This is a genomic window from uncultured Bacteroides sp., from assembly GCF_949298305.1.
Taxonomy (GTDB): domain Bacteria; phylum Bacteroidota; class Bacteroidia; order Bacteroidales; family Bacteroidaceae; genus Bacteroides.
Map to the genome: position 1 here is coordinate 1 of NZ_CASFWU010000043.1, position 57671 is coordinate 57671.

General features: G+C 49.8%; 44 protein-coding genes and 1 riboswitch (1 of these 45 running past the window's edge). Of the genes, 28 read left to right on the forward strand and 16 right to left on the reverse strand.

Features of this window, described 5'->3' with window-relative positions:
- The 5 genes from Q1Y74_RS07445 to Q1Y74_RS07465 form a co-directional block, all read left to right on the forward strand.
- A partial coding sequence (locus Q1Y74_RS07445; RefSeq protein WP_300813456.1) for a DUF5915 domain-containing protein occupies positions 1 to 618 on the forward strand: 618 nt, incomplete at its 5' end.
- Positions 619 to 644: 26 nt separating this feature from the next.
- Positions 645 to 1025, forward strand: a complete 381-nt coding sequence (locus Q1Y74_RS07450; protein WP_300813458.1) for a TraR/DksA C4-type zinc finger protein — start codon at positions 645 to 647, stop codon at positions 1023 to 1025.
- A 161-nt stretch (positions 1026 to 1186) separates the two neighbouring features.
- On the forward strand, positions 1187 to 1816 hold the full coding sequence (locus Q1Y74_RS07455) for a lipoprotein signal peptidase (RefSeq protein WP_300813460.1): 630 nt from the start codon (positions 1187 to 1189) through the stop codon (positions 1814 to 1816).
- Entirely contained in the window at positions 1813 to 2829 is a 1017-nt protein-coding gene (locus Q1Y74_RS07460) for a DUF4296 domain-containing protein (RefSeq protein WP_300813462.1), read from the forward strand. The genes Q1Y74_RS07455 and Q1Y74_RS07460 overlap by 4 nt, the downstream gene beginning before the upstream one ends.
- On the forward strand, positions 2826 to 3089 hold the full coding sequence (locus Q1Y74_RS07465) for a hypothetical protein (RefSeq protein ID WP_300813464.1): 264 nt from the start codon (positions 2826 to 2828) through the stop codon (positions 3087 to 3089). The genes Q1Y74_RS07460 and Q1Y74_RS07465 overlap by 4 nt, the downstream gene beginning before the upstream one ends.
- Here the strand turns inward: Q1Y74_RS07465 and Q1Y74_RS07470 are convergent.
- The 3 genes from Q1Y74_RS07470 to Q1Y74_RS07480 all read right to left on the reverse strand — a co-directional run bounded on the left by Q1Y74_RS07470 (position 3040) and on the right by Q1Y74_RS07480 (position 8189).
- Positions 3040 to 3804: an RNA methyltransferase gene (locus Q1Y74_RS07470; RefSeq protein WP_300813467.1), complete on the reverse strand. Its 765-nt coding sequence runs from the start codon at positions 3802 to 3804 to the stop codon at positions 3040 to 3042. The two genes, Q1Y74_RS07465 and Q1Y74_RS07470, sit on opposite strands and share 50 nt — an antisense overlap.
- A 1365-nt stretch (positions 3805 to 5169) precedes the next feature.
- Positions 5170 to 5371: riboswitch (cobalamin riboswitch) on the reverse strand.
- Between the two features lie 351 nt (positions 5372 to 5722).
- Positions 5723 to 7525: an ATP-binding protein gene (locus Q1Y74_RS07475; protein WP_300813469.1), complete on the reverse strand. Its 1803-nt coding sequence runs from the start codon at positions 7523 to 7525 to the stop codon at positions 5723 to 5725.
- Complete coding sequence (locus Q1Y74_RS07480) at positions 7500 to 8189, reverse strand: response regulator transcription factor (RefSeq protein ID WP_300813471.1); 690 nt, start codon at positions 8187 to 8189, stop codon at positions 7500 to 7502. The genes Q1Y74_RS07475 and Q1Y74_RS07480 overlap by 26 nt, the downstream gene beginning before the upstream one ends.
- Before the next feature lie 272 nt (positions 8190 to 8461).
- On the opposite strand from Q1Y74_RS07480, the gene Q1Y74_RS07485 reads away from it, so the two are divergent.
- The 4 genes from Q1Y74_RS07485 (at position 8462) to Q1Y74_RS07500 (ending at position 13468) form a co-directional block, all read left to right on the forward strand.
- The gene (locus Q1Y74_RS07485; RefSeq protein WP_300813530.1) at positions 8462 to 9673 is read left to right on the forward strand and encodes a hypothetical protein; all 1212 of its coding nucleotides are present in this window, start codon (positions 8462 to 8464) and stop codon (positions 9671 to 9673) included.
- A gap of 78 nt (positions 9674 to 9751) precedes the next feature.
- Entirely contained in the window at positions 9752 to 10558 is an 807-nt protein-coding gene (locus tag Q1Y74_RS07490; protein WP_300813473.1) for a DUF3805 domain-containing protein, read from the forward strand.
- A 49-nt stretch (positions 10559 to 10607) separates the two neighbouring features.
- Entirely contained in the window at positions 10608 to 12482 is a 1875-nt protein-coding gene (locus tag Q1Y74_RS07495) for an ABC-F family ATP-binding cassette domain-containing protein (RefSeq protein ID WP_300813476.1), read from the forward strand.
- 104 nt (positions 12483 to 12586) lie between these two features.
- The gene (locus tag Q1Y74_RS07500; protein ID WP_300813532.1) at positions 12587 to 13468 is read left to right on the forward strand and encodes a histidinol-phosphatase; all 882 of its coding nucleotides are present in this window, start codon (positions 12587 to 12589) and stop codon (positions 13466 to 13468) included.
- 13 nt (positions 13469 to 13481) lie between these two features.
- Here Q1Y74_RS07500 and Q1Y74_RS07505 read toward each other — a convergent pair whose 3' ends face one another.
- The 5 genes from Q1Y74_RS07505 to Q1Y74_RS07525 all read right to left on the reverse strand — a co-directional run bounded on the left by Q1Y74_RS07505 (position 13482) and on the right by Q1Y74_RS07525 (position 20055).
- Positions 13482 to 13901, reverse strand: a complete 420-nt coding sequence (locus tag Q1Y74_RS07505) for a thioredoxin domain-containing protein (RefSeq protein ID WP_300813478.1) — start codon at positions 13899 to 13901, stop codon at positions 13482 to 13484.
- Between the two features lie 106 nt (positions 13902 to 14007).
- On the reverse strand, positions 14008 to 14304 hold the full coding sequence (gene trxA / locus Q1Y74_RS07510) for a thioredoxin (protein ID WP_300813480.1): 297 nt from the start codon (positions 14302 to 14304) through the stop codon (positions 14008 to 14010).
- A 74-nt stretch (positions 14305 to 14378) separates the two neighbouring features.
- On the reverse strand, positions 14379 to 16541 hold the full coding sequence (locus Q1Y74_RS07515) for a S46 family peptidase (RefSeq protein ID WP_300813534.1): 2163 nt from the start codon (positions 16539 to 16541) through the stop codon (positions 14379 to 14381).
- 120 nt (positions 16542 to 16661) lie between these two features.
- Positions 16662 to 18764, reverse strand: coding sequence for a S46 family peptidase (locus Q1Y74_RS07520; RefSeq protein ID WP_300813482.1), 2103 nt, complete (start codon positions 18762 to 18764; stop codon positions 16662 to 16664).
- 52 nt (positions 18765 to 18816) lie between these two features.
- Positions 18817 to 20055, reverse strand: a complete 1239-nt coding sequence (locus Q1Y74_RS07525) for an anaerobic sulfatase-maturation protein (RefSeq protein WP_300813484.1) — start codon at positions 20053 to 20055, stop codon at positions 18817 to 18819.
- 129 nt (positions 20056 to 20184) lie between these two features.
- On the opposite strand from Q1Y74_RS07525, the gene Q1Y74_RS07530 reads away from it, so the two are divergent.
- From Q1Y74_RS07530 to nhaA, 16 genes are all read left to right on the forward strand, one after another.
- Positions 20185 to 20937: a DUF4369 domain-containing protein gene (locus tag Q1Y74_RS07530; protein ID WP_300813486.1), complete on the forward strand. Its 753-nt coding sequence runs from the start codon at positions 20185 to 20187 to the stop codon at positions 20935 to 20937.
- A 257-nt stretch (positions 20938 to 21194) separates the two neighbouring features.
- Complete coding sequence (locus Q1Y74_RS07535) at positions 21195 to 21395, forward strand: winged helix-turn-helix domain-containing protein (protein ID WP_300813536.1); 201 nt, start codon at positions 21195 to 21197, stop codon at positions 21393 to 21395.
- A gap of 208 nt (positions 21396 to 21603) precedes the next feature.
- Complete coding sequence (locus tag Q1Y74_RS07540) at positions 21604 to 22935, forward strand: leucine-rich repeat domain-containing protein (RefSeq protein WP_300813488.1); 1332 nt, start codon at positions 21604 to 21606, stop codon at positions 22933 to 22935.
- Between the two features lie 166 nt (positions 22936 to 23101).
- On the forward strand, positions 23102 to 24883 hold the full coding sequence (gene lepA / locus Q1Y74_RS07545; RefSeq protein WP_300813490.1) for a translation elongation factor 4: 1782 nt from the start codon (positions 23102 to 23104) through the stop codon (positions 24881 to 24883).
- A gap of 590 nt (positions 24884 to 25473) precedes the next feature.
- Positions 25474 to 28197 carry a two-component regulator propeller domain-containing protein gene (locus Q1Y74_RS07550; protein ID WP_300813492.1) on the forward strand — a complete coding sequence of 908 codons (2724 nt, stop codon included), beginning with the start codon at positions 25474 to 25476 and terminating at the stop codon, positions 28195 to 28197.
- Positions 28198 to 28677: 480 nt separating this feature from the next.
- Complete coding sequence (locus Q1Y74_RS07555) at positions 28678 to 29193, forward strand: sigma-70 family RNA polymerase sigma factor (RefSeq protein ID WP_300813494.1); 516 nt, start codon at positions 28678 to 28680, stop codon at positions 29191 to 29193.
- A gap of 86 nt (positions 29194 to 29279) precedes the next feature.
- Entirely contained in the window at positions 29280 to 32468 is a 3189-nt protein-coding gene (locus Q1Y74_RS07560) for a TonB-dependent receptor (protein WP_300813496.1), read from the forward strand.
- A gap of 23 nt (positions 32469 to 32491) precedes the next feature.
- Complete coding sequence (locus Q1Y74_RS07565) at positions 32492 to 34444, forward strand: RagB/SusD family nutrient uptake outer membrane protein (protein WP_300813497.1); 1953 nt, start codon at positions 32492 to 32494, stop codon at positions 34442 to 34444.
- A gap of 36 nt (positions 34445 to 34480) precedes the next feature.
- Positions 34481 to 36304 carry an IPT/TIG domain-containing protein gene (locus tag Q1Y74_RS07570; protein ID WP_300813498.1) on the forward strand — a complete coding sequence of 608 codons (1824 nt, stop codon included), beginning with the start codon at positions 34481 to 34483 and terminating at the stop codon, positions 36302 to 36304.
- A gap of 145 nt (positions 36305 to 36449) precedes the next feature.
- Complete coding sequence (locus Q1Y74_RS07575; RefSeq protein ID WP_300813499.1) at positions 36450 to 36911, forward strand: DNA-binding domain-containing protein; 462 nt, start codon at positions 36450 to 36452, stop codon at positions 36909 to 36911.
- Positions 36912 to 36947: 36 nt separating this feature from the next.
- On the forward strand, positions 36948 to 37301 hold the full coding sequence (locus Q1Y74_RS07580; RefSeq protein ID WP_300813538.1) for a DUF4469 domain-containing protein: 354 nt from the start codon (positions 36948 to 36950) through the stop codon (positions 37299 to 37301).
- A 151-nt stretch (positions 37302 to 37452) separates the two neighbouring features.
- Positions 37453 to 40278, forward strand: coding sequence for a hypothetical protein (locus Q1Y74_RS07585; RefSeq protein ID WP_300813500.1), 2826 nt, complete (start codon positions 37453 to 37455; stop codon positions 40276 to 40278).
- Between the two features lie 8 nt (positions 40279 to 40286).
- A complete protein-coding gene (locus Q1Y74_RS07590) occupies positions 40287 to 42614 on the forward strand; it encodes a beta-galactosidase (RefSeq protein ID WP_300813502.1) in 2328 nt (775 codons plus the stop codon).
- A gap of 18 nt (positions 42615 to 42632) precedes the next feature.
- Complete coding sequence (locus tag Q1Y74_RS07595; protein WP_300813504.1) at positions 42633 to 44267, forward strand: glycoside hydrolase; 1635 nt, start codon at positions 42633 to 42635, stop codon at positions 44265 to 44267.
- Between the two features lie 26 nt (positions 44268 to 44293).
- Positions 44294 to 46708 carry a glycoside hydrolase family 95 protein gene (locus Q1Y74_RS07600; RefSeq protein WP_300813540.1) on the forward strand — a complete coding sequence of 805 codons (2415 nt, stop codon included), beginning with the start codon at positions 44294 to 44296 and terminating at the stop codon, positions 46706 to 46708.
- 158 nt (positions 46709 to 46866) lie between these two features.
- Positions 46867 to 48195, forward strand: a complete 1329-nt coding sequence (gene nhaA, locus Q1Y74_RS07605; RefSeq protein ID WP_300813506.1) for a Na+/H+ antiporter NhaA — start codon at positions 46867 to 46869, stop codon at positions 48193 to 48195.
- 29 nt (positions 48196 to 48224) lie between these two features.
- Here nhaA and Q1Y74_RS07610 read toward each other — a convergent pair whose 3' ends face one another.
- The 4 genes from Q1Y74_RS07610 to map form a co-directional block, all read right to left on the reverse strand.
- On the reverse strand, positions 48225 to 48749 hold the full coding sequence (locus Q1Y74_RS07610) for a hypothetical protein (protein WP_300813508.1): 525 nt from the start codon (positions 48747 to 48749) through the stop codon (positions 48225 to 48227).
- A gap of 174 nt (positions 48750 to 48923) precedes the next feature.
- Entirely contained in the window at positions 48924 to 49490 is a 567-nt protein-coding gene (gene xpt / locus Q1Y74_RS07615; protein WP_300813509.1) for a xanthine phosphoribosyltransferase, read from the reverse strand.
- A 10-nt stretch (positions 49491 to 49500) separates the two neighbouring features.
- A complete protein-coding gene (gene rmuC / locus Q1Y74_RS07620; protein WP_300813512.1) occupies positions 49501 to 50895 on the reverse strand; it encodes a DNA recombination protein RmuC in 1395 nt (464 codons plus the stop codon).
- A gap of 13 nt (positions 50896 to 50908) precedes the next feature.
- The gene (gene map / locus Q1Y74_RS07625) at positions 50909 to 51763 is read right to left on the reverse strand and encodes a type I methionyl aminopeptidase (RefSeq protein WP_300813513.1); all 855 of its coding nucleotides are present in this window, start codon (positions 51761 to 51763) and stop codon (positions 50909 to 50911) included.
- 161 nt (positions 51764 to 51924) lie between these two features.
- Here map and Q1Y74_RS07630 point away from each other — a divergent pair, with 161 nt between their 5' ends.
- The 3 genes from Q1Y74_RS07630 (at position 51925) to Q1Y74_RS07640 (ending at position 55325) form a co-directional block, all read left to right on the forward strand.
- On the forward strand, positions 51925 to 52107 hold the full coding sequence (locus Q1Y74_RS07630) for a hypothetical protein (RefSeq protein WP_300813514.1): 183 nt from the start codon (positions 51925 to 51927) through the stop codon (positions 52105 to 52107).
- Between the two features lie 213 nt (positions 52108 to 52320).
- Entirely contained in the window at positions 52321 to 54405 is a 2085-nt protein-coding gene (locus Q1Y74_RS07635; RefSeq protein ID WP_300813515.1) for an RNA degradosome polyphosphate kinase, read from the forward strand.
- An 8-nt stretch (positions 54406 to 54413) separates the two neighbouring features.
- A complete protein-coding gene (locus tag Q1Y74_RS07640) occupies positions 54414 to 55325 on the forward strand; it encodes a Ppx/GppA family phosphatase (protein WP_300813516.1) in 912 nt (303 codons plus the stop codon).
- 66 nt (positions 55326 to 55391) lie between these two features.
- Here the strand turns inward: Q1Y74_RS07640 and Q1Y74_RS07645 are convergent, their stop codons facing one another.
- The 4 genes in view from Q1Y74_RS07645 to Q1Y74_RS07660 are tightly spaced (at most 33 nt apart) and all read right to left on the reverse strand, a layout consistent with a single transcriptional unit that may run on beyond the window.
- The gene (locus Q1Y74_RS07645; RefSeq protein WP_300813518.1) at positions 55392 to 56129 is read right to left on the reverse strand and encodes a class I SAM-dependent methyltransferase; all 738 of its coding nucleotides are present in this window, start codon (positions 56127 to 56129) and stop codon (positions 55392 to 55394) included.
- A gap of 9 nt (positions 56130 to 56138) precedes the next feature.
- Positions 56139 to 56324: a hypothetical protein gene (locus Q1Y74_RS07650; protein ID WP_300813520.1), complete on the reverse strand. Its 186-nt coding sequence runs from the start codon at positions 56322 to 56324 to the stop codon at positions 56139 to 56141.
- Positions 56325 to 56357: 33 nt separating this feature from the next.
- Entirely contained in the window at positions 56358 to 56735 is a 378-nt protein-coding gene (locus Q1Y74_RS07655) for a VOC family protein (protein ID WP_300813522.1), read from the reverse strand.
- A 30-nt stretch (positions 56736 to 56765) separates the two neighbouring features.
- Positions 56766 to 57671, reverse strand: partial view of a DUF4468 domain-containing protein gene (locus Q1Y74_RS07660; RefSeq protein WP_300813524.1) — the 3' portion only. It continues 162 nt past the right edge of the window; 906 of the gene's 1068 nt are visible here — the last part of the coding sequence; its start codon lies beyond the right edge, outside the window; its stop codon occupies positions 56766 to 56768.

Below are 57671 nucleotides of genomic sequence, written 5' to 3' on the forward strand. Positions count from 1 at the left end.
GCTCACATCGAAGCCGTGAAGTCGCTTATCATGAGCGAGGTGAACGTAAAGGAGATTAAGTTTGTGGACGGTGCTGCAGGTGTGCTGGTGAAGAAGGTGAAGTGTGATTTCAAGAAACTCGGTCCCAAGTTCGGCAAGCAGATGAAGGCAGTAGCTGCCTATGTGGCTGCCATGTCGCAGGAGGAAATAGCTGCTCTTGAACAGAACGGTGCCTATACTTTCCGTTTGGATGACGGTTCCGAGGCGGTCATTGAGACTTCCGATGTCGAAATCTTCAGCGAGGATATTCCCGGCTGGTTGGTGGCTAATGAGGGCCGTCTGACTGTTGCCCTGGAGGTAACCGTTACTGAGGAATTGCGTCGCGAGGGTATTGCCCGCGAACTGGTCAACCGTATCCAGAACATCCGCAAGTCCAGTGGGTTTGAGATAACGGATAAAATAAAGATTACATTATCAAAAAATCCGCAAACAGATGATGCGGTAAATGAATATAAAGATTATATTTGCAATCAAGTTTTGGGAGTATCACTGACACTTGCCGACGAGGTAGACAATGGTACAGAACTCAGTTTCGATGAATTCTCCTTGTACGTAAGTGTAGTGAAGGAATCATATTAATACTAACTGATTAAACACGTTAAGTTATGGCAGAAAAGACGAGATATTCGGACGCCGAATTGGAAGAATTCCGTGCAATTATAATGGAGAAGCTGGAGCTTGCCCAGCGGGATTACGATATGCTGAAAGCAAGTCTGACGGGTGCCGATGGTAACAATACGGATGATACGTCTCCTACGTATAAAGTTCTTGAAGAAGGGGCTAATACCTTGTCTAAGGAAGAGACTACCCGTCTGGCACAGCGCCAGTTGAAGTTCATTCAGGGACTGCAGGCTGCGCTGGTGCGTATTGAGAACAAAACCTACGGTATTTGCCGTGAAACGGGCAAACTCATACCCGCCGAACGCCTGCGTGCTGTTCCTCATGCCACTTTGAGCATCGAAGCCAAAAACAGCGGTAAGAAGTAAGCAACCGGCCGGGAGCATGAATATAGCGGTTAGTGGTGAGCGGTGAGTGGTTAGCTTTTGCTGACCGTTGCCTGTTCGCCACTAACCGTTGTTTATGCCTGCCACTGTCCCTCTTACTTATACTGACCGCTAACCACTAATCACTAACCACTATTTATCTGATGAACAAATATCTTACGAAAGGACAGATTGCCTTGTCTGTCATATTCTCTGTACTGGTGATAGACCAGATTATCAAGATTTGGATTAAGACACACATGTACTGGCATGAGAGCATCCGTGTCACAGACTGGTTTTACATCTTCTTCACCGAAAACAACGGAATGGCCTTTGGTATGGAGATTTTCGGAAAGCTGTTTCTTACTCTCTTCCGTCTTGTGGCTGTGTCGGTGATAGGCTGGTTCCTCTACAAGTTTGTGAAGCACGGCATGAAGACGGGGTTCATCGTCTGCGTTTCCCTCATCCTGACGGGTGCCTTGGGCAACATCATCGACAGCGTGTTCTATGGCGTTCTCTTCAGTGAGAGCACTGCCTCCAGTGTGGCTACTTTCCTGCCCGAGGGTGGTGGATATGCTCCTTGGTTCTATGGCAAGGTGGTGGATATGTTCTATTTTCCCATTATCGATACCTATTGGCCTTCGTGGATGCCATTTGTGGGTGGAGAACACTTTATCTTCTTTAGCCCCATCTTTAACTTTGCCGATGCGGCTATCAGTTGTGGCATTATCGCCCTGCTGTTGTTTTATAGCAAGTATCTTAATGACTCTTATCACGCAGTGAGGAAATCATGAAAGGAACGAAGTCTATGCGCCGTTGCTGCGTTCTGTTGTTGATGCTGGTCAGTCTGGTTTCCTGCCAGGTGAAAAGGCCCGACACAGTTCTCTCCGATGCCAAAATGGCCGATGTGCTCTACGATTATCATATAGCCAAAGCGTTGGGTGAGGAGTTGCCCTATAACGAATCTTATAAGAAGGTGCTCTACATTGAGTCCGTCTTTAGGAAACACGGAGTTACTCAGGCTGAGTTTGACTCATCTATGGTTTGGTTTTCGCGCAACCCTGAAGCTCTCACCAAGGTCTATTCATCCGTGAACGAACGTCTCAAATCCAGTCGAGACGGCATTAATCGCCTGGTCGCTTTGCGGGAGAATAAAGTAGAAGTTTCTCAACCTGGCGATAGTGTGGATGTGTGGGCATGGAGGCGTTCTTATAGACTGAGCGGTATGCCTTTGGATAACAAGTTAACCTTCGTCCTATCTACTGACAGCAATTTCCAGAACCGTGATACTCTGTGCTGGAATGTAGATTTTAGTTTCGATGCCACTACAGATACGGCTTGTTTGCCTTTGATGGCTCTGCAGTTGGTGTGCGACAGAGATCGAGTCTCTACCGTCATGCGCCGTGTGCTTGCTTCGGGTACTGAGACCCTGACTTTGGCTGATACAGTGGGGCATCTTCATGAAGTGCGTGGATTTATTTATTTCCCGCAGGAAGAGCCGAATGGCATTTTGCGGCTTGGGCGTATTTCGCTGATGCGTTATCATGCCACCGACAGCATACCTACCGACAGTGTGACTGCATCTGCTGACTCTCTGAAAGAATCTGTCCAGAAATTCGATTCCGTGGCACAGGAGGAAATAGCCGTTCCTTCTTCTTCTTTGGAGGAAAAGCCTGTCCGTTCCGCCCGTCCGCAGCGGCCACGTCCTGTGATGAATAACGCCAAGGAAGTGAAAAAGCCTGTTTCCAGCCCAGAACCGATGAAACGTCGGACTCTTCCATTGCATAGTAAGGAGGAACGTCCATGAAGCATCGTCGATATGCTGCTCATTATCTGCGTTTGCCCGACTCACACTTTCTTCGACAGCATGTCGTGGAAGTGGAGAACGGTTGCGTAGTCCGTATGTTTCCGCTTAATGAGGAGATTGAAGACGTAGAGTGGTTACCCGGTCTGATTGCTTTAGAGACTAGCAATGAGGACGGTGTCCCTATCCCTTACTATTATTATCCCTTTGATTTTACTTTGATGCAGCCTGTCGCCGGAACTCAGCGCAGACAATTGCCGTAGCAACCGCAACGTTGAGCGATTCGGAAGTTGTGCGGCCAGCCGGATAGTTGGGTATCAGCAGGCGACGGTTCACCAGTTGTTCTACTTCGTGACTCACACCGTTTCCTTCGTTACCCATTATAATCAGCCCCCGTTCCGTCTCCAGCTTTTCTGCGTAGAGATTATCGCCGTTTAAGAAGGTGCCGTATACTGGTATTTCTTCGTTCAGTCCGCTTATCAGGGCAGGCAGGGACGTGTAGTGCAAATGAACGCGTGCCAAGGCCCCCATGCTGGCTTGCACAGTCTTGGGGCCGAAGGCATCTGCCGTTCCCGGCGAACAAAAGATATGTTCTATGCCAAACCAGTCTGCCACACGAATGATGGTGCCTAAGTTGCCCGGGTCTTGCACATCATCCAGAGCCAGGCAGAGTGAGTTCCTGATGACGGATGCATCTGTCTGTTCCTGCGGTTGTACAAAGATGCCCAATACCTGCTGTGGTGTCTTCAGCAGGCTGGCACGTGCCAGTTCCTCTTCCGTTACTTCTACTACTTCAGTTGCCTGCACTATAGTCTGCCCCTTCAGCCATTGGTGCGTGGCTGCCAGCAAACGGCACTCCAGGCGACCTAACAGTTCTTCTACCAGTTTGGGGCCTTCGGCCAAAAAAACTCCTTCCGCTTTGCGGTATTTTTTTTGTTCAAGTGAGTGGATGTATTTGATTCGGTTTTTGCTCAGCATGTGGATAGCGGTTAGTGGTTAGCTGGGTTCTCAGTAGTGAATCCGAGCACAAAAATACAAGAATATTTTCAATCGGCGTTGGATATCTCCATTTATGTCTGTCGATGCAGGACTTCAAAGTGAGAGAGAGGTGCTTAGAGAAGGCTGTCTTAAAATAGGCCGGGGGATTCTTCTTGTGGCTACGGGGTAGGTGGTTTATGACTTGAAATCGTTCAACCCGCTTTGATATGTTATAAATAGCTTGTTTTAATAAGCCGGATACTTGGCTTTTTGACAAAATCAATCTATGCTACATGTTTGTCCTTCCCTGTGGTGCCACCTAATGTTGCTTTTGATGTGCAGACGGGCTCTTCACGATACGCGGTTTCAAGTTATGCCGCTATCCATGAGCTAAAAGATGAGGAAACAGTGCGGGACTGCTTACCTTTATCTTTTTCACATGATAGAGGCGCAGCATTTGTTTTCTTTCGGTTCGTCTTTTCCCGTTTGGACACACTTGTCTGTCGTGTAATATTATGTCGCTAAATGCTTGCAAAAAGTCAGCATGTAGCGGATTTTACTTACACTGGATTCTTTTGAACAGAGCGAAATGGAAGATGGAATGCGCCTTGTGGATTGCTCTGAGAGCCTGCATTGCTTGCTTCGTCTGTCCACCATGCTTGCTTTGTCCGTCTACCATGCTTGCTTCGTCCGTCCACAACGCTTGTTTTGTCTGGTCAGATTGCTTGTCGGAAGCGCACAAAATGTGTGTGTGGAGCACCCAAAAGCCTTGTTTGGACCTCCCGAAAGGGAAAGTCGACTTCTCAATTGTGGCTTTTGGCAGTCCGGAAGACGATATTTTCGCGTAAGAAAGCTGCATTTTACTCTCTTTCAAATGTAAGTATTTTGCTATTTCTCATTCATACAGTTGATTACGTGTTTTTGCTTCCGTTTTTTCTTGCAAGCCAGCCTGGAGGGCTAAATAATGGATTCTCGTCCATTAGGAAAGTCAGAATGTCAAAATGTAAAGGTTGGGTGAATGTGTACTGTCGGCACAAAGATGCTTTTTTGATTCAAGCTTCGGTGAGTGTGAATTGTGAATCGGCGAAGTCTGACCTGCATATAATCTGTCTTCGTGTTAATCGGTGTCTGGAAGATAAAAGGATTACTGGACGGACAGATGCTGCCGGGGAACGTTTGGGGAAATGGGACGAACGTGTCGTAAGAAAAGAAAGTCCGGACGAAATCGCTTCGGCCGGACTCGTTTCAATAAACTTGGCAGAGTTTATTGCCTTTTACTTTCTCTGAATCAGACTCGATTGAATGATAAGGACATGGACAGATTGTCCCGATTCTCTTAGACTCAACGCTTTTTCCTCGAAAGCAATGACAAATTATGTGCATGGCAGGTCTTCTGACTTGTTTCCGTTATAGGCGCCTTCCCGGAAGTTTATTCCAGTGGCATGGGGTCAGTTGTCTATAACCTTATGTTGAAACTTACAGCAGCGGGACTGTTCAGGACTCTCACCTGATTCCCTTTTAATTGCTTTCCCGCGGGGGATTGCAAACCAATGCAGAGCAAAGGTAAGAAAAAATTGGAAAACGGCAAGGGGGATGTCTGCCAAATTGGTGTGTGTGGCGAATGATTTTTAAGGACAATACTTGTGCCGTATAAAATGCGGGGGAGGTCTTCAGGTATTGCAAATGGCAATTTGAAAGAAAGGAACGTGAAATCAGAAATGATTGGGGACAAAAGCTCTTTATTTGCCTGTGTCGTCCCGCATGATTTGTGTCTAAAAGAAAAAACGCATTTGATTTATCTCCCCTCATTCCGTATTAACGGGCTGAGGGGAGGGGGACTTGATTGTTTGGATATATGCTGATGAGCTCAAGTATCGGGCGTCAATGCTTTCCGGGTCGTCAATCGAGAGTGGGGCTTTTATTTTTCTTTGGCCAAAGTGAACACGAACTCCAATCCGCCTCCTGCATTGTTTTTGGCAGAAATGGTTCCCCCATGTATCAGAACGGCGTTCTTTACGATGGCTAACCCGAGCCCTGTTCCACCCAGTTTGCGCGATCTTCCTTTATCCACCCTGTAGAAACGCTCGAAGAGTCGGTTCAGATGTTCGGGTGCTACTCCTACGCCCGTATCGGCAAAGCTGAAGTAATAAAAGTTTTCGTCTTCACGGAAGCAATTGATGTGGATGCGTATGTGTGTGCCGGCATAGGCGATGGCATTGTCCATCAGGTTGCGGAAGATGGAGTACAGGAGTGAGTAGTTTCCTCTTAGCTGTATTTTGGGCTGTAATGAATTGACTACGGTTATCTGTTTTTCTTCCAGTTCCAGCGATACCTCGTTCACGATATTGGCTACCAGCAGGCTGATGTCTACTTTCTCCATGTCAATCATGCTGGCGGCTTCATCCATGCGTGTCAGTACCGAAATGTCACGCAGCAGGCGGCTCAGCCGGTTGCTCTGTGCATAACAGCGTTCCAAAAAGACCAGCATCTTTTCTCGCGGTATGTTTTCGTTGTTTACAATTGTTTCCAGATAGCCCTGGATGCTGCTCACGGGTGTCTTTAATTCGTGGGCTATGTTTTGTGTCAGCTGCCTTTTCAGCCGAATTTGTTCCTCTTCCTGCGTAACGTCGTTGATGGAAATTTCGAAACTGAGGTCCTGGAAGATATTGCATTCTACGATGAAGGTTCGTCCGTTTTTGTTGATGTGGATGGAAATCCTTTTTTCTCCTGTCGCATTTCCGGGCTTCTTTTGTGCTTTGTCTACGAAGTCGGTTATCATTTGGAATTCGTTCACTCCGAAAATGTCTTCGGTGGTCTGTAGGTTAGAGTCTGAAATCAGGTTACTGTATTGCGTGAACAGATTGTTGACCAGAATTTCCTTTTTGTCGCGAGTGAAAACTCCCAAGCCTTCGCGCGAGGTCTGCAGGTGTGTTATCAGTTTTTCCCTTTCGATGTAGAGGGCCTCTTTGGTTTCACGCAGACGGCGGTATATCTGGATGATGTGTTGTGAAATTTCGCCCAATTCGTTGTGGGGGAATGCTGCCTGTATGTCCATTTCTATTGGCTCATTCTTGTCGGCACGTTTGGCAAATTCTCGCAAGTGCGTGATGGCGGTACCCAGTTTGGAAGTGAACTTGTAGAAAACAAATATCAGCAGTAGCGTGACAATGATGGTGAACCACAGGTAGTGAGGGTCGGCTGCCAGATTGTTGACCAGATTGACGTCATAGGGCAGAGCCGACCGGATGATATAGTTCTTGTATAGAGTGGCTGAATAGAAATAGGGAAGACCGGTTGTCTCTGATGTGCGACGCAAGTCGAATCCATGCTTTTCCTTTAACGCTTTCTGTATCTCGGGGCGCCCGATGTGATTGCCTGGTTCGTGGCTATTGTTCTTAAAACTGTCGTATATCACTTTACCCTGAAGGTCTATTACCGTGACTCTCAAGTCCTTGTTCACATAGCTGGCAATATAGTTGTCCAATACCTTTGAGTGCAGGCTGTCCGGTATGTTGCGCAGTTCCAATGCCAGCCGTTCGTTATAGTCTTGGAGCTGTAGGTTCAACAGTTCCACTTTGTATTCCTTTTCCCGCTGATATTGGTAAGCCAGGAAGCACATGGCGAACACTAAAAACAATGAAATGACCGAAAGGAACAGCTTCCGGCTGAAAGATAGAAAATGTCTCTTTCCTTTTTTATTCGGCTTCAAAGCAGTATCCATATCCTAATCTGGTTACAATACATTTTCCATAAGGGCCTATCTTCTTGCGCAGGCGGGTGATGTTTACATCAATGGTACGGTCCAGAACATACACCTCGTCACTCCATACGTGCCCCAAGATATCTTCGCGCGAAAACACTCTCCCCGTGTTTTGCAGTAACAATAGCAGTATTTCGAATTCTTTTTTGGTTAAGGATACCTCTTCTCCATCAATGCACACTTTTTTCTTTCCAATGTCCAGAACCAGGCTTTTGTAGGTCAGTTGTTCCGGTTCCTGTTCGGCATCGGGCTGCTGTGTCCGTCTCAGTACGGCCTTCACCCGAGCGGCTACTTCACGTAGTGAGAATGGCTTTGATATATAGTCGTCTGCTCCCAGATTGAAGCCGGTTACCGTATCATTCTCTGTGTCTTTGGCTGTGATAAAGATAATGGGAACCTGTGCTGTCCTTTTGTCTTTCTTCAGCATACTGGCCATCTTGAATCCTGATATTTCACCCATCATTACGTCCAGCAACAACAAGTTATAGCTGCCTATGTCCATTCTCAGCGCTTCTTCTGCCGAGTTGGCTGTATCCACTTCATATCCTTCGTTCTCCAAGTTGAACTTCAAGATTTCGCATAAATCTTCCTCATCGTCTACCACTAAAATCCTGTAACTGTTCATTGCATTCCTATTTTAAGCATGTGATGGGAGGTTTCGGCCCTCTCCGCTCACAAAGTTAGACTTTATTTTTTATCCTTGGCAAAAGTGGGGCTATTTTGTTACGATGGGATGAAACAAGTATTACAATGTGGTTACAATCTGTGATTGCCTGCTTTGAAAGCATTTGATTTTGATGGGTCGTTTTACAACCAATTATCAAATAAAATGTTATTTTTGCTGGGGCTTTGCCCTGTTAAAAGAACATGATATTAATTGATAAAGAACAAACAGAAATGAACGCATTCCCTTTAATAAATATAGAGAAAGAATCGCGCCGTAAATGGAGGATTCCGTTGGTAGTTGTGGTGTTGGCAGTGGTAGTGGCCGGTTCCCTATGGCTGAACAATTCTCCTTTCCGGTCCGGATTTGAGATTACCGATGAATTGGGAGGCAACATTTTTCCTTCCAGTATTCTGTCGGTAGCCACGACCGATGCGCAGGTGATTGTGCCTGCCGACTCCATGTATGTGGGCAATCCGAAATCATGTATCGCTGTCAGAGTACGTTCCGGAAAGGCCTATAGCCGAGTGAGGATTGAAGTGGCCGAGACTCCTTTTTTTGCACGTTCCGTGTCCGAATTCGTACTGGAAAAACCACGGACAGAGTACACTATTTATCCAGACATTATCTGGAATTACGAGGCTCTGAAGAATATCAACCAGGCGGAGCCTGTGAGTGTGGCTGTTACGGTGGAGCTGAACGGGAAGAGTTTGGGGCAGCGGGTACGTACTTTCTCGGTTCGCAGCATCAACGAGTGCCTGCTGGGCTATGTGACCAATGGTACCAAGTTCCACGACACCGGCATTTTCTTTGCGGCTTATGTCAATGAGGAAAATCCCATGATTGACCAATTGTTGCGCGAGGCACTGGACACCCGCATTGTGACCCGTTTTCTGGGCTATCAGGCAGGCGGCCCCGAGGCAGTGGACAAGCAGGTGTATGCCTTGTGGAATGTGTTGCAGAAGCGGAACTTCCGTTACAGTTCGGTGTCCAATACCAGTCTGTCCAGCAATGTGGTCTTTTCCCAGCGGGTCCGTACTTTCGATGACGCCTTGAATTCGTCTCAAATCAATTGCGTGGACGGCAGTGTGCTGTTTGCCTCTCTGCTGCGTGCCATCAATATTGACCCGATACTGGTGCGCACACCGGGGCACATGTTCGTGGGTTATTACACCGGCTCCGACCACAAGGAAATGAACTTCTTGGAGACAACCATGATAGGCGATGTGGATTTGGAAGAGTTTTTCCCTGATGAGAAGCCGGATTCCACCGTGGTTGGAAAGACGCAGAACCAGATGTCCCGCCTTACATTCGACAAGTCAAAGGAGTATGCCAACAAAAAGTACAAGCAGAACGAAGAAGGTATCCACTCCGGCAAGCTGAACTATATGTTTCTGGAAATATCGAAAGACGTAAGACGGAACATACAGCCCATCGGCAAATGAGCCTTGCTTTTTGTGCCGGCCGCTTGCATATCAGCGTCGGGAATGCTACCTTTGCGGAGCTAAGTCAGAATCAACGATATGGAATCATACAAAAAATTCATTTCACCCGGAGCCTGGTTTTCCATGGAGTATCCGGCCGCATGGAGCGAGTCGGAAGACTGTGAGGGCTCGTTTCTTTTTTATAATCCTGATGAATGGACGGGAAACTTCCGCATCTCGGCTTATCGGGGTGAGGCAGATTACGGCCGGAAAAGTGTCCGTCAGGAGTTGCAGGCGAATCCTGCAGCGGTAGCGGTGAAAGTAGGATCACTTTCCTGTGCGTACAGTTATGAACCGTTGGAACAGGAGGGTGAGCATTATACGGCCCATATTTGGATTGTTGCACTGGATGATTTGGCATTCGAGTGCTCGTTTACCGTACATGAGGGCGCACCCATAGCCGATGCGGAAAAAGTGATTGCCTCACTGCAAGCTCGCAAGCCCGGAGTGAAATATCCGGCGGAATTGATTACCGTCCGTTTGTCTGAGATTTACCAGATTAACGAAGCCTATGAATGGATGGAGAAGACGGTGAAGGAACTGCTGAAGAAAGACTTCCAGGGTCAGGAAGAGGATGTGGCTAACATGCAGGAAATCATAGACCGGGGGGTGATAGGTCAGAAAAAGAGAGACCTGTGGCTGGCCGTGGGTATCGTGCTCTGTGTGATTGCCGCCAACGAGATGGACGGATTGGAATGGCATACGCTGATTGACGGCAATCGTGAAGCACCTGTCCTGTTGAATACTGCTACCGGCCGCTGGACCGACCCCATGAAACTGGCGTGGAGTAAGGTAAAGGCAGGCGGAAAGGTGAATCTGGCGGAGGCGTATCAGGAGAATTTCTGATTTCAGAAGTGTTTTTCTCTTAACTTTTAATTCTTCATTTTTCATTGAAATGTCCCCTATACTGCAAGTAGAAAATCTAACGAAGTCCTTTGGCGACTTGGTCTTGTTTGAAGATATATCTTTTGGTTTGGCCGAGGGTCAGCGTGTCGGTCTCATTGCCAAGAACGGTAGTGGTAAATCCACCTTACTCAGTATCCTTTCTGGTAAAGAGGGCTACGATGCTGGCAAAATATCTTTTCGCCGCGACCTCCGGGTGAGTTTCCTGGAGCAGGATCCGCGTTATCCTGAGGAACTGACCGTAATAGAGGCGTGTTTCCATCACGGCAACAGCACGGTGGAACTTATCAAAGAGTACGAGCGCTGTATGGAGACGGAAGGGCATCCCGGGCTGGACGATTTGTTGCTGCGCATGGACCACGAGAAAGCATGGGACTATGAACAGAAGGCCAAGCAAATCCTGTCCCAACTGAAGATACGCGACTTCGACAAGCCGGTGAAACACCTTTCGGGCGGTCAACTGAAACGGGTTGCACTGGCCAATGCGCTCATTACCGAGCCGGAACTTCTCATTTTGGACGAGCCCACCAACCACCTCGACCTCGACATGACCGAGTGGCTGGAGGAATACCTGAGGCGCACGAACCTGACTCTGCTGATGGTGACTCATGACCGTTACTTCCTTGACAGGGTATGTTCCGAAATCATCGAGATAGACAACCGCACGATTTACTCCTATAAAGGAAACTACAGCTACTACCTGGAGAAGCGGCAGGAACGGATTGATGCCAAGACGGTAGAAATAGAACGTGCCAACAACCTGTACCGTACCGAACTGGAGTGGATGCGCCGTATGCCGCAGGCGCGCGGACACAAGGCACGCTATCGCGAAGATGCCTTCTACGAATTGGAGAAGGTTGCGAAGCAGCGTTTCCACGATGCCAATGTGAAACTGGATGTCAAGGCTTCCTACATAGGCAACAAGATATTCGAGGCCGACCACTTGTGCAAAGCTTTTGGTGACCTGAAAATATTGGACGATTTTTCCTATATCTTCGCCCGTTACGAGAAGATGGGCATCGTGGGCAACAACGGTACCGGAAAATCGACTTTTATCAAGATACTGATGGGACTGGTGAAGCCTGACAGTGGTACACTGGACATTGGCGAAACTGTGCGCTTCGGTTACTATTCGCAGGACGGACTTCAGTTTGACGAACAGATGAAGGTAATCGACGTAGTCCGCGACATTGCCGAGGTCATCGAACTGGGCAATGGCAAGCGGCTTACCGCTTCGCAATTCCTGCAGCACTTTCTTTTTACTCCCGAAACCCAGCACAGCTACGTCTACAAGCTAAGTGGAGGAGAACGTCGGCGGCTTTACCTCTGTACGGTGCTGATGCGTAATCCGAACTTCCTGGTGCTCGACGAGCCGACGAACGATCTCGACATCGTTACCCTGCAAGTGCTCGAAGAATATCTGCAAAGCTTCAAGGGGTGCGTTATCGTCGTGAGCCACGACCGTTACTTTATGGATAAGGTGGTAGACCACCTGCTTGTGTTCAACGGTGGGGGCGACATCCGCGACTTCCCCGGTAACTATACCCAGTATAGGGAATGGAAGGAGGCAAAGGCACGTCACGACAAGGAGCAGCAGGCTGCTGCCAAGCCACAACAGACGGATAAACCTCAGCGGATACGGAACAATGAGAAACGCCGGATGAGCTTCAAGGAACGTCGTGAGTTCGAGCAGCTGGAACAAGAGATAGCCACCTTGGAAGCAGAAAAGAAAAGCATAGAAGAGGCGTTGTGCAGCGGAGCGTTGTCGGTGGAAGAGCTGACTGAGAAATCGAAACGCTTGCCGCAGCTGACGGAGTTGATTGACGAGAAGACGATGCGATGGCTGGAGTTGAGTGAGATAGAATAAAAGCCTCACCCCGGCCCCTCTCCCAAGGAGAGGGGAGGGGAAGAGTTACCTTTTCTGAATGAATAATTAAAGATAATCAGATAGATATGCAACCAACAACCGATATTTCATCTCATCTACTTCCCCCTCTCTTTGGGAGAGGGGGGCAGGGGGGTGAGGCTAACTATCACAGCCATTCCCTCTACTGCGACGGCCGTGCCGGCATGGAAGACTTTGTGCGTTTTGCTCTGAGCCGTGGTTTTACTTCTTATGGTTTCTCGTCCCATGCTCCTCTTCCGTTTTCTACTGCCTGGACGATGGAGTGGGATCGCATGGAGGATTATCTGGACGAATTCCAGCGGTTGAAACAGAAGTATGCCGGACAGATTGAACTGTATATCGGGCTTGAGATAGATTATCTGAACGAGGAAAGCAATCCGGCTGCCGAATGTTTCCGGCGTCTGCCGTTGGATTATCGCATCGGGTCGGTTCACCTGTTATACGATGAAACGGGTAAGGTGGTCGATGCCGATCTGCCTGCCGGAAAGTTCCGGCAGATGGTTGACGAGCATTTTCACGGTGATGTGGAGCAGGTGGTGCGTCAGTACTACAAACGCTCGTGGCGGATGGTGGAGCTGGGTGGGTTCGACATTGTAGGTCATGCTGACAAGGTGCATTACAATGCTTCCTGTTGTCGTCCCGGCATTATGGACGAACCTTGGTATGAACGGTTGGTCTGCGACTACTTTGCCGAGATTGCACGTCGGGGGTATCAGATGGAAATCAATACGAAGGCATACAGTGAGCTGGGCGTCTTCTATCCGGATGAGCGTTATTTTCCTTTACTCCGCGAGCTGGGTATCCGCATCCAGGTAAACAGCGATGCCCACTATCCCGAGCGCATCAGCAACGGCATGTCCGAAGCCTATGAGGCTTTACGGAATGCCGGGTTTACGTCTGTGATGCAATTGCGTGCGGGACAGTGGGCAGAGGTGCCGTTGAGATAGCCGGTCTGTCGGCTTATTCCTTTTTCAGCAGAAAGTCATCAATGGCTTTCTTGTAGGTTGCCTTGTCGGCGGCTCCACTGAATAGTTGAGGCTTTTCATTCATAGGAATGAGTACAAAGAGGGGGATGCTGGTGGCATTGAACAAGGCAGCCAGTTCCTTCTCCTTATCTACATTCACTTTATAGATGGTGATCTGGCCTGCATATTCCTTGGCCAGTTCTTTCATGATGGGGGCTACCTTTCGGCAGGGACCACACCAGTCGGCATAAAGGTCGATGATGGCGGGTTTGTCGCCTTTGTATTTCCATTCTTGGGCGTTCTGATAGTCGAATACTTTGTCGATGAACATGGCTTTGTCCATCATAACGACCTCTTGGGCGTAACCCAGAAGTGTGGTGGCTGCGAGAGCCAGGGTGAGGAGGAGTTTCTTCATATCTTTGTTAGTTATGAGCTACGAGCTACAAGCTACGAGTAATGAGCTATAAGTGGTGAATTATACCCTCATAATACACTTGTCACTCGTAGTTCGTAGCTTTCCATTATACATATTGTTCAATCAGGCTGACCAGTTCATTGCTTTGTACCACACCGGACTGCCGCCAGACCTGTTGACCGCCTTTGAAGAGCATCAGGGTGGGCACGGCTTGTATGCGGTATTGCATGGCTAATGCCTGTTGTTCGTCTACATCTATTTTAACGATGCGTGCTTTGTCGCCCACACGGCCTTTAACGTTTTCCAATATGGGGTGCATCATTTTACAGGGGCCGCACCATGTGGCATAGAAGTCCACCAGCACAGGCTTTTCCGATTGTATCAGTTCTTCAAATCTTTCCATAATCATTTTTTGTTATTTGTCAGTTGTTGGTGTTTTGATGAATAACAAACTATCGGCCCGATTTGTTCAATCCTTTAGTCTGCAATGCTCAGTTCGTCGATGAGGTGCTTGGCTCCGGCATATTTCTCAATGATGAAGAGCGTGTAGCGGATATCCACGCAAGCGGCACGCTGCGACGAGGGTCGGAAAGCAATGTCGCCTGTCAGACCTTCGTAGTTGCGGTCGAAGGCGGTACCGATGAGTTCGCCACGGGCGTTGAACACAGGACTGCCCGAGTTTCCGCCGGTGTTGTCCGTATCTACGATGAAGCACACAGGCATCCGTCCGTCCTCCAGGGCATAGCGGCCGAAATCCTTCGCCTGCCAGAGCTGCTTCAGGCGGTCGGGCACTACGAACTCCCAGTTCGTCGGGTCTTCTTTCTGCATCACGCCGTCCAGCGTTGTCTGGTATTCGTACACCGCTCCGTCGGCAGGCTCGTACGAGGCTACTTTGCCATAAGTAAGGCGCAGGGTTGAGTTGGCATCGGGATAGATGGGCTTTCCGTCGGCCTGGCGCATGTCCATCATACCTTTTACCCAAGTCTTGTGAGCGTTGTCGTAGTCGCGGTTGGCATCCATCATGGCAATGGCAGTCTGCAGCAGACCGTCGGTGATGGAGTACTTGAACAATACCATCCAGTCGCCCGTCAGTTTGTATAGTTTGGGTTTGCGGATGAACTTGTCGAAATTTTCTTGGCTGCCGAAAATGGAATACTTGAAGCAGGCGTCGATGAAGGCATCCGTATCGCCCTTGAAGCGGCGGTCGATGACTTGGAAAATGCCGATACGTTGTTCTTCAGGAATGTACTGAGCGTATGTGCGCAGCATCTCCTTGCCTACGAGCTTCTCCACTTCGGGATAGGGAATAGAGGCGAAGTATTTGTCGGCGGCAACTATCAGACTGTCTGTGGCAGCCTGGATGGCGGTCTTGTCTTTGTTTTTCAGGGCGGTGGTGAGGGCTGACGTGTTGGGGATGCGCATGAAGTCGAGTGCCGTGACCAGTGCCTCCTGGATGGCTTGTTGATGATAAAGAGCCGGACGGCGTTGCTTCACGATGGCTTGGATGCGGTTGAAAGCAGCCTGATAGGTTGTGTCGCCTGTCTGACGTCCGTGTGCTAAAAGCGCTTCCTGCTGGGCACGCTTGGTGTCGAGCACGTGGAGGCGTACAAGTCCTTCGTTCATACCGATGGCGTTTTTCCAGTAGTTGGCGCTGGAGGCGTACTTGCTGGCGTAATGGATGCGTACGGCATCATCTTTGAGCATTTGCTCCATGAGGACGCGCTGGCGGGCATCGCGCACGTGGTGGCGCATGAAGTTGGTGGTTTGCATCCGTTCCTCTACCTCGTCGGCTATCATGTAGCGCCAGTTGCGTCCGGGGAATCCCATGACGAAGGCGAAGTCGCCTTCCTTGTAGCCGTCCAGACTGATGCGAAGGTGCTTCTTGACATGCAGAGGCTGGTTGTCGGGACTATAGGCGGCTGGTTGTCCGTCCCGGTCGGCATAAATGCGGAACAGGGAGAAGTCGCCTGTGTGGCGTGGCCACATCCAGTTGTCAGTGTCGGCTCCGAACTTGCCGATGCTCGAAGGCGGCGCACCCACCATGCGGATGTCGCTGTATTCGGTCTTCAGGAAGAGGTAGTGGCGGTTGCCGCCGTAGAAAGCTTTCAGTTCGGCTTTGCCGCCTTTGCCCAGTGTGATGTTCTGGTCTTTCAGAAAGCGTTCGCATACCTTAGCCAGATATTTGGGCGAGAGGTAGTTGGTTCCTTGCGGGTCGGAGTCTTTCTTCAGTTGTTGCTGCACATATTCGCTTACGTCCAGTATGCGGTCGATGAAGGTAATGGTAAGCCCCCGGCAGGGCAGTTCCTCCTGTCGGTTCATGGCCCAGAAGCCGTCCGTCAGGTAGTCGTGCTCCACGCTGCTGTGTTGCTGAATGGCGCCGTAGCCGCAATGGTGGTTGGTCAGCACGAGGCCTTCGGCCGAGATGACTTCGCCCGTGCAGCCTCCGCCGAAGTGAACCACGGCATCCTTCAGGGCGATGCCGTCGGGGTTGTAGATAGAGTCGGCGGGGATGAGCAGACCCAGTTCCTGCATGGCTACTTCGTTCTGCCGTTTCAGGTCGGTCAGCATCCACATGCCCTCGTCGGCCAGGGCGGGGAGGGTCAGGGCAGACAGGGCTGTCGCAAATAGAAGTTTGTTCATCATAATGTAGAATCAGGGGAATATAAGTGGATAAGGTATAAATGAGGCACGGATTTCGCGGAAGGTTCACGGTCTTTTTTTCTCCGTGATAATCCGTGTAATCCGTGCCTGTTTATTTGATTACTCTACGATGGTCATCTCATTGATGAGGTGACCGCAGCCGCCCAGCTTGTCGAGGATGAAGAGCATGTAGCGGATGTCGAGGTTACCGTCGAAGGCGCAGCCGATGAGACGTCCTTCACCGTCGATGACAGGTGAGCCGGAGTTACCGCCGGTGATGTCGTTCGTCGTCAGGAAGCAGACGGGCATGGTGCCGTCGGCCATGGCATAGCGTCCGAAGTCTTTCTTCTGGATGAGTTCCTTCAGTTTGGCCGGAACGACGAACTCGGGGTTCTCGGGGTCTTCTTTCTGGAGGATGCCGTCGGTGGTGGTGAAGTATTTGTAGTGTACGCCGTCCTTCGGGTCGTATGACTTCACGTTGCCGTAGGTCAGACGGATGGTGAAGTTGGCATCAGGGTAGGACGGTACGGGTTGTTTCATTTCACCCAGTCCGCGGATATAGGCTTTATGCAGAAGTTCGATTTCCTGTGCATACTGGCTGTATTCGGCGGCAGCTTCCTTCAGTTTGTCCAGCTTGGCACGGCTGAAGTTGGTGGCCAGGTCGCGGTCGATGGCCTTCACGCTGGGCTTCTTCAGGAATTTGTCCAGGTTGGTGCGACTGCCCATGATGGAAGTGTCGAAGAGGTCGTCCACATAGGCGTCATAGTTGCCCTTGTACTCCTTCTCAATGGTCTGGTAGAAGGCGGGCAGTTCTTCGGGTGTCAGGGCTTTGGCCAGGGCGGGCAGGATGGCTTTGGCTACGGCCCGGTCTACCTGCTGGTCGTAGTCTTTGTTGTAGATGTCGTTGTACACCGTTTCCAGTTGTTTCTTGGTGGCCTGAAGCAGGGAGTCGTTCTTGGTTTCGATGGCTTCTTTCATCTTGTCCATCAGGGCAGGCGGGCAACCGAATTCGATGGCTCCGCTCAGGGCTTCGCTGGTGTATTCCAGACGGCGCAGGGAGGGTGACATCTTCTCTACGAGTGCGTCTATTTTCGCTACCACACCTTCGTATTCGGGTTTGCCCTGAGCAAAAGCGGCAAAGCGTTTCTCCTGCTCGGCTTTGGTGGCAAGTACGTCATTGTCAACGATGGCCTTGTTCATACCGATGGAGTTTTTCCAATAGTTGCTGCTGCCGGCAAACTTGTTGGCATACTGGATGCGGGTTTTGTCGCTCTGGCTCATGTATTTCTTCAGTACGTCGAGATAGACGGTTCGCATGTCTATCATGGCCTGGTTGACAGCGGTCATGCGCTGGCGCACTTCACTCTCGGTGAGGTAGCGTTCGGTGGAACCGGGGAAACCCATGATCATGGCATAGTCGCCTTCGTCCAGTCCCTTCAGTGAGATGGAGAAGTATTTGGGGGTCTTCAGGGGCACGTTGTCGGCGCTGTATTCGGCAGGTTCTCCGTTCTTGTCGGCGTAGATGCGGAACATGGAGAAGTCGCCCGTGTGGCGGGGCCACATCCAGTTGTCCGTCTCACCGCCGAACTTGCCTACGCTCGAAGGGGGGGCAGCTACCATGCGCACGTCGCTATATACCTTATAATAAAAAAGGTAATACTTGTTTCCGGCGTAGAAAGGCAGGGCACGCACTTCAATGCCAGGCTTACCGTTGAGGTCGCTCTTCTCCAACTCCTCCTTGGCCAGCTTGCCGAGGAATTTGTTGGTCATGGCTTCGTATTCGTTCACTTCGCCGGCCTTCACTTTGGCATTCACCAGGTCGGTAATGTCTACGATGCGGTGAACAAAGCGGAACTTCAGTCCCGGAGTGGGCAGCTCCTCGGCACGGCTCTTGGCCCAAAAACCGTCGGTCAGATAGTCATGCTCCACGCTGGAGTGCTGTTGGATGGAGGCGTAGCCGCAGTGGTGGTTGGTCAGGATGAGGCCTTCGGACGAGATAATTTCGCCGGTACATCCTCCGCCGAAGATGCCGACGGCATCCTTCAACGATACACCATTGGGGTTGTAGAGGTCATCGGCTTCCAGCTTCAGGCCCTGTTTCTTCATCATGTCAATTGAGTTCTGCTGCTTCATCAGCTGGAGCAGCCACATGCCTTCGTCGGCTTGTGCCGAGAAGGTGAATGCTGCGGCGAGAGCCGCAACGAGGTACTTTTTGATTTTCATGTATGTCTCTTAATTAATAGATTGTTTTGAATGTTGTTTCTCAGTAAATTCTTTAACGGGGCATGGGTAGTTTTCCTTCGCGTATGGCCTGCATCACGTTGGCGGGCGCGCGCTGAGCCAGATATTCCTTTTTCATAAAGTCCATGTAGGGGGCTACATGGCTGAAGAACTTCCGGTATCCGGCACAGAGGTAGTTGAGGCCGGGCTCACCGTCGGCTGTGCGGGCAAAGCGGTTCTTGGGACAGTCGCCATTGCAGGCAAAGAGCCATTCGCACTCCTTGCATTGGCGGGGCAGGGTGTCCTGTTTGTCCTGTCCGAAGCGTTGCTGTCGTTCGCTGTACATCATCTCTACCAATGTCTGTTGCCAGATGTTACCCAACTTGTATTCGGGGAAGACAAAGTGGTCGCAGGAGTAGACATCGCCGTTGAACTCCATTACCCCGGCATGTCCGCACGTCCGTGCCATGGAGCAGACGCCAGGCTGTTCTCCCACCCAGTTGGCCAGTGTGGAGTCGAACAGTTGGATGTAGTATGTGCCCACATCTTCCTTGACCCACAGGTCGAACAGACGGCAGAGAAAGTTGCCCCATTGTTCGGGGCTGACGGAAAAATCGGCCAACGGTACATTACCGCCATCGGCCAGTGAGGCCAGATGGCGTCCGTCGCCGCGAGGCAAGATGCGCTCCACGATGGGGGCAAACTGGATGTAGTGGCAGTCCAGTTCCTTGAAAAAACGATAGAATTCCTCGGGGTAGTCGGCGTTGTAGTCGTTCACTACCGCCATGCCGTTCCACTCCACACCGTGCTTCTTCAGCAGGCTGATACCTTGCATCACCTTGTGGAACGAGGGACGTCCCTGGCGGTTCTTTCGGTACTCGTCGTGGAATTCCTGAGGTCCATCAATGGAGATACCTACCAGCCAGTTGTTTTCCTTGAAAAACTGGCACCACTCGTCAGTAAGCAGTGTGCCGTTGGTCTGGATGCAGTTGTCGACTGTGCGTCCCCGTGCATATTTCTTCTGTAGCTCCATGGCCTTCTTATAGAACGACAGGGGGCGCATCAGCGTCTCTCCTCCGTGCCAGGTGAAAAGCACCTGCGGCATGGTCTGCGAGTTGATGTATTCTTCGATGAACTTCTCCAGCAGTTCCTCGCTCATCACATGCTTGGGGTTGTCTTGGTATAGTTTCGCCTTCTCCAGATAATAACAGTAGTCGCAGGCCAGATTGCAGACGGCTCCCACAGGCTTCAACATTACGTAGAGGGGCTTGGCGAATGGTGCATAGGTTGACATGTCGGTCCTAGTAGCTTTTAATTAATTTAAGTGCAAAAATACGTAAAGCAAATGAAAATACGTTGCTCGTCTCTTTCTTTATAAGGATTATTAATACCTTTGCGGCGTAATTCATAAATCGTTTTCAGCATGGTTAGAATGAGTATTTGCCGCGTTTTGCCTTTGTTGGTATTTTCACTTCTACTGGTTTCTTGTAGTAAAAAATACAAGATAGAGGGTAATTCTTCGGTGACCAGTTTGGATGGAAAGATGTTGTACCTCAAGTCCTTTCAAGGAGAAGATTGGGTTACGGTAGATTCGGCAGAGGTGGTTCATGGCTTGTTCTCAATGAAGGGGGCTGCAGACACTGTGCGCATGGTGACATTATATATGGATAACGATGGTATCATGCCCTTGGTATTGGAGAACGGTACTGTCAAGATTACTATCTCTAATACCGAACTTCTGGCTGAGGGAACGCCACTAAACGATGCTTTATATGAATTTATTGAGAAACGCAACGCCATGGAACTTCAGCTTGGAGAATTGGAGAGGAAAGAGGCACGTATGGTATTGGACGGCATCAAATTGGAAGATGTACAAGGAGAGTTGGCGCAAGAGAAAGAAAAGCTAATGTCTGAGATGAACGCCTATGTGAAGGACTTTATCATTGCCAATTATGAGAATGTGCTTGGACCGAGTGTTTTCATGATGATGTGTAGTACATTGCCTTATCCTATTATGACTTCCCAAATAGAGGATATCATACGTACGGCTCCTTCCGTATTCAAGGAAGATGCCTTCGTTAAGGATTTTTTATCTAAGGCCAAGGAGAACATGAAACTGATAGAAGAGCAAAAGCGTTTGCAAGAGAATACCCAAATGACTGCACAGCAAAAGTAGAATTTCCTGATTGTTTTGTTTTGCTGAAATCAAGACGGTATTGTAGGATGGGTAGAATGTTGGTATCTTTTCTATGCCGTTGGGCTCTTTTCGTTTATTATTATGGCTTTTTTACCTTTTTTCTTAACAGAATGCAGAAAATAAGAATAATAATGCCTTGTGTAGCATAAAAATAACTATCTTTGCAAGCGAAATAAAATGTGAATCATTTAAATATGGTTCCGTTTTATGCTATGTCTAACTTAAATTTAATGAGAATGTTAAAAGAAAAAGCAGGTGAGATTGCAGGAAAGATTTGGAATGTATTGAATGGAACTGAAGGTTTGACAGTTAAACAGATTAAGAAGGCTACGAAGTTGATTGACAAAGATTTGTTCTTGGGTTTTGGTTGGCTGTTGAGAGAGGACAAGATTTCTGTAGAAGAAGTGGAAGGGGAATTGTTTGTCAAGCTGATTTAAGAAAAATACGGTATAAAAGGAGGTGCGTTGGTGCAGATGACTGCTATCAACGCATTTTTTTTATGCGGTCTGTACATCGGTGACTTCCTTATTCTTCTGGAAGACAAGGCGCTGTATCTGTTTTGTGTACATTGCGATTCTTTGCTTTATTTTCTGATAGCATCTACTTTTGCAGCCAATGTAATTAAAGCGATAAACTAATGACAATATGAAAAATTGGATAAAAGGATTATGTCTGTTGGGAATGATGATAGGAGCGCTGGCTGCTTGTGAAAAGAGAGGCAGTCGTACGATGGAAGCGGATGCAGCAGTGCGTGTATGTGTGAAGAATCAGGCTGGACAGCCGTTGCCGGATGTAGAGGTCCGGATTTATACAGCTGACCAATACGAGGCTTTTCGGACTGATGTGGCAGTTGTACCTTCCCTGACGCTCAGAACGGATGGAAAAGGAGAAGCAGGTCTGAAATTGGACAATCTGTCCTGGTTTGCTGGAGCAACGACGACAGAAGTCTATTTTGTCTTTATACAATACTTTTCTCCTCAGAATTATCGATATTGGAGTGCTGGTGGAACAGTCGGAATCGGAGAAAGCCGGATGTTTTCCATTGTTGCCGGAATATCGGAGACGAATCCGGTAGCATCGGATTTTCAGATAGAGAATGGAATCCTGACCCGATATACGGGAAGTACAGACGGAGTCGTACTGTTGCCGTCTGAAGTGAGAGAGATTGCTGACTATTGTTTTGCCGGTTCCGCTGTCCGTCGGGTCCAATTGAACGAGGGCTTGGAAGGTATAGGTCAGTTTGCTTTCTATAAGAGCGCTCTCGAAGAGATACATTTTCCTTCCACTTTGAAGACGTTAGGCAAACATGCGTTTGAAGACTGCATCCACCTGGTGAAAGCAGATTTGGGCCGTACAACGTTGACTCAAGTGTCTGCTGCAGCCTTTTGGGGAACAGGATTGAAAGAGTTGCTTTTACCCGAAACTCTGAGGCAGATAGATGCTCAGGCTTTTCTGGATACGGAGGCTTTGAGGACGATTGTTTTGCCCGAGGCCACGGTCAGTATCGGTACGGAAGCTTTCAGAAATTCGGGCGTGGAGGATGTACAATTACCTAATGGCTTGCGTCTGTTGGGCGAACGTGCCTTTTATCATTGTACTCGTTTGAAGAGGGTACATTCAGCCGGGCATTTTGAGAACTGTGAGGGGATTGTAGATGTGGGATGTTTTGAAGGCTCTCTTCTGTTGGAGTCGGTGGAATTGCCATTGGGTACAGCAGAGCTGAAGGGGTGGACTTTCATTGGTTGCGATAAGCTGACGGCAGTAACAGTTCCCGAAGGGGTAGTGCGAATCGGTTACGATGGATTGGATGGCGGAAGTATTGGCGTAGTGACCTTTCGGGGGACAGTCCCTCCACAATTGGATTCTGCTTTGCCGGCTTATGAGTACTTGGAAGCGATTTATGTACCTGCGGTTTCTCTCAAACTATATAAAGAAAAATATCCGAACTATGCAGACAAAATTAGGCCGTTGGAATAGAGGATAGGATTGGCCAGATGAGCTGGCAGAAATGGCGGAGGTTTTCAGAAGGGGCAGATGTAGGCGGATTTCTGTTCTTATGGTTGTCAACTCTTGTTTCGACAGATTTAGAGATTCGCTTTTTTTTCTGTATATTTGCGCCACTTTTATTTATTATTACTATCCAATGAAGAATATACGCAACTTTTGTATCATAGCCCACATTGACCACGGGAAATCAACATTGGCCGACCGCCTGCTGGAGTTCACCAATACTATACAAGTGACCGAAGGACAGATGCTGGACGACATGGATCTGGAGAAGGAGAGAGGCATCACCATCAAAAGCCATGCCATCCAGATGGAATATGTGTACAAGGGGGAGAAATACATCCTAAACCTCATAGACACACCGGGACATGTGGATTTCTCATACGAGGTATCCCGTTCCATTGCTGCCTGTGAAGGGGCGTTGCTCATTGTGGATGCGTCACAGGGCGTACAGGCACAGACCATCTCCAACCTTTATATGGCCATCGAGCACGACCTGGAGATTATTCCCGTCATCAACAAGTGTGACATGCCCAGTGCCATGCCCGATGAAGTGGAAGACGAGATTGTGGAACTGCTGGGATGCAAGCGCGAAGAGATTATCCGGGCTTCGGGGAAGACGGGCATGGGCGTGGAGGAAATTCTTGCCGCTGTCATCGAACGCATTCCCCATCCCGAAGGCGACGAAGACGCACCTTTGCAGGCGTTGATTTTTGACTCGGTATTCAACTCTTTCCGTGGTATCATTGCCTACTTCAAGATTGAGAATGGCGTCATCCGCAAGGGCGATAAGGTGAAGTTCTTCAATACGGGCAAGGAATACGATGCCGACGAGGTGGGCGTGCTGAAGATGGACATGGTGCCGCGCGACGAGTTGCGCACGGGCGACGTGGGCTACATCATCTCGGGTATTAAAACCTCGAAGGAAGTGAAGGTGGGCGATACCATTACGCACATTGCCCGCCCGTGCAGCAAGGCCATTGCCGGCTTCGAGGAAGTGAAGCCGATGGTGTTTGCCGGTGTGTATCCTATCGAGGCCGAAGATTTCGAGGATTTGCGTTCGTCGCTGGAGAAACTCCAGCTGAACGATGCCTCGCTGACCTTTCAGCCGGAGTCGTCGCTGGCCTTGGGCTTCGGTTTTCGTTGCGGTTTTCTTGGTCTGCTCCACATGGAGATTGTGCAGGAACGACTGGACCGCGAGTTCGACATGAACGTCATTACTACCGTGCCCAACGTGTCGTATAATGTCTACGACAAACAGGGACATGTCATGGAGGTGCACAATCCAGGCAGCATGCCCGACATCACGATGATAGACCACATCGAAGAACCTTATATCCGTGCTTCGGTCATTACAACCACCGACTACATCGGCCCTATCATGACGCTCTGTCTGGGCAAACGTGGCGAACTGGTGAAACAGGAATACATTTCGGGCAACCGTGTGGAAATCTACTACGACATGCCGCTGGGTGAAATCGTCATCGACTTTTACGACAAGCTGAAGAGCATCTCCAAGGGATATGCTTCATTCGACTACCACCCCAACGGCTTCCGCCCCTCCAAGCTGGTGAAGCTGGACATCCTGCTCAATGGCGAGCCGGTCGACGCTTTGTCCACCTTGACCCACGTTGACAATGCCTACGAACTGGGGCGCCGCATGTGCGAGAAGCTGAAGGAACTCATTCCGCGCCAGCAGTTCGAGATTGCCATCCAGGCTGCTATCGGTGCCAAGATTATTGCCCGTGAAACCATCAAGGCGGTGCGCAAGGACGTGACGGCCAAGTGCTACGGAGGCGACGTCAGCCGTAAGCGCAAGCTGTTGGAGAAACAGAAGCGGGGTAAAAAGCGTATGAAGCAGATTGGCAACGTGGAAGTTCCCCAAAAGGCATTCCTGGCGGTGCTGAAGCTGGATTGATTTCAGCGAAGAATTGTGTTTGCGAGCCACAAAGCGGTGAGTAAGGTTTCCCGATGTGAGAGCCACTCCGCTTTGTGGCTCGTAACAGTTTATGGAAAGGGGCTAAGGGTAGGGCTTTCCTTCGGTTAATTTTGAGATTGTTGTGTCTTTCGATTCCGGCAGGCATGCAATCTCCGATTGCAATCTCTATGCGGGCCGGCCAACCACAATATACGAAACGATTTGATGGATTGTAATATATAATTACTTGTTTTCGGGGGACAGTGCTTATCTGTACGCAGAAGGTAGAAATTCTTTAGTGGAGCATGTTTGAAACATAGAGGGGCTATGTTTCAAACATGACCCCTTTATGTTTTAAACATAGCCTATTTGGGGTTTAAACTGTTATCTCGCTTGGGGAAAGGCATTGTATGGAAATCAAATTTCGTTGTAAGAAAAAATCTTTATGTTCTTTTCTCTGATTCTCTCTGTATGACATTTCCTGACAGATACCTGTAGTTTTGTAGACCTTTTTGGTTTTTAATTTCGTCAATAGGATGTTTCTATCATATTTTGATTACTTTTGTGGAAAGTTTTAGGAATGGATTGCTATGAGAAACTGCTATATTCTGCTTTTTTTGCTTACGGTTTGTGCCAATTGCTTTTCACAGACTTTTCGTGGCTTGTCTGTCAAGGAAGGGTTGCCTGACCTCGTGGTCAATGCTCTCTACAAAGATTCGGCCGGTTATGTGTGGGTAGGTACCAGCAGTTCGGTGGAACGTTTCGATGGAATCCGTTTCAAACATTATTCCATTCCGGTCGAAAATGAGAAGGCTAAAGAGGTGAACGTCATAGCCGGTATGTCCGATGATGAGGTTTGGATTGGCAATAATGCCGGACTTTGGAAAGTATCTGGTGATAGGCTGGAACGGGTGCTTCCGGATAAAATCAAGACTAAGGTATATGCGCTGTTGCGTGGCTGTCAAGACACCTTATATATAGGTACTCAGGCAGGGCTTTATGTTTATGACGGATCGGATGCCGAGCAGGTCTTGCTTGATCCTAATGTATTTGCTCCTGCCAATGCCGTGCAAGGTATGGAGTTGGATGACAAGGGTCAGATTTGGCTGGCCACCCGTGCCGGCTTGTACAGTCTGTCGTTGGCGGAGCGAAAGCCCCGTCACTATTCGTCGCCTTTGTCAGACAACTCTTGCGGCGCAGTCTGCAGGTTGGGCAATACTCTTTATTTGGGTACGGACAACAATGGCATTGTAACTTTTGATATGGCCACCGGTACCTTTGCTTCTTTCATGGATTTGGGACACGTGACTGCTATGTCCGTTGACCGCGATGCCGGGATGCTCTATGTGGGCACGAACGGTAACGGTGTGTATTTTATCGATGTAGCCAGACACAGTGTTGTCAAGGCCTTCCGTCACCATCCGGACAACCCGGATGGCATCCGTTCCAATTCGGTATATTCGCTGTTAGTAGACCGGGATGGCATCGTATGGGTCGGCTTATTCCAAATGGGGCTGGACTATACTCTCTACCAGCGTAACCTGTTTTCTGTTTACCAGCCTTTCGGCAATTCCGAACTGAAATATCAGGCAATTCGTACCATTGAAGTCGGACAGTCGGACAAACTGATAGGTACTCGTGACGGGCTGTTCTACATTGATGAAAAGAGGGGCATCTTTCGGCGTTGGGCCGTTCCTCAGTTGCGTTCTCAGTTGGTCATGTGCAGTTATGCTTTTCAGAGGAAATACTATGTAGGCACATTGGGTGGCGGTATGTATGTATTCGACCCTCTTACTGTTTCCCTTACCGACTTTGCGCAAGAGCCTCCCTTTGTGGACGGTCAAGTGTTTTGCATCACTTCCGATTACGACAACAACCTATGGATTGGTACATCGGACGGTGTATTCTGTTATAAGAACGGCAAGCAGGTTTTGCATTATACGGCAAAGAACTCCAGATTGCCGATAGGCAACGTCTATCGCATCTTCTTTGACTCTACCCGCCGTGGATGGATTTGTGCGGATGGCGGTATGGCTGTCATATCCAATTCGGAAGACAGACTGATAACAGACCGCTTTCCCGAGAACTTCATTCATCACAAGCTGATTAGATACATTTACGAGGATTCCGACCAACGTCTGTATTTTCTGCCGGACAAGGGAGACCTGTTCGTTTCCAATCTTACACTGACCCGTTTTGGAGAAATGGCCCAAACTCCGTTGGACGGAAGAAACCTGCAGTTTATGATTGAGGACAGCGGACATTGGCTTTGGATAGGCACTAACGACGGTCTGTTCCGTTATGATAAGAAAGACACATGGGTGTCTTTCAATTTTGCTGATGGTGTTCCCTCTTCCATCTTTTTGAATTGTACTCCGAAAGCTGACGCCGACGGCGTGTTGTGGTTCGGCTGTGTCCGCGGGCTTTTTTGTACAGACATCGGTCGAATGGAAGAGGCGGAGATAAACCCATATCCGTTGCAACTGACGGAACTATGGGTGGACAATGTGTCCCTTCCCTGTCAGCATGAGAGTGAATTTAATCTGGATTCCTATGAAGGAATGGTTACGTTGCGCTTTTCTGATTTCTCATATACCGATCCCCAATACATGTCCTATGAATATAAGCTGGACAACCAGAAGGCTGGTTGGACTGTTTTGTCGGGTAAGTCCGAACTTTCGTTTTACAACTGGTCGTCCGGCAGACATCGCCTTTGGTTACGGCGTGCCGGAAATCCGGAGTCAGAAATTGCCATGCAGTTTTACATACCCGGCGGATTGTGGCCATACATGCTGGGGATGGGTGGGGTGCTTGCGTTCGTGTCAGGATTCCTCTTCTATCGTTGGAGGAAAAAACGCGTTCCGGTTGTTTCCCGGCTGCTTTCCCTTTCTGAAGAGGCTATAGATGAAACCCTGCAGGAAGAAGGCTGCACGTTGCCCGATGACAAATACAAGTCGTGCAACATGACTGTGGAAGATTGCCGTGACCTGACCGAACGTCTTAAAAATATTATGCGTAAAGACAAACCTTACATCAATCCCAAATTGAAAATTGTAGATTTGGCGGAAATGCTCGATGTGCCTGCCTATAAGCTGTCCTATCTGTTCAATCAATATCTGAAGCGAACTTTCTACGATTATGTCAACGATTACCGTATTGCCGAGTTCAAGTATCTGGTGAATCAGGGTGAACACAAGCTGTACACTCTGAATACGTTGATAGAGAAATGCGGTTTCGTATCGCGTGCTTCCTTTTTCCGTTATTTTAAGAAGACCTCCGGAATGACCCCCAACGAATACATTAAAAATCTTTGATGCCAAGCATACGTCGTGTTTCATGTAAGTGTTGAGTGCGAACCGAACAAGTGTCCATCAAGCCGTATCGCAAGTATTCGAAAGCAAGACATCAACAGGGGGCAATATAGACTAAACTTTCTTATAGGAGTTAAGCCGATAGCTCGATAAATGGGATTTAGGCATAAACAAAGCTATTGGCTTTAACCTCTCTGCCCGTCCAAGACGGGCGATAACTCCCTTTGACTTCTGCAAGTTTGGGTAAAACCGAAACTCAAGTAAAATAGTCCCTGAAAACACTTCCAGAGTCCCAAATAATTAATTGAGACTCTTGTCGGTACTTGCGTATAGTACTGATAACGTGTGTGTTATCTCTGATTTTGTATGCTACAAGTGGGTGATATATATGAAGCCTTCGGTTATTAATTTTTTTACTTGCCAATCCATATCTTTGTATTGTGATTTTAACCCGAAGTCCTAAATGAAAGACATGGATACAATATGAAAGACATGGATGTAAATAGTGTACGATTGGTGGAACAGGCATACCGCGAATTCCGAAATCCGGTTTATCTCTTTATTTATTATAAGATAGGGAACAGAGAGGATGCGGAAGATTTGGTTCATGACGTCTTTACCCGTTTATTGGAATGCCGGAAGATGCTTCGTCCTGATACTGTGAAACCGTTCATTATGACCGTTGCCCGAAACCTGGTTTACGACTATCTGCGCCACTTGTATAAGAAAACCGAAGTGGGGACCGAGATGTGCAGGCTGGAAAGCGGTATTTCCAACGTCACTGAAGAACAGATAGCGGCTCATGACCTCTCGCTTTGCGAACGACATATCGTAGCCCGTTTGCCGGAACAGCGGCGTAAAATCTATCAAATGACCCGATATGCCGGGAAAACGGTTTCCGAAATCTCCCAACAGCTTCATCTTTCCTGCCGTACGGTCGAGAATCACCTGTCTTTGGGGCGTAAGGATGTGCGGGCATATATCCGACAATGTATATAAATCATCTATAATGTTAATTTTAAAATTTACAAGTTATGAAAAATGAATTCTGTACATGCAGATCAAGAAAGATTCTTTTTTCTGCGATGATGGCTTCAGCCTTGCTGGCCGGCAGTCCGCAACTTGCTTTTTCAAGGTCACAGGAGGTATTGACGGTGACTCAGACCGGTACGGTGAAGGGGCAGGTGGTAGACGAAAACGGAGAATCGGTGATTGGCGCAAGCGTATTGCTGAAAGGAACAACAAACGGAGTGATTACGGACATCAACGGTAACTTCGTACTTGAGGGAGTTACAGGCGGAACGCTGCTCGTTTCGTATGTGGGCTATCAGACCCAAGAAATAACGGTGGTTCCGGGAAAGGTGCTGAAGATTGTCATGAAAGAAGATGCCGAACTGCTGGATGAAGTGGTGGTAGTGGGTTATGGTGTACAGAAGAAGGAAACATTGTCCGGTTCGGTCACCCAGGTGCGAGGAGAGGAAGTCTTGTCCGGAAAGGCAACTCAGAGTATGGCATCGGCCTTGCAGGGAACCATTCCCGGACTTACCATTACCCGTACCTCTTCACGTCCCGGTAACGAGGGAACCAATATTACCCTTCGTGGCGGTATCTCGGTAAACGATGAAGCAAACAGTCCCATGATTATCATCGATGGTGTGGAAGCATACGAATGGGAACTTTCACAAATCAACCCGAACGATGTGGAGAGCATTTCTGTTTTGAAAGATGCCTCGGCAGCCATTTACGGAACCAAGGCTGCCGGAGGTGTGATTCTGGTGACGACCAAGCGGGGCAAGGAAGGCAAACTGAAGGTGACCTATTCAGGCAGTGTACATGCCAATGTCGTGGGTGAGCGCTATCCGGTGGCCAACGGACAGGAATGGGCGCAGATGCATAATCTGGCTGTGATGAATGACTACACATACGGTGCAGACCACACGTATGGCTGGAAGTTGGGCTATCCCCAGGAAGTATGGGAGGCACTTGCCAACGGCGAATATGTTGAAGGGATGGTGAACGGTACTTATCGCATTCTTGACCCTTACGCCGACCAGTTTGATGCCATTTACGGAACCACCTGGGGACAGTCGCACAACGTGATGGTGAGTGGTGGTAACGACAAGTTGAAAGTGATGACCTCGTTGGGCTATTCCAATGACCGTTCTTTGATTGATGTGGTGTACGACGGCCAGAAGAAGTACAACTTCCGTACCAATCTGGACTATCAGTTCAATGACATGGTGAAGACTGAGTTCAATGTGTCTTACGACAAACGTCATACCAGCAGTCCCCAGCAGGGTATAGGGCAGGGCTTGCAGGATATGTACATCTTCCCCATGTACAACGAATACGGACAGTTCTACGATACATTCGGTGGAAACAACGTATTGGCAAAACTGATAGAAGGCGGGCGTAACAACAATACGGAAGAAATCATGAGATTGGGCGGAAAACTGACTTTGGACCTGAATAAGTTTGTGAAAGGACTGTCTTTCCAGACTTCGGCCAACTTCCGCATCCGTCATCACAAGCTGATTGAGCGCCAGACTCACGTCACCCTTTACGACTGGGCAGGTGAAACAACTTCCATCGACGGCTATCCCGACTATTCGCAAGGCAGCGGTTCGGTATGGTCTGAGACTTCCGATGAAAACTGCTGGGTCAAGAACACGTTGGAAGAGAGCTTCTATCAGACGTACAACGCCCTGCTGAACTACAACCGTTCGTTCGGCGACCACAACATTGCCTTGATGGCAGGTCTGACCGGCGAAAAAACTTCGTACCAGAAGTTCTACCAATATCGTAGCGGCATGACCAATGATGCCCTGGATGACATCAACTTGGGCGACGTCACTACGGCACAGGCCACCGGTGGCAGCAACGAAGTAGGTATGATTTCCTGGATTGGCCGTTTGAACTACGACTATCGGGGCATCTATCTGTTGGAAGGGTTGTTCCGTCGTGATGGTTCCTCCAAGTTCTCGGCAGACAACCGTTGGGCCAATTTCTACGGCATTTCAGCCGGTGTACGTTTTTCGGAATTTGAATTTGTGAAGAACTGGAACATTTTCAACAATTTGAAGCTGCGCGCTTCGTATGGTGAAACCGGTTCGCAGGGTGGAATTGGGAACTACGACTATTATTCCACCATCAGCAAGGGGACTACCATCTTCGGTTATGACGGTACCAAGGTGAATACGGCCTGGATTTCGAGCATGACTTCGAAGGACAGGACTTGGGAACGGGTGGCTACTACTAACTTTGGTGTGGACTTTGCCGTACTGAACAACCGCCTTAGCGGTACTTTCGAATACTATATCCGCAAGAACAATGACATGCTTATTTCCGTGACCTATCCGCAAGTGTTGGGTGCCACGGCTCCCAAAACCAATTCGGGCGGTTATCGGGCCAATGGTTGGGAACTGTCGTTGAACTGGAACGACCGCATTGGTCAGGACTTCAGCTACAACGTAGGCTTCAGTCTGTCCGATGCACGTACAGAGGTGACGAACTATGAAGGTGCAGCAGCCATTACCTATGGAAAGAATGCCATCGTGGAGGGTAAGCCCATTAATTCAATTTATGTTTTCAAGACTGACGGTTACCTGCAAAGCGAAGCCGAAGTGGCAGAATACTATCAGGCCATCAACGGTAACGGTACGCTGGCTCCGACCGAAAACACCAACAGCCAGTTGCGTCCGGGATGTGTACGTAAGGTAGACTTGGATGGAGACGGTGCCATTACCACGGATGACCTTTATTACTATGGCGATGCAAATCCTCATTTCCAGTTCGGTATCAATCTGGGAGCGCGTTACAAGGGATTTGACTTCTCTGCATTCATTCAGGGCGTAGGGCAGCAGAACCTGGTTCGTGAAGGCAATCTGCGCGGTCCGTTCGTAAGCTGGTGGATGAACCAAAACAAGACCTATCTCTATGAGACCTGGACTGAAGAAAATACCAATGCCCGTTTCCCGATACTTTCATTTGACGGTTCGGTAAACAACTGGAATTACAGCCAGTACAATGACATCAATGTGATGGACGTGTGGTATGCCCGTCTGAAGAATATCGTGATTGGCTACACTCTGCCCAAGACTTGGATGAAGAAGATTGGCGTGGAAAATCTGCGACTGTATCTTTCTGCCGATAACTTGTGGGAACTGACGCACGTGGACGACAGTTTCGACCCCGAAGCACAAGCGTCTACCGGCCAAGGTAAGATTGACTGCTACGCACGTACCGTATCATTCGGCATTGACTTAACTTTTTAAAACCTGACAAACTTTATACGGATATGAAAACAAATAAATTCTTATATGCCTTATTGGTGGCTTCATTGGTGAACGCAAGCTGTATAGACGATTTTCTGAATCTGGAGCCGTTGGATTCTGAGACCGAGGCAGTCTATTTTCAGACCTTGGAGCAGTTTCAGGCTGCTGCCGACAACTTGCATACCAACATCTATGCCTGGCAGGCCAATAGCAGCAATGCCAGTGCCAACAACACTTATGCCATCCGTTTCGACTATGGTACGGATTTGGTCGTTACTGCCAATTCAGCAGTGAGCGGGACCAATGCTCCTGGAACTACCGACCCTTATTATTCTCAGGAATATACTTGGTTGCGCAGTTGCAATCAGTTGATTGAGAAAGGCAATGAATATGCCAATCCGGACGAAATCGCAGGTCCTGTTGGGCAGGCACATTTTTTCCGTGCATGGCATCACTTCTTCCTGCTCCAGCGCTTTGGCGGAGTACCTCTGATGCTTTACACGCCGGATGTCAACTCGGATATCGTCTGGGGGCCCCGCAATTCCCGTTACGAGGTGGTCAAGGCTATTCTGGACGATTTGGATACGGCCATAGCCAAGCTTGGCAATACCACTGTAGCCACGACCAACAACGATGGTCATGTGACGCTGGAGGCGGCCAAGGCATTCAAGGCCCGCGTGTGCCTCTACGAAGGAACCTGGGAGAAGTACAACGGCATTGGTTCGGCTGACCCGACGAACGGTGACGGTGTGAACAGCGGTGCCGGAACGGCCATGCCAGACGGTTATCCTTCGGTAACAGATTTCCTGACCATGGCCAAGAATCTTTCGGACGAGATTATCAGCAGTGGTACTTTTGAGTTGTTTGAAGGTGTTGAACAGGCTCCCGCTTCGGCCAACCCCGACCTTTATGCCCATAAGAGTTATTTCTATCTGTTCAACCTGGAAGGCAGCGATTCTAATCCGGCGGGCTTGAGCAAGGCAGACAACAAGGAAGCCATCTTCCGTTCGGTCTATGACCATACGAACAGAAAGAGCAATATGAACCTGACACATACCGAGCCGGCCAAGATGACCCGCAAGCTGATAGACATGTATCTGTGTACAGACGGTCTTCCCATACACGTTTCGCCGCTGTTCAAGGGCTACAAGGAACTGAATGCAGAATTCGAGAACCGCGACTACCGTCTGTTGGCCTGCCATCCCAAAGCGTTGGACTACGTCTGGGGTTGGGGTAAATACGGAACAGGAGCTGACTATCTGACAGACCTCACTTCCCTGTCGGCCAACCAATATCAATACTGTCCGAACCTGCTTTCCAACTCTTCGGTGGGCACCCGTGGACGTAAGTTCTGCACCGAGCTGTCTACGGTGACATCCGAAGGTCAGGAAGCCATGGACTGCATGCACATCCGTCTGGCGGAAATGTATCTGATTTACGCAGAGGCCACTTGTGAACTGGGTAATGGCCAGATTTCGGATGCCGACCTTGACAAGTCGCTCAACCTGGTTCGTGCCCGTGGCGGTGTGGCTCCGCTGAATGCGGCGCTGATAGCTCAAGCCAAGGCTTTGGGTTGCGACATGAGCTATTTGGGTGAAATCCGTCGCGAGCGTGCTCTCGAACTTTATGGTGAAGGTTTCCGTGTTGCCGACGTTTGCCGCTGGGGCATTGCCGAACAGGTGTTCGGAACCGAGCGTTGCGGTGTCTATGTGTCCTATGGCGGCGAAGATACCTATCTGGCCGACTTGAAGAATCCCGTTACCAACCAGGCAGTGTATGACCCCTCCGTATGGTCGGACAATATTGAGACAGAGACCATCACTTACGAAGATCCCGCCTATACTCCGACACAACCCGGCTGCCTGATTGCCGAAAAGAAGGCCAACCGTCGGTTTGCCAAGAAAAACTATCTGCAACCCATTCCTACCGACGAGATTCAGCTCAACCCGCAACTGCTGCAGAATCCCGAATGGTAAATCAGAAGAGTCTAACCTAATATTATATTCAAAGACATGAAAACATATCATCATATCATCATCTGCACTTTGCTGACCCTGATGGGCTTTGCTGGCGCATCCTGCACCGACGAAGAAGAGAACGTGCAGAAGTATCCGGCTCCAACCATTACGGACTTCAGTCCCACTGAAGGTTTGCCGAGCAGTGTTGTGACCATTACAGGTACGGAGTTCGGCAACGAACGGACGGAACGCATCGGCCGTGTCTACTTCGGCGGTGTGGAAGCCACGGAGTATGTCAGCTGGTCGGACAACGAGATTCAGGTACGGGTACCCGACGGTGGTGTAAGCGGTCCCATTACCCTCTGGGTTTGGAAGAACCATGTGGAGACGGCTGCCGGGTTTACCTGTGTGCCGGGTGCTGAGATTACGGGCATCACACCCAGTCCCGCTTTCCCCGGCGGTACGATTGTGATAACCGGACGCAATTTCCAGTATTTCCTGGACAAAGGCCTAACGGCTGCCGACGTGACAGTAGAGTTTGCGGCAGAGGAAGGTGTGGTTACGGCTGTTGCCAAAGAATTTACTTCGACCACAGTGACCGTCGACGTGCCACTAGATGCCAAGGGTGGAGCTGTTTCCGTTTCCTTCGGCGATTACCAGAAGGTGAAGGGACCTGAGCTTCCGTTGGTGGGCGATATGACCTTTGTCTTCACCGACTATGTGGAGTGCAACGGAACAGTGAGCATAGCCGACGGCAACATTGACAGCACAAAGGATGGGGCTTACGTCATCTTCAAGTTTACATCGCCGGCCACAGGCCTGTTCGATGCCTATACGATGGCGGCTACCACGAAGGACGGCAGTTACCTGAACGTGAACATCGGAGATAATCTGAACACGCTGAAGACGCAGGCGCTGGACGACCGTCTGACCAAAGATTTGGTTAACGGCGGCAGTTGGACCAACGACAGCAAGGCCACCTACGGCCCCTTCTATCTGGAAGCCGACAAGGAATACTATCTGAAACTGACCTTCCTTCAGGACAACAGCGGAACCTGGGTGGGCAACGTACACGAACTTGGCCTTACCCTCTCCAGTGACCAGAACCAGACACCCGTCAATCCGGGTGCCGACGGTTCGGATGCCGATTATGTCATTTATCAGAACAATTTCAATACGGGTGAGAACTACTATCCCTTTACGGATGCCTGGGCATGGGAGCCCAACTATATAAAGGTTGTAGACCGGTGTCTGGAATTCTACTACAACTATCAGGCCCTGCTGGAGGACGACCGCCGTATGCGTCGCGGCTGCGAGGTGACCTGCGACTTCAAGACTACCACAGAAGGGTGGTATGGCTTCAGGGTCTATTTGCCCGAAGGCAAATTCCCCATGGACGAGAGCGGCATCATCATTGCGCAAATTTTCAATCAGGGTTGCAAGAACTCTTGGGCCGGACACGTGTCCATTGACAACGGTGAATTGAAACTGTCCCACCGCAGGGCGCTGATAGATCCTACCGTGGGCAGTCTTGGCAAACTGGAGACTGACAAGTGGTATCCCATCGTGGTCTACTTCAAGGCCGGCAGAAACAACAAAGGCCATCTGAAGGCATGGGTAGGCGAAGGCATGACCGAAAGTGAGCCCACCTACGACTCGGGCAACTGCGATTTCGGCTTTGCACACTGGGTAGACGATGAAACCTTGGACGATACGGGCACCAATCCGGAGTGTGCCGGCTATAACGGCACCTACGATGCGCTGGGATGCAAGTTCGGACTCTATGTGACGAACAAGACCGACATCACCATCCGTTTCGACGACATCAAGGCCCTCGTGGGTAATCCGGCTGGAGCGTTCGACATCGTGAAACCTTGACAGAGAACAATCCTACAAGCGTTGTTCCGTGAGGAAAGGCGTTCCTTGTACTTTATTATCATTAACACACAGACAGTCTGCCTGCCGCACACACATGCTGTTCCGGCAGGCAGCATTTACAAACCTTTTAATAACTAATCAGACTATGGCAATAGAATCAACCCAAAAAGCCAAACTTACGTTGCGTGCGCAGGACTTGACACTGACAACCGACGTTACTAACGACTATTACCTGACCGTGAAGTTGCAGAAATGCCTCTCGCTGACGGACATTGCCCGCGAGGTGGCCGCACTGAGCACACGTCAGGAAGATGCCGAAGAGGTGGAGCGTATAGTCCGCCGCGCAATGCAGGTGATGAACTGGTTCCTCTCGTCGGGCTACAGCGTCAGCACTCCGCTGGGCTACCTGCGGCCCACCGTCAGCGGTGTGTTGATGGAAAGCGAGCTGACGGGAAGCCCCGACCGAAGTCGCATCACGCTGGGGGTAAGCTACTCCATGAGCGAAGAGATGCGGCAGGCGCTGGCCGACGCCGAACTCGACGTGGAGATACTCAAGGCGGTTTCCGGCCCTCAGCTTTATGGCGTAATCAGCGCGCAGGATGCGTAGCATCCCGAAGCCGTCACCCGTGGCGAGAGTGTACCTATCGCCGGAGGCGAAAACTGCATCATCAAGGGCAAGAAAATCAAGGTGGGCGGTTCGGATCCGGCTGTGGGCGTCACGCTGAAGCGCCAGGACGGCTCGTCGCAGGAGACTTTCTTCTTCCCGCCCTCGAAACTTTATCCCAATACGGCCTCGCAGGTGGGTTTCGTCATGCCGGCTTCGGCCACCGAGGGCTCGGTGTGGAGCGTGACGCTGTGTACGCAGTTAAGCTCCTCGGGCAAGGAACTGAAAGAACCGCGCACGGTGACCATGGCCGACTACTTTGTGGTGGGCGAGGCCTCCGTGCTGCCTCCTTCCGGCGAAACGGGAGGCGATGATGACAACCCGATTGGCTGATGACAGGCCTTCACCTTGTAAGGTGACGGCGTTTCACCTTGTAAGGTGACAGCGTTTCACCTTATGAGGTGGCGGTGTTTCACCTTATAAGGTGAAGTCTCTTCACCACCATAAGCAGAGTATAATTTTCCAAGAAAACATAGCAAGCCGAATGAAAAAACAAGCAAAGCCTTTTGTAAATCTGATGAATGGCCTTACGGGGCAGTCAGGCCGTTGTCTGCTGTTGTACGGAGCCGTCTGTTTCCTGTGTCAGGCCGTTTCTGCACAGCAGGTGCGGGAGGCCGACTTCCGTACAGCCGGCCATCCGCGCGTGTTTGTGACGGAGAGTGACCGGTCCGCCATTCTGGACAAAATAAATACCGTGGACTGGGCAAGGAGTCTCTTCGAGAATCTGCGGAAGGAGGTTGACCCCATTGTGGCTGTCCATCGTGAAAATCCCTCCTACGTCATATCCCGTATGCAGATGCACTGGGAGCCGGGGAAACGTTATACGCGCTTCTACACGGAGGGCAACTTCATCACCCGCCGTGAGGGAAATGCGCAATATCCCACCGTGCGCATCACTTACGGCCGTGCGGCCAGCAACTCCGTACCTCTGGCTCCGCTGGACAAAATCATACCTTACGGCGACGGCTCGCTCACCAAACCGAAAGGAATGGCGACGGGTATCGTGAAACTGACGGAGACGCCGGAAGGGACCTTGTCGCAGATGGGGCAGGCGGTTGCTTACGACACGGTGCCCTTCACCCGTACGGGGCTGGGCACGGAGACCGTGAACCGGAGTTTCATCCAGCTTGCCTGGAAATCGTCCATTCTCTATTACCTTACGGAGAACAAGGATTATGCCAAGCTGGCTGCCGACATCCTGTGGAACTTTGTGAGGGGAGCCTCGCAGCAGGAGCAGGTGAATCCCGACTGGGAGGAACACTCGGACGGGGTTTGCATCAATGGTTATCTCTCTTTCGAGACGCTGGGCGACACACGCCACTTTGCAACGCTGCCTTTGGCCTACGACATGATTTACAATTATCTGCACGACGAGTATTTCGATTCAGAGCAGTTTCTTACAGAGGGGAAACAATGGGCGCTGGGACGTTTTGAGGTGATGTTCAAGCGGCTGATTGAAAACAAACTGAACCGCGGAGGCGGACTGAAAGGCAACTGGAACATGAACGAGCAACAGTCGGCCATGCTCTATGCGCTGGCGTTGGACGCCGACAGCACATACAGCGACGGCAAGGGGCGTGCTTACTACGTGAACAAGCTGGTGTATGGCCCCACGACACCCAGCCACGGAGCCTATGTGGACGTGCTGCGTGCCAACATCAGTCCTGTTACGGGGCTGTGGCCTGAAGCTCCCGGAGGCTACGGGCAGGGGTCGGGAGAGCAGTTGGTCCGCTTCGGTTATATCTATTATAAGAACGGCATTGACCTGCTGTCGCAGGATTCTTTGCTCAGCAAAGTACCTGGTGCCATGTCTCAGATGATGTTTCCTAACGGATATATCACCAACATCGGCGACGCTTCCTATTCCACCATGTTCACCGCGCAGTTAGAGCTGATGATGGCTTATTGTGCCGAAAAGGGGGAGGCCGGACAAGTGGAGTACTGGGCTTCGATGATGAAGTATGCCAAGGAACGTAGTTTCAGCAATGAATTTTATTATGCCCTGTTCTTTTATCTGCCTCAGATCCCGGTCACCGAAGGCCTGCCGCATTTGCCGAGGGTTTCCTATTCGTCGGTCTACTCGTGTGTGTTTGGCAGAAACGTTGCGGACGACTGCAAGGATGCCCTGGCCTTTACGCTGGCAGGGTTTGGCAAGGACATGGGACACCGCCAGCCCAACGGACTGACGATGGAGCTGTATGGACGGGGACATATCCTGGCTCCCGACCAGGGCATCGGACAGGATTATTGGAGCAAGGATACGCATGAATACAAAATGAACGTGGCTGCACACAATACCGTGGTACCCAATGGAGAAGGGGCAGACCTTAACATGCCGCAGAACCTGGAAATTCTTTACTCCGAACCGCGGATTGTGGAAGGAGGTGAACCGGAGATAGAACTATCGCCCAACCACCAGTTTGTCGAGGTTGCCAATCACTTCTATACGAAAGACATCCGTGCGGAGCAACGCCGTGCCGTACTTTTGGTGCGCACCTCGCCGCAGACCGGATATTTTGTAGACATCTTCCGTTCGGACGTGACGGACGGTGAAGACCGTTATCACGACTACATCTATCACAACATGGGCGTGGGTGCAGAGGTGTACGATGCTTCGGGCAACCTCATGCGCTTGTCGGCCGGATTGCTCGATTCGTTGTCGGGCAAAGGTTATGCGTATTTTACCACACTGGCTTCGCAAGTGGCCGATGAAGGCTTTCAGGCCGATTTCCACTTGGGCGTGGACGATGTTCATACGCGTATGTTTGTCCCTGCCTCTAAGGACAGAACCGTTTATCAGCTGAATTCTTTGTTCAACCATCGCTATTACGAACCTTCCTTGCGCAAGCTGCCCGTTCCGGCAGTGCTTGTCAGACAGCAGGGTGAGGCATGGAACCGGCCTTTCGTGGCTGTGTACGAACCATACGGTAACGGCGCCGAGGCGCAGATCAGCTCGGTAAATACGGCGGAAAGCCGGAAGCAGAAGGGGGTAGACAAATTGTCGGTGGAATATAAGCAGGGCAACCGCGCCGACCACATCATTCACTCGGTCAATCCTCGTGCGGAGGCTGACTATATGGGCATCCGTTTCAAGGGTACGTTAGCGGTTGTGACAGTATGTGGAGAGACTCCCAGTTCGGTCTATATCGTGGACGGTCATTCCCTGCGGATGAAGGGCCTGACAGTGAAATCGGCTAACAACGAACCGTTTGATGCCCTGCTGGAATGGAAGGATGGTGTCCTGACTTGTCGTTCGGAACAGGAAATTATCGTTAAGTCATCGGCTGTACAGACGGTCGTAAAAGAGTAAATACGAGTATGAGAATCGGAAGAATCATAAAATTGGGACTGATGGGGCTTGCGAGCCCGTTGCTATTGTCTGCCCAGAACATTACGGACCTGGCCGTGATGAACGACCGCTCGTCGGATGCTTTTGTTCTGGAGGACGGACAGTCTGCCGTGGACGATTCGGTGTTTCTGCACCCCGACCGCATCCGGTTTGACAATCGCTGCATTCAGATTGAGGGTGAGGATGTATTTCTGTTTAGCGGAGCATTCCATTATTTCCGGGTGCCGCAACCGCTCTGGCCCGACCGCTTCAGCAAACTGAAGAAGGCTGGCTTCAATTGCGTGGAGACATATATTCCCTGGAACTGGCACGAACAGCGTATGCCGAAGTCTGTCAGTGATGAGTCTTGTCTCGACATGACACTGTTGGAAGATTTTCTGAAGATGGCCGAAGAGTTCGGACTTTATGTGATAGTCCGTCCGGGGCCTTACATCTGTGCGGAGTGGAGCGGGGGAGGATTCCCGCAATGGCTCATGCGCAAGAAACCGGCAAAGCCCAAATATGAGACCTGGTTGCAGAGTACCGACGAGGAATTTATGCGCTGGAACGAACACTGGTACAAGGCTGTGTGTCGGGTGGTGGCTCCTCATCAGCTGCCCCGTAAGGAGAAAGGAAGCGGTGGAGTCATTCTGTTTCAGATAGAGAACGAGTTCAACCGCATCAAGTGGTTTTCCAAAGAGAGCAAGAAAGAATACCTGGAAGGACTTTGGCAGATAGTGCGCAATCATGGCATAGAAGTGCCGATTGTCACTTGCTGGACGGATGAGGCCCGGAATGCCGGGAGTGGAACCCTGAACGGAGTGCTTGACATGGTAAACAGTTATCCGAAGTGGAATGTGGAGGGCAGCTTCGGACGCCTGATAAACCAACAGCTCAAGACCCAGCCGGGCAAACCTCTACTGTCGGGCGAGCTGCAGGGAGGATGGATGAGCGAAGTGGGTGGAAAGCTCAGCTGGGAACAGGACGGACTGCTGCCGGTGCAGACACAGAACATTACGCTCTATGCCCTGCAACGGGGCTTTTGCGGCATCAATTATTATATGGCCGTAGGCGGGACGAATTTCGACGATTGGGGTGCCCGCCAGATGACGACCACGTACGACTATGCGGCAGCCATCGGCGAGGATGGATCGCTCAACGACAGGTACAGGAGGCTGACGGGACTGGCAGAATTCGTCAAGGAACATGGTACACGCATTGTCCGTGCCTCCCTGGAGCCGACCGACTATACGACGACCGACGAGGCTGTGAAGCTGGCTGTGCGCAAAGCCGCGAACGGAGACAGATATTATTTCGTGAGAACTGAAGAGCATACCCGGCACCATTTCGGCACCTTGAAGACGGCAGACGTGACACTGGATTTCTCCTTGGAGCCTTTCGGGGCGATGGTTTGCTATCTGCCCGCCGGCGTACAAAGCGGTAAGTGGTATCCGGAACTGCCAGAGCCCGGTTTCCGTCCTTGTGTGGAAGCGGACAGTATATGGCTGGAGGCCTCGCAAGGAACGCCGGACAGGCTACCGGCAAAGTGGAAGAAACTGAAAAAAGGATACTATCTGGACGATGAGGGAATATACGGCCGTCATTTCGTATATTACAGATGTCATGCTGCCGAAGGCGGCTTGCTGGAGGTGGGCAGAATTGGAGACAAACTCATAAACGGAACGGACAAAGACGAGGTGCTGGTGAAGGCGGCCGGACAATTGCTGCCCGTGTGGCAGGAAAACGATACCTGTGCTGCTTACAGACTGCCCGGCGATTCGCTCTCCGGCAAGCGTATGGAGGTACTGATGCTGTTTGAAAGCAAGGGACTGCACCACCATACCAAGAAGGTGGTGGAAGATTATTGGTGCATAGGTCCCGACTTTGTGCGTTGCAACGGGAAAGACCTGACACTCTATTATGCTTACACGGAAAAGGAAAGAGGAGAGGCATACTCTTCGGGAACAGCGTCTGCTGACAGGGATGAGGCAGGTACCGGTACAGCCGATGACGCACTGCTGGTATGGCATGAGTATTCTTTTACTATGCCGGCTGACGTGCCTGAGGTGAATGTTCCTTATCACCTATATATGGAGCACAGTGGCAATGGATTCATTTACCTGAACGGCCATTGTCTGGGCCGCTGCTGGGAGGCAGGGCCGCAGAACAGCTATTACCTGCCTGAGTGTTGGCTCAACCGAGGCGGCACCAACCGGATAGTGGTCAGCATGAGGCCTGTCGATGGAGAAGCTGATATACGAAAGGCAGTAGTTGTGCCTGCGATTTGGGCAACCATGCGTGAAACAAATAAAGATTAACATTATAAATTATATCACATGAAGAAAGCGATTATTAGTTTAGCTATGCTGCTGGCAGGCTCATGTCTGTGGGCACAGACAGTAGATGTGAAGGGCAAAGGGGAACGTTTTGCCCATTATTGGAGTGTAGGTACCTGCGCCGGGCGTGCCAACGAGGGTTTGCGTACCAGCTGGGTGGAACAGTTGAAACTGTCGAAGGAACATTGCGGCTTCCAATATTTGAGGATGCACGGGCTGTTTGACGATGACATGTTTGTCTATTTCGAGAAACCGGACGGACGGGCTGTCTATAACTGGCAGTATGTTGACGAAGTGTACGACCGTATGCTGGCTGTGGGTGTGAAACCGTTCGTGGAGTTGTCTTTCTTTCCCAAAGGAATTGCTGCGGACAACAGCAAGATGCAGATGTGGTATCGTAACCGTGTGAGTTTCGACGAAAGCCGGTTGGGCAAGTGGCACGACCTGGTGAAAGCCTTCACGCAGCATGTCGTAGACCGGTATGGCATAGACGAGGTCCTGACTTGGTATTTCGAGGTGTGGAACGAGCCTAATCTGAACACCAATCCCAAGGCCGGATTCTTTGACGGCACCAAGAGCGACTATTTCAAACTATATAAGGCATCTGCCGCTGCCGTGAAGTCGGTGGACGGGCGTTTGAAGGTGGGCGGACCAGCCACGAGTAACTTCATTGCCGACACACGCTACGACGGCGAGGTGTACGACCAGACCAAGTCGCGCTTCTATGCTCAGGACAAGATTAACAAGCAGCAATGGAAGGGTTCTTGGATAGCAGACTTCATTGACTATTGCGAGAAGGAGAATCTGCCTTTGGACTTCATTTCCACCCATCCGTATCCGACAGACTACGCGCTCGACCCCGAGAGCGGAAAGAGCAAGGATGCTGTACGTTATGTATATTCTCTCCGCGACGACATCAGCTGGATAAAGGCACAGCTTGCCAAGAGCAAATATCCCAATGCGGAAATACACCTGACGGAGTGGAGCACCAGCCCCAACAGCCGCGACAAGATGCACGACATCCTGCCACCTGCCGCTTACATTCTGAAGTGCAATCTGGATTGCATCGGTATGGTCAATTCGCTGATGTATTGGACCTTTACCGATATTTTCGAGGAAAAGGGCGGGGGCGAGAGTATTTTCCACGGTGGCTTTGGCATGATTAACTTTCAGGGATTGGTGAAGCCTTCGTTCCATGCTTATAGAATGTTGAACCAATTGGGAGATGAGAAGTTGTATTATGCCGACCCGCTCTTTGTGAGCCGTTCGTCCAAGACGGGAAAAGTGATTGCACTTGCATTCAATTATCCCAAGGAATATGAGGAAGCGGTTCCTTCGGCCAAGAACTTTTCCAACTATATGGAAGCATCGTCCAAGCAGGTGGACTTTACATTGACAGGGCTGAGACCTGGTAGCGCCTTTGTGATAGAAACGCTTGACAAAGAGCATGGCAATGTCTACGATGACTATGTGGAAATAGGTGCTCCGCATTCGCCTACACGTGAGGAGACGGCCTATCTGAAGCAAAAGGCATGGGACACGCAGAAAGAAGTCGTGCGGGTGGCGGCAGACGGTACCCTTACGCTGAAACGTGAATTGTCTCCTTGGACTTGTGTGCTGATTAAAGAACTGTAAATGAGACATCTTATTGGGAATTTATGATGAAGCGTTGGATATTAATGGTGTGGCTGGCCTGTTCCGTCGGTGGATGGGCCGGCAATCTGAAACTTTGGTATAGCCGACCCGCTGCGGAATGGACGGAGGCATTGCCTTTGGGCAATTCCCGACTGGGGGTAATGATGTATGGAGGTACAGAACACGAAGAGCTGCAACTGAACGAAGAAACGGTGTGGGGAGGAGGCCCCCATCGGAATGACAGTCCCAATGCCCGCAAGGCTCTGGCTGAAATCAGGCAACTGGTTTTTGCCGGACGCTATCGGGAAGCACAGCAGCTGGTAGGAAAGAATTTCGAGACACCGCGTAATGGAATGCCCTATCAGACCATAGGGAGTCTGATGCTTCATTTCGTGGGACACGACAATGTATCTCATTATAGCAGGGAACTGGATTTGGAAAAGGCAGTGGCTGTGGTGCAATATGAAGCGAATGGAACAACATATCGCAGGGAAGTCTTTACTTCGTTGACAGACCAGGTGGTGATTGTAAGGCTGACGGCAGACAGACCGGGAGCCATCTCTTTTGATGCTTCGTTCAAGTCTCCTTTGGAGCATCGCGTGAAACAGTGGAGCAACCGCCTGGTGCTGACAGCTGCAGGACAGGAACATGAAGGGGTGGCAGGTGCCATCAAGGTGGAAACTCAGCTTGCGGCAGTGAACGAAGGAGGAAAAGTGATGGCTGGCGGACAGACATTGCGGGTAAAAGGGGCTGACGCAGTGACCCTTTACCTTTCGGCTGCCACCAATTTTGTCAATTACAGAAATGTAAGCGGAAATGCGCATAAACGGGCGGCAGAGTATTTGGATGCGGCCCTTAAAGTGACTTATTCGGAAGCCAGGGAAAAGCACGTGGCGGCTTATCGCAGACAGTTCGACCGCGTCAGCCTCGATTTGGGTACGTCACGGCGGGATACCTTGGAGACCGATACCCGCATCAGGATGTTTGGCGATGGAAAAGACCCATCGTTGGCTACACTGTTATTTCAGTATGGGCGTTATCTGTTGATTTCGTCTTCCCAACCGGGAGGGCAGCCGGCCAATTTGCAGGGTATTTGGAATAAAGATTTGTTGGCTCCGTGGGATGGCAAATATACGGTCAATATCAATTTGCAGATGAATTATTGGCCAGCCGAGGTCGCTAACCTCAGCGAATGCCATCTGCCACTGATGCAGATGCTGAAGGATTTGTCGGAGAGTGGTCGGGAAACCGCCCGCGTCATGTATGGTTGCAGAGGATGGGTGCTTCATCATAATACGGATATATGGCGTTGTACGGGAATGGTGGACAAAGCCTTTTGGGGAATGTGGCCCAATGGAGGCGCGTGGTTGTGCCAACATCTATGGCAACATTATCTGTACACTGGCGACAGGGAGTTCTTGAAAGAAGTATTTCCCATCATGAAGGGTGCCTCTGACTTCTTTCTGGATTTTCTGGTGGTGCATCCTCGTTATGGCTGGCTGGTGACTTGCCCTTCCAGTTCGCCGGAACACGGTCCGGAAGGAGATGAAAAGAATAACGCTGTCTCTACGGTGGCCGGTTGCACGATGGATAATCAGATTGTGTTTGAACTGTTATCAAATACAAGAGAGGCTTCCCTCGTGCTGGGAGGTGATGAAAAATATCAGGATACGTTGATGGCCACCCTGAACCGCTTGCCTCCCATGCAGATTGGAAAGTACAATCAGTTGCAGGAGTGGCTGGAGGATGTGGACAATCCTGCAGACAAACATCGTCATATTTCCCATGCTTACGGCCTTTATCCGGGAAATCAGATTTCTCCGTATCGTCATCCTGCATTGTTTCAGGCAGTGAAGAATACATTGCTGCAGCGGGGCGATGAAGCGACAGGATGGTCTATCGGCTGGAAAATCAATCTTTGGGCACGGCTACAGGACGGTAATCACGCCTATCGCATTATCAGTAATCTGTTCCAGGGGCGCATCTATCCCAACCTGTTTGATGCCCATCCTCCTTTTCAGATTGACGGCAATTTCGGATATACGGCCGGAGTAGCCGAGATGCTGCTTCAAAGCCATGACGGGGCAGTTCATCTGTTGCCGGCTTTGCCGGATGTATGGCCACAGGGTAAAGTGGAGGGGTTGAAAGCACGAGGCGGGTTTGAAGTCGGCATGGAGTGGGGAAACGGGCAGTTGGAAAAGGTTGCTGTCCACTCAGTTTTAGGAGGCATTCTCCGTTTACGTTCTTATGTTCCTCTAAAGGGCAAAGGGCTGAGGAAGGCGAGTGGAGAAAATCCGAATGAGTATTATCGGGTACCCGCTATCAAACAACCTTTGTCTGCTGGTTCGCTACAACTTCAGTATCCTCTTTTGCATCGTGTGTACGAGTATGATGTAGAAACGGAGGCAGGGAAAACGTATAAATTCTTCCGGGGAGAGTGAGAGTCATCTATGGGTCATTTTCTTTCTGATTTATGACATTCTTTAGCGCCAAAAGACTATATTTGTAAATCGAGTGAGAAATCGGCGTATGCCCGGGAATGTTTGGGGTTCCTCGGACATCGGGTATGGGCAAGTTGTTTACCTTAAATTGAGAAGAAATGATTATTCTGCGTACCCTGAAAGACATCTCTTCGCGCAACATTGTGGCGAGTATTCTGCTTTTTGCAACGGCCATTTTTGCTGCAATAGTGGCCAACTCTTCTTGGGCTCCTTTTTATCAGCAATTTCTTTCCCAGGAACTGCACCTGTGTATTGGCGATTTCAATCTGTTTTCTCATGGCGGTCATCCGTTGACGGTTATCGAATTCATTAACGACGGACTGATGGCGCTCTTTTTCTTGGCTGTGGGACTTGAAATCAAACGGGAGCTGCTGGTAGGCGAGCTATCCTCTTTCCGCAAAGCCATCCTGCCGTTCATTGCCGCGTGCGGGGGAATGATTCTGCCTGTCATCATCTATTCCTTCTGGGTACAGACCGATATGCCGGAGGCCAGGGGTATGGCTATTCCGATGGCTACGGACATTGCTTTCTCTTTGGGGGTACTTAGCTTGTTGGGTAATCGGGTGCCATTGAGCCTGAAGATATTCCTGACGGCTTTTGCCGTGGTCGATGATGTGGGAGGGATTCTGGTCATTGCTTTGTTCTATAGTTCCACGGTGTCTTATTTCTATTTGATTGCGGTAGCTGTGCTTTATGCCGTGTTGTATTATATGGGACGTTTCGGCAGGGTGCAGAAGGTCGTTTTCTGGCTGTTTGGAGTCGCCATTTGGTATCTGTTCCTTCAGTCTGGCATTCACAGTACCATTTCGGGTGTTATATTGGCTTTTGCCATTCCGGCCCGTCCGCGGCTGGATGCCGGCAAGTACATCAGACGCATCCGCAACGTCATCAGTACTTTTCCCGTCTCCAGTCCGGACAACATCGTGCTGACCAACGAGCAGATTGCTGCCCTGAAGCAAGTGGAACACGCCTCAGACCGTGTCATCAGTCCACTCCAGTCGTTAGAGGACCACTTGCGCACTTCGGTCAACTTTATTATTCTTCCTCTCTTTGCCTTTGCCAACGCCGGCGTGGTGTTCAGTGGCAACGGCGAACTCTTGGGTAATGTCAGTATGGCAGTTGCCTCAGGGCTATTGCTGGGCAAGTTTGTGGGCATCTACCTGTTTACCTGGCTGGCTATTAAGATTGGGCTAGCTCCCATGCCGAACGGGATGGACTGGAAAAATCTGGCGGGAGTGTCGATGCTTGGCGGAGTAGGCTTCACGGTATCCCTGTTCATAGCCAACCTTTCGTTTTCAGCCAATTATCCGGATTTGCTGAATCAGGCGAAATTCGGTGTGCTTTGTGGCACCGTTCTTTCCGGCATAGTGGGCTATATCCTATTGCGCATTTTTTTATCTTCTCGAAATGCTTCAGACACATTGTAACTTGATTTAGGTAATGGTAGCCTTATGGATTACTGCTTCAGGAAGGTGTGCAAAACTAAGTGATGCTCTCTATTCCCTCCTTCAGATACTTTTGTTTTGACACAACCTCCTTGCATGATACCCCTCTTTAAAGAATTGTGGGAGGGGTGAGGAGATTGCGCACATACTTTCAATTTGTCCGGAATGTCTGGAATATACTTTCTTGAAGTCGGATTTAGGAGGGTTTTGCTGACATGGACTTTCTGCGAAAAACGCGAAATAGAGACCGGAAAGGCACTTTTGAGGTATTTGGAACGTCCACCAAGCAAGTTCTGTTCATCCACAATGCTTGCTTTGTTTGTCCACAATGCTTGTGCGGAGTGTGCAGAATGCTTGTTCGGTGCGTACAGAATGCTTGTTCGGAGTGCTAAAAAGCCATGTTTTGGTCTCCCAAAAGGGTAGTTAGAGCCTCCAATGTGGCTTTTGGGAGCCGTAAAGTGGGTATAATTTCCTTTCAGTAGCTGTTTTTTTTTCTCTTTCAAATGTAAGGATTTCGCTATCCTTCTGTCGTACATCTTGTTACTGCTTTTCTCTTTCGTTTTTTCGTCCAAACCGGACGGAAGGTCGAAAAAACGGATTCTCACGCATTGGGAAAGTCAAAGTGTCAAAATGTAAAGAAAGGAAACATACGGTCAGTACAATCGGGATGTGTGTATTCAAGCCCTTGTCTCAATGACTATTTTCAGGGTTTACCTGATTTTAATCTCGCAGTTGTCCAGGCTCTCGATGATGGCCAGGCTTTCCACATGGATGCCTGCCGAGCGCAGCTCGTCGCCGCCGTGCTGGAAGGCTTTCTCAATGATGAAGCCCATGCCCATGAGTTCGGCGCCTGCCTGGCGCACCAGGTCAATGATGCCCTTGGCCGCGTTGCCGTTGGCCAGGAAGTCGTCTATGAACAATACCTTGTCGCCCGGGCCGAGAAAGTCACGGCTGACGCAGACATCATAGGTGCGCTGTTTGGTGAAGGAGAAGACCGAGGTTGTCAGCATGTTTTCCATGGTGCTGGGCTTTTTCTTCTTGGCAAAGACGACGGGCAGTTCCAGCAGATACCCCACCATGATGGCGGGGGCGATGCCGCTGGCCTCTACGGTGATGACTTTGTTGATGGGAGTGGAAGCGAAGCGGCGCACAAATTCCACGCCGATGCTTTTCATCAGGATGGGGTCCATCTGGTGGTTGATGAAGTTGTCTACTTTCAAGATGCCACCGGGGAAGCAGCGTCCGTCGCGGAGGATGCGGTCTTTCAATACTTTCATAATTCTTTCTCTATTGATTTAGTTCTGATTTCCCGTTGCTGGCAGGCTCGTCGTCTTCTTCGTCGGCCGGTAACAAGGTGGAAGGGATGCGTTTCTTGGGCGTGAGCCCCATGCCGCATAATAGTTCGGCCTGTCGCACTACACTACCTCGTCCTTCGGACAGCTGCTTCAGCGCATTGTTATACTCACCCTGTAGCTTGTCCAGTTGCGAACCGAGGTTAGTGAAAGTACGTGCAAAGTCCACGATACGTTCGTAGAGCGACGTGCCCCGTTTGATGATGGCCTGTACGTTCTTCACCTGATTCTCCCGTTTCCACAGGTCGAGCGAGAGGCGAAGGGCGCTGATGAGGTTGGTGGGGCTCATCAGGACGACTTTCTTGTTGTAGGCATATTCCCACAGGTTGGCATCGCTCTGCACGGCCAGCAGGTAGGCTCCCTCGGTGGGGATGAACATCATGACGAAGTCCGGCGCCTTGACGTCGTAGTGCGAATAGTCCTTGCGGCTTAGTTCGTCAATGTGGGCACGTACGGACTGCAGGTGTGCCTTCAGGCAACGGGCCTGCTCGTCCTTGTCTTCGGCGGCGGTGTAGGCGGCATAAGCAGTGAGGGACACTTTGGAGTCGATAATCATTTCGCGGTCGTCGGGATAGCGGACGATGATGTCGGGCTGCATGCGTTGGCCGCTCTCTTCGTTGGTCAGCACTTCGCCCCGCTCGTCGCGCAGGAACTCCTGACGGAAGTAGTGTTCGCCTTCGATGAGGCCCGATGCTTCGAGCAAGCGTTCCAATATGACTTCACCCCAGTTGCCCTGCATCTTTGAGTCGCCTTTCAGGGCGCGGGTCAGGTTGTTGGCCTCTTCGCTCAGGCGGTTGTTCAGTTCCACCAGCTCCTTGATGCGTTCGCCCAGCGAGAAACGTTCCTTGGCTTCGGTGTTGTATGCCTGTTCCACCTTTTCGCGGAAGTCTTTGAGGTTGTCGCCCAAGGGGCGGAGCAGGTCGCCGATGTGTTCGGCGTTGAGCCGCTTGAAGTCGTCGGCCTTGCTTTGGAAGATGCGGTTGGACAGGGCTTCGAACTCGGCGTTCATGCGGCGGTGCAGGGCTTCGGCCTCTTCGCGCTGTTCGGTGAGACGTTTCTCCAGTTGCTGCCGTTGTTCGGCCAGGCGTTCGGCGAAGTGCCGTTCCTGCTCGGCCAGGCGTTCGTCGGCCTGTCTCTCGGCTGCCTTCAGCCGTTCGTCGGCAACGACCTTTTCGCGGGCCAGGCGTTCTTCGGTGGTTCGGTTCAGCAGTTCTTCACGCTGGCGGGCAGCTTCGAGCTGTGCTTTGACGGCAGCGGTCTTCCGTCCCGCGGCCAGCCAGCCGATGGCTCCGCCTGCGGTGAGTCCTGCTACAAGTGTCAGTATGTCCATGGCGGGGTGGGGGTTATTCGGTCAGCACTTCGTTTCCGTTTTCGGTTATCAGTACCATACTCTCCCATTGGGCCGATGGCAGGCCGTCGTCGGTGCAGACAGTCCATCCGTCGGCTTCGTCGATGAAGACTTCGTAGCTCCCCATGTTGATCATCGGTTCGATGGTGAAGGTCATGCCAGGTACAATCATCATGCCCGTTCCTTTCTTGCCGAAATGTTCCACGTCGGGCTCTTCGTGGAACTTGATGCCGCATCCGTGGCCGCACAGGTCGCGCACTACGCTATAACCGTTCTTTTCAGCATGTTCCTGAATGGCGGCTCCAAGGTCACCCAACCTTGTCCAAGGTTGCGCCATCTGTACGCCGATGTCACGGCATTCGCGGGTCACTTCAACCAACCGTTTCATCTCGGGGCTTACTTCGCCTATCAGAAACATACGTGAGGCATCGGAGAAATAACCCTTGTAGATGGTCGATACATCGACGTTGACGATGTCACCGCTTTTCAGGATTTCCTTGGTACTGGGTATGCCGTGGCAGACGACATCATTGATGCTGGTACATACGCTTTTGGGATAGCCTTCGTAGAGGAAGGGGGCGGGGATGGCATCGTGGTCGGTGGTGAAGCAATAGACCATGTGGTCTATCTCGGCAGTGGACATGCCCTCGCGGATGTTCGCGGCGATATAGTCGAGCAGGGCGGTATTGATTTTGGCGCTTTCGCGTATGCCGGCCACTTGCTCTTCGGTGCGGAGCAGGTGACGTTGCGGCAGGCGGTAGCCTTCTTTCTTATATTGCTGTATTTTGGCTTCAACCTCATCGGAATAGTTTTTGGGAGTGAAGCGCATTCCTTTTATCAATTTCTTCATATTGTCATCTCTTTTTGTTACGGTATGCAAAAGTACGCAATTACTTTGGTAATTGGACGGCCGCCTTTCGTTTTTTAGCAGCTTTGTAACTTCGATTCAATCTTATTGCAACATGTATTGTCCACTTTTGCATTGCCAAACAAGAATAAAGGAGACTGATTATGGAACTGAACAGAAATGATTACACAGTAGAAGCTGCCCCCGGAGGCGGATTCTTTGCTTATTATCGGAATAATTTGTTGTGCGGAGCTTACGGTGAAACGCCCGATGAAGCTTGCGAGAATCTGGAAGGCGTTATCAATGACTTTGTAAGCGAGATGTACATGGTTGAGGAGTATGTCTGACCGGAGGTGCGGAGACGTTTCTTACATTCATTCATAGATTCTCTTCAGTAGGAGGTGTCAGGACTGGGTCCGACTCTTGACAGAAGGTTGCCGGCTTTTCGCCGATGGTCTGATGTCAGGTAGAGGAACAGCTTTGACACACTCTTTTGTTTGTGAGCATGCTTGTTGTAAGAGCAGACTGGATTTTAAATTGAATATAAATATGAAAATGTTATGGTAAAGAAGGCTAGTAACAAGAAACTTTTAGAGGAAGCATATATAGAGAGAGACTTGAGTTGGATGTATTTCAACCGCCGCATTCTTCAGGAAGCAGCCAAACAACAGATTCCTCTTTTGGAGAGATTGGGATTTCTGGGTATCTATTCAAACAATCTTGACGAGTTCTTCCGGGTACGTATGGCAACTTTGAACCGGATAGCCGAATGTGAGGACAGAACCGTACGCATTGAACGTGAACGTGCCCGACAGCTTATCAAGCAGCTGAACAAGCTGAATAACAAATATGCCAAGGAATATGAGCTGGTTATTAACGACGTTACCCGACAGTTACGCGCCGAGCATATTTATCTGCTAAAGGAGGATGAACTTGATGAGGAACAGCAGCAGTATGTACGTTCATTTTTTCAGTCCCGTCTGAGTGGGTTTGTTACTCCTGTGTGGATTTCTGCCGTTAAGCAATTGGCTTACGAGACCGATGAAAACATCTATCTGGCCGTGAAGATGCACGCCGGTGGAAGAAAGAAGGCTGACTATGCTTTGATAGAACTGCCGGTGTCTGTGTGTGGCCGCTTTATCCGTCTGCCTGATAAAGGCGGCAACAATTACCTGATGTATTTGGATGATATTATCCGTTTCTGCCTTCCTCAGATTTTCCGAGGTTTGGACTACGAGCATTTTGAAGCGTATGCATTCAAGTTTACCAAGGATGCCGAAATGGAAATAGATAACGATTTGCGCAACGGTATGTTGCAGAAAATTTCCAAAGGGGTGAAAAGTCGCAAAAAGGGAGATGCGCTGAGGGTAATATATGATGCTGCCATGCCGGCGGATTTACACAAACGGGTGATGAATATGCTGAATTTGGACAAGCTGGATACGGTGCTGGCCGGAGGACGCTATCATAACCATAAGGACCTGATGGCTTTTCCCGATTGTGGCCGGAAAGACTTGAAATACCCCCAATGGGAGCCGTTGGTGCGTCCTGAGCTGGCAGGCGGAGAAAGCTTGTTGAAGCTGGTACAGCAGGCCGACCGTTTTATCCATGTGCCTTACCACAGTTTTGACCATTACATCCGTCTGCTGCAGGAAGCTGCGCTGAACAAGCAGGTGAAAAGCATTAAGACGACTCTCTATCGGCTGGCCAGAGATTCTAAGGTGGTGAGAGCTCTGATTGGGGCTGCCCGTAATGGCAAGAAGGTGACGGTGGTCATTGAGTTGTTGGCCCGCTTTGACGAGGCGTCCAACATCAGTTGGTCAAAGAAAATGCAGGACGCCGGTATTCATGTTATTTTTGGCGTGGAGAATCTGAAGGTGCATTCCAAGATTACCCACATCGGGATGAAGAACGGTAAAGACATTGCTTGTATCAGTACCGGCAATTTTCATGAAGGCAATGCGCGGATGTACACCGACTATATGCTGATGACCGCTGCCGGCAATGTGGTGCGTGATGTCAATTCCGTTTTCACTTTTATCGAGAAGCCTTACATGCCGGTGACATTCAAGGAACTGCTGGTGTCGCCTAACGAAATGAAAAAGAGGTTCATGCGGCTGATTGATACCGAAATCAAAAACAAATTGCTGGGCAAGCCGGCTTATATCCGCCTTAAGGTCAATCATATCACCGACCGTGACATGGTGAAGAAACTCTATGAAGCCTCATCCAACGGGGTACCTGTCGATTTGCTGGTACGCGGTAACTGTTCGCTGGTGGCCGGTGTTCCGGGTTTGAGCGAGAGTATGCACATCTGTGGCATTATAGACCGTTATCTGGAACATTCGCGTATCTTCATCTTTGCCTCTGGAGGCGATGAGAAGTGTTTCATTGGGTCGGCAGACTGGATGCCGCGTAATCTGGACAACCGTGTAGAAGTGGTGACACCCGTTTACGAACCGGCTATCAAGGCCGATTTGGCCCGTGTTATAGATTACGGACTGCGGGACACTCTGCAAGGAAGGGTCGTGGACGGAAGTGGCGAGAATCTCTCTTGGTCTACAGAGGAGAATGTTCCGTTCCGTTCGCAGGAAGAATTGTACAAGTATTATAAGGAAAATAATTTGTCTCAAGAAAAACAATAGAACGAAATATGAGTCAGAAATGTTATGCCGCCATCGATATCGGCTCAAATGCCGTGCGGCTTTTAATCAAGAGGAAGGAAAAAAATGAGGTTCTGGAGAATGAACGGTTGTCTAAGGTGTTGATGCTCAGAGTTCCGCTTCGCTTGGGCTTCGATGTATTTGCATTAGGTGAACTTTCAGAAAATAAGGCTGTAAAATTACGTCGGTTAATGAAGGCTTTCCGTCAATTGATGAAGATTTATGAAGTGACGGACTATCGTGCGTGTGCCACTTCGGCCATGCGTGACGCACGTAATGGAAAAACGGTCATCAAGAAAATACTGAAAGATACTGGTATTCGTATTGAAATTATCGACGGACAGGAAGAAGCCCGAATAATTTACAACAATCATATTGAATGTTTGGAAGATCGTACCGGGAATTACATTTACGTGGATGTGGGTGGAGGCAGCACGGAAATCAATTTGTTGACTAATGGTGTGTTGGTTCAATCACTTTCTTACAACATCGGTACTGTGCGTATGCTGAGTGATGCCGTGAAAGAAGAAACCTGGAGTCAGATGGAGAACGACTTGATTCGCCTGACTGATAGTTTTACGGATATCAACATCATCGGATCGGGTGGGAACATAAACAAACTCTACAGGTTGGCGGAGAAGAAGGACAAGAAACAGCAACGAATGCCTATTTCGTCCCTAAGGTCGATGTACGAAAAACTTGCCCCTCTTACCCCAGAACAACGTATGAAAGAGTTTGAACTAAAGGCTGACCGTGCCGATGTTATTGTGCCTGCCGCCAAAATCTTTCTGATTATAGCGGAAATCGTAAAGGCTGAATACATTCACGTCCCTGTCATCGGTTTGGCAGATGGTATTATTGACAGCTTGTATGTGCAGGATGGTGTCGACGAATCAGAATAACTATCTTTTTATAAGCAAATTGAAAACGAAACTTGCAGAGTATGATTCTATGTTCAAATTAGCCATCTAACTTTTTATGCTGAGCCGGGCAAGGTAGTCGTAGTGACATCCTTCCTGTACCAGTTCAGCTTGAAACCCGTTCTCAGAGGCATAATAGGAAAGAGACTGGAAGTCGATGTAGAGCCAATCGAAAGAATCCCCCAAGATATCCTTGTATTGCATCTGGAAGTCTATTTCGCCGTAATAGCTGCCGCTCAAGTCGATGGCCAGACTTCCGTCTTCTTCCTCGAACAGGTAGCGCAAGTCGCTGGAGTCCATATAAACACATCCTGTCGGAGCAAGAATCTGTTTTAGCTTGCGAAAGAATACAGGCATGTTCTCAGTCTTTCCTATGATACCCGAACCGTTCATCAACATCAGTATGGTGTCATATGAGCCGCAAAACCGTTCGTCAAACAGATTGGCTTGTGTGGCATGGACTACACCACGCAGGTGCATAACCTTTACTGACAGTTGAGAGATATCAATGGCATGCACTTCTTTTCCAGCCTCTTGCAGAGCTAAGGAGTGGCAGCCGCTTCCTGCTCCAACATCCAGTATTTTGCCTGTAGCCAGCTGTAAGGCTCTCTTTTCTAATGGCGGCATCTGTTTTTCTGTACGGAACAATTTCCGGACCGGAATCTCGTCTTCGTCAAATTGAGAAGAGAACACCCGCAACCTGCCCGCCTTATGGTGGCGGGCATAGTCGGCTATGGCGTTTCCCATAGGATCTTTTTCGGGTGTGAGCAAACCTTTATTTATCATACAGTTTATTCATCTTTTGTGACGGTTGGCACGTTTACGCCTTATTTCGGCTTTCATCTTGGCAGCTCCTGACCCGTGCAGGCCTGTGATGTAAGTCTTCTTTTTGGCTTTGGTCTTGATTTTATTTTCTTCTTTTGTTTTTTCCTTTTTGCCTTTGAAGACGATACCGCCCATCATGGCTTCTTCTATACTCATAAGTCCTCAAGTTACGTGTGACGTTTGAATTTATTATCGTGTAGGAAGGATTTCAATCCAGTAGTCGTCAGGGTCATTGATAAAGTACAGTCCCATGGACGTATTCTCGAAGCAAACCCATCCGTTGTCCTTGTGGTATTGACGTATGGCATCGTAATCGCCGTCTACGCGGAAACACAGATGACTTTCGTTTTCACCTAATTCGTAGGGTTGAGTGTGGTCTTTTAGGCAGGTAAGTTCCAAGAGAAATGGGCTGTGCCCGTCTGTCAGGTACACTAAGGTGAATGAACCGTCTGCTGCTTCCTTGCGGTGGCTTTCTTTTAAGCCAAGCGCTTTCTCGTAAAAGGTTATGCTACGTTCCAAATTGGTAACGTTGATATTGAAATGATCGAATTTGCTTTTTATTTCCATGTTGTTTAAAGTGAATATTTGGGAATAAAATTACTTTATCATAGCTTTAATTATCTCACCGATATACATACGTGGTTGGCCTTCCAAAGGTTCTTGTGACGGCATTTTTTTACATTCCAGCATTATTGACGGTTCCTTTTGGCCGTTAGGGTAAAAACGTACGGTATAAGTTTCGGCTTGATCAAGTTGTTCGTGTACCTGATCTGGTGAGAGGAAAGTATAAATAACAGGCTTGCCAGACAATTTACCGAGCGATCCGCCTGCATTGGCTGTCATGGTGGTCATATTGAAGCTATCTGTTCCGATCGCAATTACTAGCTTGCCGTTACCCATTTGAATAAGGTCTGATGATAGCTGGTCGGGTACTACTTCCTTATAGAAGGCTTTGGCCGGAATCCGGTCTTGGGGTGTTGTTACAGGTACGGCCTTAGGTTTTTGTTCGAGATTGATAACTATATTACCGGAAGAAGCAGCTTTTTGTTCATTCAATTTGTTGTCGCTGAGGGCGTTGTTTGACACATTGATTGAGCTGGCACTCAGAGCTTGGGTTACTTCAAGGTTTAGGTTATCTACAAAGTCAACAGTCTTTCTACGCCATTTAGCAAGTCCGCGCACTAATTTAGTTTTACTCTTGTTTAGTGCATATTTGTCTGTTATCCATTCTTCTGCTGTGTATTTTTCTTCTCCTTCCCTATATTCGTAACGTATTTTTCCTATTTCTAGGATACATTTCTCAGGTTGGCATGTCGCAGTGAGTTGATATTGGATTTCTGTACGGTCCAATGACAAGGCAGTAGACTTGAACACAATCCATTCTTCTCCTATACCTACAATTTGTCCTTTATCAGGATTTGAGTAGACTACTCGACTGTTGTTTTCATTCTTCTTTAAGTCTGTTTCCATCCATGTCAGTACGCGGTTATAAATTTCGTCTTG

Coding starts and splice junctions, on each gene's coding strand:
- Q1Y74_RS07450 (WP_300813458.1), top strand. CDS start 645: ATGGCAGAAAAGACGAGATATTCGGACGCCGAATTGGAAGAATTCCGT.
- Q1Y74_RS07455 (WP_300813460.1), top strand. CDS start 1,187: ATGAACAAATATCTTACGAAAGGACAGATTGCCTTGTCTGTCATATTC.
- Q1Y74_RS07460 (WP_300813462.1), top strand. CDS start 1,813: ATGAAAGGAACGAAGTCTATGCGCCGTTGCTGCGTTCTGTTGTTGATG.
- Q1Y74_RS07465 (WP_300813464.1), top strand. CDS start 2,826: ATGAAGCATCGTCGATATGCTGCTCATTATCTGCGTTTGCCCGACTCA.
- Q1Y74_RS07470 (WP_300813467.1), bottom strand. CDS start 3,804: ATGCTGAGCAAAAACCGAATCAAATACATCCACTCACTTGAACAAAAA.
- Q1Y74_RS07475 (WP_300813469.1), bottom strand. CDS start 7,525: ATGGATACTGCTTTGAAGCCGAATAAAAAAGGAAAGAGACATTTTCTA.
- Q1Y74_RS07480 (WP_300813471.1), bottom strand. CDS start 8,189: ATGAACAGTTACAGGATTTTAGTGGTAGACGATGAGGAAGATTTATGC.
- Q1Y74_RS07485 (WP_300813530.1), top strand. CDS start 8,462: ATGAACGCATTCCCTTTAATAAATATAGAGAAAGAATCGCGCCGTAAA.
- Q1Y74_RS07490 (WP_300813473.1), top strand. CDS start 9,752: ATGGAATCATACAAAAAATTCATTTCACCCGGAGCCTGGTTTTCCATG.
- Q1Y74_RS07495 (WP_300813476.1), top strand. CDS start 10,608: ATGTCCCCTATACTGCAAGTAGAAAATCTAACGAAGTCCTTTGGCGAC.
- Q1Y74_RS07505 (WP_300813478.1), bottom strand. CDS start 13,901: ATGAAGAAACTCCTCCTCACCCTGGCTCTCGCAGCCACCACACTTCTG.
- trxA (WP_300813480.1), bottom strand. CDS start 14,304: ATGGAAAGATTTGAAGAACTGATACAATCGGAAAAGCCTGTGCTGGTG.
- Q1Y74_RS07515 (WP_300813534.1), bottom strand. CDS start 16,541: ATGAACAAACTTCTATTTGCGACAGCCCTGTCTGCCCTGACCCTCCCC.
- Q1Y74_RS07520 (WP_300813482.1), bottom strand. CDS start 18,764: ATGAAAATCAAAAAGTACCTCGTTGCGGCTCTCGCCGCAGCATTCACC.
- Q1Y74_RS07525 (WP_300813484.1), bottom strand. CDS start 20,055: ATGTCAACCTATGCACCATTCGCCAAGCCCCTCTACGTAATGTTGAAG.
- Q1Y74_RS07530 (WP_300813486.1), top strand. CDS start 20,185: ATGGTTAGAATGAGTATTTGCCGCGTTTTGCCTTTGTTGGTATTTTCA.
- Q1Y74_RS07535 (WP_300813536.1), top strand. CDS start 21,195: ATGTTAAAAGAAAAAGCAGGTGAGATTGCAGGAAAGATTTGGAATGTA.
- Q1Y74_RS07540 (WP_300813488.1), top strand. CDS start 21,604: ATGAAAAATTGGATAAAAGGATTATGTCTGTTGGGAATGATGATAGGA.
- lepA (WP_300813490.1), top strand. CDS start 23,102: ATGAAGAATATACGCAACTTTTGTATCATAGCCCACATTGACCACGGG.
- Q1Y74_RS07550 (WP_300813492.1), top strand. CDS start 25,474: ATGAGAAACTGCTATATTCTGCTTTTTTTGCTTACGGTTTGTGCCAAT.
- Q1Y74_RS07555 (WP_300813494.1), top strand. CDS start 28,678: ATGAAAGACATGGATGTAAATAGTGTACGATTGGTGGAACAGGCATAC.
- Q1Y74_RS07560 (WP_300813496.1), top strand. CDS start 29,280: ATGATGGCTTCAGCCTTGCTGGCCGGCAGTCCGCAACTTGCTTTTTCA.
- Q1Y74_RS07565 (WP_300813497.1), top strand. CDS start 32,492: ATGAAAACAAATAAATTCTTATATGCCTTATTGGTGGCTTCATTGGTG.
- Q1Y74_RS07570 (WP_300813498.1), top strand. CDS start 34,481: ATGAAAACATATCATCATATCATCATCTGCACTTTGCTGACCCTGATG.
- Q1Y74_RS07575 (WP_300813499.1), top strand. CDS start 36,450: ATGGCAATAGAATCAACCCAAAAAGCCAAACTTACGTTGCGTGCGCAG.
- Q1Y74_RS07585 (WP_300813500.1), top strand. CDS start 37,453: ATGAAAAAACAAGCAAAGCCTTTTGTAAATCTGATGAATGGCCTTACG.
- Q1Y74_RS07590 (WP_300813502.1), top strand. CDS start 40,287: ATGAGAATCGGAAGAATCATAAAATTGGGACTGATGGGGCTTGCGAGC.
- Q1Y74_RS07595 (WP_300813504.1), top strand. CDS start 42,633: ATGAAGAAAGCGATTATTAGTTTAGCTATGCTGCTGGCAGGCTCATGT.
- Q1Y74_RS07600 (WP_300813540.1), top strand. CDS start 44,294: ATGAAGCGTTGGATATTAATGGTGTGGCTGGCCTGTTCCGTCGGTGGA.
- nhaA (WP_300813506.1), top strand. CDS start 46,867: ATGATTATTCTGCGTACCCTGAAAGACATCTCTTCGCGCAACATTGTG.
- Q1Y74_RS07610 (WP_300813508.1), bottom strand. CDS start 48,749: ATGTACGACAGAAGGATAGCGAAATCCTTACATTTGAAAGAGAAAAAA.
- xpt (WP_300813509.1), bottom strand. CDS start 49,490: ATGAAAGTATTGAAAGACCGCATCCTCCGCGACGGACGCTGCTTCCCC.
- rmuC (WP_300813512.1), bottom strand. CDS start 50,895: ATGGACATACTGACACTTGTAGCAGGACTCACCGCAGGCGGAGCCATC.
- map (WP_300813513.1), bottom strand. CDS start 51,763: ATGAAGAAATTGATAAAAGGAATGCGCTTCACTCCCAAAAACTATTCC.
- Q1Y74_RS07630 (WP_300813514.1), top strand. CDS start 51,925: ATGGAACTGAACAGAAATGATTACACAGTAGAAGCTGCCCCCGGAGGC.
- Q1Y74_RS07635 (WP_300813515.1), top strand. CDS start 52,321: ATGGTAAAGAAGGCTAGTAACAAGAAACTTTTAGAGGAAGCATATATA.
- Q1Y74_RS07640 (WP_300813516.1), top strand. CDS start 54,414: ATGAGTCAGAAATGTTATGCCGCCATCGATATCGGCTCAAATGCCGTG.
- Q1Y74_RS07645 (WP_300813518.1), bottom strand. CDS start 56,129: ATGATAAATAAAGGTTTGCTCACACCCGAAAAAGATCCTATGGGAAAC.
- Q1Y74_RS07650 (WP_300813520.1), bottom strand. CDS start 56,324: ATGAGTATAGAAGAAGCCATGATGGGCGGTATCGTCTTCAAAGGCAAA.
- Q1Y74_RS07655 (WP_300813522.1), bottom strand. CDS start 56,735: ATGGAAATAAAAAGCAAATTCGATCATTTCAATATCAACGTTACCAAT.